Origin of the sequence: Xanthomonas hortorum (assembly GCF_011305375.1) — a bacterium.
GTDB lineage: Bacteria > Pseudomonadota > Gammaproteobacteria > Xanthomonadales > Xanthomonadaceae > Xanthomonas > Xanthomonas hortorum_E.
The window spans coordinates 1-57671 of sequence record NZ_VCME01000006.1; the positions used below are offsets into that span (position 1 = coordinate 1).

General features: G+C 64.9%; 45 protein-coding genes, 1 tRNA gene, 2 other RNA genes and 1 pseudogene (1 of these 49 running past the window's edge). 29 read left to right on the plus strand and 20 right to left on the minus strand.

Features of this window, described 5'->3' with window-relative positions; all coding sequences use genetic code 11:
• Positions 1–366: 366 nt before the first annotated feature.
• Positions 367–1683: an NAD(P)/FAD-dependent oxidoreductase gene (locus tag FFY45_RS06180; RefSeq protein WP_176339777.1), complete on the minus strand. Its 1317-nt coding sequence runs from the start codon at positions 1681–1683 to the stop codon at positions 367–369.
• Positions 1683–3062 (minus strand): glutamine synthetase family protein, encoded by a 1380-nt coding sequence (locus tag FFY45_RS06185; protein ID WP_176339778.1) that lies wholly within the window; start codon positions 3060–3062, stop codon positions 1683–1685. Before FFY45_RS06185 ends, FFY45_RS06180 begins: the two co-directional genes overlap by 1 nt.
• 162 nt (positions 3063–3224) lie before the next feature.
• On the opposite strand from FFY45_RS06185, the gene FFY45_RS06190 reads away from it, so the two are divergent.
• From FFY45_RS06190 to FFY45_RS06240, 11 genes are all read left to right on the plus strand, one after another.
• Entirely contained in the window at positions 3225–3980 is a 756-nt protein-coding gene (locus FFY45_RS06190; RefSeq protein WP_176339779.1) for a gamma-glutamyl-gamma-aminobutyrate hydrolase family protein, read from the plus strand.
• Positions 3981–3986: 6 nt separating this feature from the next.
• Positions 3987–5372: a glutamine synthetase family protein gene (locus FFY45_RS06195; protein WP_176339780.1), complete on the plus strand. Its 1386-nt coding sequence runs from the start codon at positions 3987–3989 to the stop codon at positions 5370–5372.
• A 231-nt stretch (positions 5373–5603) separates the two neighbouring features.
• A complete protein-coding gene (locus FFY45_RS06200; protein WP_176339781.1) occupies positions 5604–6971 on the plus strand; it encodes an aspartate aminotransferase family protein in 1368 nt (455 codons plus the stop codon).
• A 236-nt stretch (positions 6972–7207) separates the two neighbouring features.
• A complete protein-coding gene (locus tag FFY45_RS06205; protein ID WP_176339782.1) occupies positions 7208–8323 on the plus strand; it encodes a polyamine ABC transporter substrate-binding protein in 1116 nt (371 codons plus the stop codon).
• Between the two features lie 197 nt (positions 8324–8520).
• Entirely contained in the window at positions 8521–9723 is a 1203-nt protein-coding gene (locus FFY45_RS06210; protein WP_176339783.1) for an HlyD family secretion protein, read from the plus strand.
• Positions 9720–11306 (plus strand): MDR family MFS transporter, encoded by a 1587-nt coding sequence (locus FFY45_RS06215; protein ID WP_176339784.1) that lies wholly within the window; start codon positions 9720–9722, stop codon positions 11304–11306. The genes FFY45_RS06210 and FFY45_RS06215 overlap by 4 nt, the downstream gene beginning before the upstream one ends.
• Positions 11307–11310: 4 nt before the next feature.
• Positions 11311–12801 (plus strand): efflux transporter outer membrane subunit, encoded by a 1491-nt coding sequence (locus FFY45_RS06220; RefSeq protein WP_176339785.1) that lies wholly within the window; start codon positions 11311–11313, stop codon positions 12799–12801.
• A gap of 109 nt (positions 12802–12910) precedes the next feature.
• Positions 12911–14029: an ABC transporter ATP-binding protein gene (locus tag FFY45_RS06225; RefSeq protein WP_176339786.1), complete on the plus strand. Its 1119-nt coding sequence runs from the start codon at positions 12911–12913 to the stop codon at positions 14027–14029.
• Between the two features lie 61 nt (positions 14030–14090).
• Positions 14091–14166, plus strand: a non-coding RNA gene (locus FFY45_RS06230) — sX9 sRNA.
• Complete coding sequence (locus FFY45_RS06235; protein ID WP_176339787.1) at positions 14158–15069, plus strand: ABC transporter permease subunit; 912 nt, start codon at positions 14158–14160, stop codon at positions 15067–15069. The genes FFY45_RS06230 and FFY45_RS06235 overlap by 9 nt, the downstream gene beginning before the upstream one ends.
• Positions 15066–15914, plus strand: coding sequence for an ABC transporter permease subunit (locus tag FFY45_RS06240; RefSeq protein WP_176339788.1), 849 nt, complete (start codon positions 15066–15068; stop codon positions 15912–15914). Before FFY45_RS06235 ends, FFY45_RS06240 begins: the two co-directional genes overlap by 4 nt.
• Before the next feature lie 156 nt (positions 15915–16070).
• Here FFY45_RS06240 and FFY45_RS06245 read toward each other — a convergent pair whose 3' ends face one another.
• A complete protein-coding gene (locus FFY45_RS06245) occupies positions 16071–16481 on the minus strand; it encodes a hypothetical protein (protein ID WP_176339789.1) in 411 nt (136 codons plus the stop codon).
• Positions 16482–16721: 240 nt separating this feature from the next.
• On the opposite strand from FFY45_RS06245, the gene FFY45_RS06250 reads away from it, so the two are divergent.
• Positions 16722–18113 (plus strand): NAD-dependent succinate-semialdehyde dehydrogenase, encoded by a 1392-nt coding sequence (locus tag FFY45_RS06250; protein WP_176339790.1) that lies wholly within the window; start codon positions 16722–16724, stop codon positions 18111–18113.
• A 273-nt stretch (positions 18114–18386) separates the two neighbouring features.
• Here the strand turns inward: FFY45_RS06250 and FFY45_RS06255 are convergent, their stop codons facing one another.
• From FFY45_RS06255 to FFY45_RS06290, 8 genes are all read right to left on the minus strand, one after another.
• Positions 18387–19388 (minus strand): magnesium and cobalt transport protein CorA, encoded by a 1002-nt coding sequence (locus FFY45_RS06255; RefSeq protein WP_055826103.1) that lies wholly within the window; start codon positions 19386–19388, stop codon positions 18387–18389.
• A 14-nt stretch (positions 19389–19402) separates the two neighbouring features.
• Positions 19403–20662: a lipoprotein N-acyltransferase Lnb domain-containing protein gene (locus FFY45_RS06260; protein ID WP_176339791.1), complete on the minus strand. Its 1260-nt coding sequence runs from the start codon at positions 20660–20662 to the stop codon at positions 19403–19405.
• Entirely contained in the window at positions 20659–21537 is an 879-nt protein-coding gene (locus FFY45_RS06265; protein ID WP_006449553.1) for a CorC family transporter, read from the minus strand. Before FFY45_RS06265 ends, FFY45_RS06260 begins: the two co-directional genes overlap by 4 nt.
• Positions 21538–21633: 96 nt before the next feature.
• Entirely contained in the window at positions 21634–22152 is a 519-nt protein-coding gene (locus FFY45_RS06270; protein WP_055826107.1) for a hypothetical protein, read from the minus strand.
• Positions 22152–22637: an rRNA maturation RNase YbeY gene (gene ybeY / locus FFY45_RS06275; protein WP_023904257.1), complete on the minus strand. Its 486-nt coding sequence runs from the start codon at positions 22635–22637 to the stop codon at positions 22152–22154. Before ybeY ends, FFY45_RS06270 begins: the two co-directional genes overlap by 1 nt.
• Positions 22638–22857: 220 nt before the next feature.
• Positions 22858–23844: a PhoH family protein gene (locus tag FFY45_RS06280; protein WP_055827050.1), complete on the minus strand. Its 987-nt coding sequence runs from the start codon at positions 23842–23844 to the stop codon at positions 22858–22860.
• 529 nt (positions 23845–24373) lie between these two features.
• Positions 24374–25843, minus strand: a complete 1470-nt coding sequence (gene miaB, locus FFY45_RS06285) for a tRNA (N6-isopentenyl adenosine(37)-C2)-methylthiotransferase MiaB (RefSeq protein ID WP_176339792.1) — start codon at positions 25841–25843, stop codon at positions 24374–24376.
• A gap of 69 nt (positions 25844–25912) precedes the next feature.
• Positions 25913–26527, minus strand: a complete 615-nt coding sequence (locus tag FFY45_RS06290; RefSeq protein ID WP_176339793.1) for a glutathione S-transferase family protein — start codon at positions 26525–26527, stop codon at positions 25913–25915.
• A 119-nt stretch (positions 26528–26646) separates the two neighbouring features.
• Between FFY45_RS06290 and FFY45_RS06295 the strand changes: the two genes are divergently transcribed.
• The 7 genes from FFY45_RS06295 (at position 26647) to FFY45_RS06325 (ending at position 33605) form a co-directional block, all read left to right on the plus strand.
• Positions 26647–27612, plus strand: a complete 966-nt coding sequence (locus tag FFY45_RS06295; RefSeq protein ID WP_176339794.1) for a helix-turn-helix transcriptional regulator — start codon at positions 26647–26649, stop codon at positions 27610–27612.
• A 49-nt stretch (positions 27613–27661) separates the two neighbouring features.
• A complete protein-coding gene (locus FFY45_RS06300; protein ID WP_176339795.1) occupies positions 27662–28666 on the plus strand; it encodes a lytic transglycosylase domain-containing protein in 1005 nt (334 codons plus the stop codon).
• A gap of 177 nt (positions 28667–28843) precedes the next feature.
• Complete coding sequence (petA, locus tag FFY45_RS06305) at positions 28844–29488, plus strand: ubiquinol-cytochrome c reductase iron-sulfur subunit (RefSeq protein ID WP_043907856.1); 645 nt, start codon at positions 28844–28846, stop codon at positions 29486–29488.
• Entirely contained in the window at positions 29488–30747 is a 1260-nt protein-coding gene (locus tag FFY45_RS06310) for a cytochrome b (RefSeq protein ID WP_176339796.1), read from the plus strand. Before petA ends, FFY45_RS06310 begins: the two co-directional genes overlap by 1 nt.
• 28 nt (positions 30748–30775) lie before the next feature.
• Positions 30776–31498, plus strand: a complete 723-nt coding sequence (locus FFY45_RS06315) for a cytochrome c1 (RefSeq protein ID WP_176339978.1) — start codon at positions 30776–30778, stop codon at positions 31496–31498.
• A gap of 949 nt (positions 31499–32447) precedes the next feature.
• Positions 32448–33083, plus strand: a complete 636-nt coding sequence (locus tag FFY45_RS06320) for a glutathione S-transferase N-terminal domain-containing protein (protein WP_006453247.1) — start codon at positions 32448–32450, stop codon at positions 33081–33083.
• Positions 33084–33161: 78 nt separating this feature from the next.
• Positions 33162–33605 carry a ClpXP protease specificity-enhancing factor gene (locus tag FFY45_RS06325; RefSeq protein WP_176339797.1) on the plus strand — a complete coding sequence of 148 codons (444 nt, stop codon included), beginning with the start codon at positions 33162–33164 and terminating at the stop codon, positions 33603–33605.
• A 250-nt stretch (positions 33606–33855) separates the two neighbouring features.
• Here FFY45_RS06325 and FFY45_RS06330 read toward each other — a convergent pair whose 3' ends face one another.
• Positions 33856–34200, minus strand: coding sequence for a DUF3301 domain-containing protein (locus FFY45_RS06330; RefSeq protein ID WP_074057315.1), 345 nt, complete (start codon positions 34198–34200; stop codon positions 33856–33858).
• Between the two features lie 421 nt (positions 34201–34621).
• Here FFY45_RS06330 and FFY45_RS06335 point away from each other — a divergent pair.
• Positions 34622–39078 (plus strand): annotated as a pseudogene (locus FFY45_RS06335) (DEAD/DEAH box helicase).
• Here FFY45_RS06335 and FFY45_RS06340 read toward each other — a convergent pair.
• Complete coding sequence (locus FFY45_RS06340) at positions 39018–39638, minus strand: DNA-3-methyladenine glycosylase (RefSeq protein ID WP_176339798.1); 621 nt, start codon at positions 39636–39638, stop codon at positions 39018–39020. The pseudogene FFY45_RS06335 and the gene FFY45_RS06340 sit on opposite strands and share 61 nt — an antisense overlap.
• Before the next feature lie 314 nt (positions 39639–39952).
• Here FFY45_RS06340 and FFY45_RS06345 point away from each other — a divergent pair, with 314 nt between their 5' ends.
• Positions 39953–41611 carry a methyl-accepting chemotaxis protein gene (locus FFY45_RS06345; RefSeq protein WP_176339799.1) on the plus strand — a complete coding sequence of 553 codons (1659 nt, stop codon included), beginning with the start codon at positions 39953–39955 and terminating at the stop codon, positions 41609–41611.
• 11 nt (positions 41612–41622) lie between these two features.
• Positions 41623–42132: a chemotaxis protein CheW gene (locus FFY45_RS06350; protein ID WP_176339800.1), complete on the plus strand. Its 510-nt coding sequence runs from the start codon at positions 41623–41625 to the stop codon at positions 42130–42132.
• Between the two features lie 50 nt (positions 42133–42182).
• Here the strand turns inward: FFY45_RS06350 and FFY45_RS06355 are convergent, their stop codons facing one another.
• Entirely contained in the window at positions 42183–43268 is a 1086-nt protein-coding gene (locus FFY45_RS06355) for a GGDEF domain-containing protein (RefSeq protein WP_176339801.1), read from the minus strand.
• Between the two features lie 185 nt (positions 43269–43453).
• Positions 43454–43527, minus strand: a non-coding RNA gene (locus FFY45_RS06360) — sX9 sRNA.
• A 92-nt stretch (positions 43528–43619) separates the two neighbouring features.
• Between FFY45_RS06360 and FFY45_RS06365 the strand changes: the two genes are divergently transcribed.
• On the plus strand, positions 43620–43826 hold the full coding sequence (locus FFY45_RS06365; protein ID WP_176339802.1) for a hypothetical protein: 207 nt from the start codon (positions 43620–43622) through the stop codon (positions 43824–43826).
• Between the two features lie 173 nt (positions 43827–43999).
• Here FFY45_RS06365 and FFY45_RS06370 read toward each other — a convergent pair.
• The 3 genes from FFY45_RS06370 to rnd all read right to left on the minus strand — a co-directional run bounded on the left by FFY45_RS06370 (position 44000) and on the right by rnd (position 45912).
• Positions 44000–44075: transfer RNA gene (locus tag FFY45_RS06370), tRNA-Ala, on the minus strand.
• 106 nt (positions 44076–44181) lie between these two features.
• Positions 44182–44583 carry an H-NS family nucleoid-associated regulatory protein gene (locus FFY45_RS06375; RefSeq protein WP_023904240.1) on the minus strand — a complete coding sequence of 134 codons (402 nt, stop codon included), beginning with the start codon at positions 44581–44583 and terminating at the stop codon, positions 44182–44184.
• Between the two features lie 234 nt (positions 44584–44817).
• Complete coding sequence (rnd, locus tag FFY45_RS06380; RefSeq protein WP_176339803.1) at positions 44818–45912, minus strand: ribonuclease D; 1095 nt, start codon at positions 45910–45912, stop codon at positions 44818–44820.
• A gap of 118 nt (positions 45913–46030) precedes the next feature.
• On the opposite strand from rnd, the gene FFY45_RS06385 reads away from it, so the two are divergent.
• Both FFY45_RS06385 and FFY45_RS06390 read left to right on the plus strand, forming a co-directional pair.
• The gene (locus FFY45_RS06385; protein ID WP_180334220.1) at positions 46031–47875 is read left to right on the plus strand and encodes a formylglycine-generating enzyme family protein; all 1845 of its coding nucleotides are present in this window, start codon (positions 46031–46033) and stop codon (positions 47873–47875) included.
• Positions 47876–48136: 261 nt separating this feature from the next.
• A complete protein-coding gene (locus tag FFY45_RS06390; protein ID WP_176339804.1) occupies positions 48137–49390 on the plus strand; it encodes a virulence factor family protein in 1254 nt (417 codons plus the stop codon).
• A gap of 593 nt (positions 49391–49983) precedes the next feature.
• On the opposite strand, the gene xseA is transcribed toward FFY45_RS06390, so the two are convergent.
• Both xseA and queG read right to left on the minus strand, forming a co-directional pair.
• Complete coding sequence (gene xseA / locus FFY45_RS06395) at positions 49984–51321, minus strand: exodeoxyribonuclease VII large subunit (RefSeq protein WP_176339805.1); 1338 nt, start codon at positions 51319–51321, stop codon at positions 49984–49986.
• A gap of 54 nt (positions 51322–51375) precedes the next feature.
• Positions 51376–52443, minus strand: a complete 1068-nt coding sequence (queG, locus tag FFY45_RS06400) for a tRNA epoxyqueuosine(34) reductase QueG (protein WP_176339806.1) — start codon at positions 52441–52443, stop codon at positions 51376–51378.
• A 24-nt stretch (positions 52444–52467) separates the two neighbouring features.
• On the opposite strand from queG, the gene FFY45_RS06405 reads away from it, so the two are divergent.
• The 4 genes from FFY45_RS06405 to mutL all read left to right on the plus strand — a co-directional run.
• Positions 52468–53955, plus strand: a complete 1488-nt coding sequence (locus FFY45_RS06405) for an NAD(P)H-hydrate dehydratase (protein ID WP_176339807.1) — start codon at positions 52468–52470, stop codon at positions 53953–53955.
• Positions 53952–54452 carry a tRNA (adenosine(37)-N6)-threonylcarbamoyltransferase complex ATPase subunit type 1 TsaE gene (gene tsaE / locus FFY45_RS06410; protein ID WP_176339808.1) on the plus strand — a complete coding sequence of 167 codons (501 nt, stop codon included), beginning with the start codon at positions 53952–53954 and terminating at the stop codon, positions 54450–54452. Before FFY45_RS06405 ends, tsaE begins: the two co-directional genes overlap by 4 nt.
• Before the next feature lie 70 nt (positions 54453–54522).
• Positions 54523–56256: an N-acetylmuramoyl-L-alanine amidase gene (locus FFY45_RS06415; RefSeq protein WP_176339809.1), complete on the plus strand. Its 1734-nt coding sequence runs from the start codon at positions 54523–54525 to the stop codon at positions 56254–56256.
• Positions 56257–56393: 137 nt separating this feature from the next.
• Positions 56394–57671: the 5' portion of a DNA mismatch repair endonuclease MutL gene (gene mutL, locus FFY45_RS06420; protein ID WP_176339810.1), read on the plus strand. 585 nt of this gene lie beyond the right edge of the window; 1278 of the gene's 1863 nt are visible here — the first part of the coding sequence; its start codon is at positions 56394–56396; its stop codon lies beyond the right edge, outside the window.

Below are 57671 nucleotides of genomic sequence, written 5' to 3' on the forward strand. Positions count from 1 at the left end.
AATCAAGTTTTCGAGCCGACAACTTGGAAGCCTCCAAGCCGCGTTAGCAGACGCGGTACCTTCAACGCTAATGGGACACGCCGTGAATCCATCCATGCCGCCAAAGAGTCCTGCAAGCGGTGAGGACACCGCACCAGGAAGCTTGCGGACTGCTTTGTTGAAAGGCATGCACACCGATGAACGCGACTGAAGGAAACCGCTCAAAGGTCGCGGGTTGAGGTCCTGATCAACACAGTTGCTACACGGACGTACTTGCGGCGTGTCCCGCGATGGTGGGCCGGCAAGGGCCCTGCAGCCAAGTCGCAGCTCAGCAGCTCTACAATCGAACAACGTGAAGTAGTTTGGTCAGCCGCTCTTGGGCCCAGATCACCACAGCGCATCGCGTAGCCGGTACCAGCTCATCGCCGCCACCAGTAGCGGGGTGCGCAGCCGCCATCCGCCAGGGAAGGGCAGATGCGGGATGCGCTCGAACACGTCCAGACGTTGGCTTTGGCCGGTGATGGCCTCGGCGATGACATGACCGGCAAGGCCGGTAGCGGCCACGCCATGGCCGGAAAATCCCTGCGCGAAATAGACATTGGCCGCCAGCCGGCCCCAGTGCGGGGCGCGGTTGCGCGAGATGTCCACGTAGCCGCCCCACAGCGTTTCCAGCGGCACATCGCGCAACTGCGGGAACACCGTGTGCATGCGCTGCGTCATCAAACGGTTCAAGCCGGGCGGCGGGCGCGAGGAATAACTGGCGCGGCCGCCGAACAGCAGCCGGTGGTCGGCGCTGAGCCGGTAATAGTCCAGCGCCCAATTGGTATCGGCCACGGCCATGTCGTTGGCGATCAAGGCGCGTGCGCGCGCTTCGCCCAGCGGCGGCGTCGCGCCGACATAGGTGCCTACCGGCATGATGTGGCGCTCCAACGATGCGGAAATGCCGTGCAGCAAGGCGTTTCCTGCAATCACGCCGAAGTCGGCGCTGACACTGCCCTGGGCGGTGTGCATCACCACGCGGTCGCCTTGGTCCAGCCGGGTCACCGCCGAGCCTTCGTAGATGCGCACGCCGGCCGCCAGCGCCGCACGCGCCAGCCCGAGCGCGTAGGCCAGCGGATGCAGATGACCGCTGGCCGGGTCGAACATCGCGCCCAGATACAGCGGGCTGTCCAGTACCTGCCGGGTGCGGGCGCGGTCCCACCATTCCAGCGGGTAGTCGTAGCGCTCGGCCATGCGCACGATGCCGTGCTGCAGGGCCTGCACCTGGCGCGGTTTCAGCGGCACGTGGGCGTGACCGTCGCGCCAGTCGCAGGCGATGGCATGACGCTCGATGCGCGCGCGCAACAGGCGCATGCCATCGCGTGAGAAGTCGAACAACAGCTGCGCGTCGGTATTGCCCACCAGCGCTTCCAGGGTTTCCTGCTCGCAGCCGTAGCCCACGATGGCCTGGCCGCCGTTGCGCCCGGACGCGCCCCAGCCGATGCGCCTGGCTTCCAGCACGATGACCTTGTAGCCGGCCTCGGCCAGGGCCAGGGCCGCAGTGAGGCCGGTGTAGCCGGCGCCGAGAATGCAGACATCGGCGCGTTCAACGCCTTGCAGGCGCGGCTGCTCCGGCAAGGCGGGCGTGCTGCGCGCGTACCAACTGTCGGGATAGCCGTTGCCCGGCGTGTCGGTGTCTGGCAGTTGTGTGGCCGCGCCGCCCATCACACGGTCCGCAGATACCGGGCGTAATCCAGATCCGGCACCAGCGCCTGGTAGTCGAGCAATTCGCGTTGTTTCTGCTGGCCGAACACATGCTGGAACTGGCTGCCCAACTGCTCGCCGATGAAAGGGCTGGCGCCAAATGCATCGACTGCGCCTTGCCAGGTGCGCGGCTGGAACACCGATTGTGCATAGGCATTGCCGGTGACTGGCGCAGTCGGCTCGCCGGGGTGCTGCAGGCCATCCAGCATGGCAGCGAGCACCGCAGCAGCGGCCAGATACGGGTTGGCGTCCGCGCCGGCGATGCGGTGTTCGATGCGGGTATTACGTGCATCGCTATGCGGAATGCGCAGTGCCACGGTGCGATTGTTGAAGCCCCAGCTCGCATCCAAGGGCACGAAGGCATTGCTGACAAAACGCCGATAACTGTTGGCGTGCGGTGCGAACACCAGCAGCGAGGCATCCGCATGCCGCTGCAGCCCGGCGATGGCGTGGCGCAGGCTGTCTGCCGGTGCAGCGGTGCTGCTGGCAAACACGTTGTGGCCATCGGCATCGAGCAGGCTCACGTGCAGATGCAAGCCGCTGCCGGCCTGGCCCGGGAACGGCTTGGCCATGAAGCTGGCGAGCTTGCCCTGCTGCTGCGCGATCGCCTTGATGGTGCGTTTGAGCATCAGTGCCTCGTCGCAGGCGGCGACTGCATCGGCGCGATGCTGCAGGTTGATTTCGAACTGCCCGGGCGCGTATTCGGCCACCGCCGTATCGGCGGGGATGCCTTGTTGCCGGCAGGCGGCGGTGACCGCGTCGGTGAAGCCGCGCTGGTCATCCAGGTCCTGCAGCGAATACACCTGGGTGCTGTCGCTGCGCTCACCGGTGACCGGGTCGCGCGGGGTCTGCGGACGCCCCTGCGCATCGGCCACCGCGTCGAACAGATAGAACTCCAGTTCCACAGCGATCACCGGGGTCAGGCCGAGCGCGGCAAAGCCACGCAATACACGCTGCAGTACCGCGCGCGGTGCAACCTCGAACACGCTGCCGTCGGGGTTGTGCATCGCCAGCAGCAGCTGCGCCATCGGCTGCGGTGCCCACGGCACCGGACGTAGCGAGCCTTCGATCGGCCGGCAGATGCGGTCGGCATCGCCGATGGCGTAGCCCAGCCCGGTTTCTTCCACGGTATTGCCGGTGATGTCGGTGGCGATCAGCGACATCGGCAGGCACACGCCATCGCGATAGATCTTGCCAAGCGCCTCGCCTGTCACACGTTTGCCACGCAGCACGCCGTTGGTGTCGGGCAGCAGCAGGTCGACCGATTCGCAGCCATCGATGCGCGCCAGCGTGGCGGCATCGGCAGCAGGCAAGGACGCGACGAAGTTTTCGGAAGCCATGGGCACCACCTGCAAAGTTACCGCCCAGCCTAGCAAAGCCTGCGTGAGCAGTCGCAACCGCAGTCGCGTTGCGCTTGGCAATGCGTGCGGCGGCGCGGTAAGTTCGGCTGCATCGCAAGTGCATTGCACCTGACGTTCAACGCTCTACACCGGGATGTCTGCATGGCTGTCGTTCCACTGGTCGGGTTGCCGACCGATCGCATCCAGCAAGGGCCGCATCCGTTTCTGGCCGCTGGCGAAAAATACATTCGCGCGGTGGTGGATGCGGCGGGCGCGATGCCGGTATTGCTGCCGAGCCTGCAGCCCACGCTGGAGGCAGGCCTGTGGCTGGATCGGTTGGATGGCCTGTTGCTGACTGGTGCGGTGAGCAATGTCGAGCCGCATCACTACAGCGACGAGCCCAGTTGGGAAGGCAACCTGCATGATCCCGCACGCGATGCCACCAGCCTTGGCCTGATCCCGCAGGCGCTTGCACGTGGCCTGCCGGTGCTGGCGATCTGCCGCGGCCTGCAGGAGGTCAACGTGGCGCTGGGCGGGCGCTTGCATCAACGCGTGCAGGAGGTGCCCGGCCTGGCCGATCATCGCGAAGACCGCAGCGCACCGCTGGACACGCAATACGGCCCGGCCCATCTGGTGCAGCTGCAACCCGGCGGCTGGTTGGCTGGCATGAGCGAGACCGCGCAGGTGTGGGTGAATTCGTTGCACGGGCAGGGTATTGCGAAGCTCGCCGATGGGCTGGTGGTCGAAGCCACTGCACCGGATGGCCTGATCGAAGCCTTTCGCGGCGCCGGGCCGGGCTTTTTGCTCGCGGTGCAATGGCATCCGGAGTGGCGTGTCACACAGCATCCGTTCTACCGTGCCATCTTTCAGGCCTTCGGCGAGGCCTGTCGTCAATACGCCGCTCAACGCGGTCAGTGAGGTTGCATGTCCATCCGCACACGTTCGCGCAAATCCACGCCCAAGCAGCCGGAGAGCGCGCTGCGCCGCTGGCTCAAGGAGCGCAACATCACCGAGGTGGAGTGCCTGGTGCCGGACATCACCGGCAACGCACGCGGCAAGATCATCCCCGCCGACAAGTTCTCGCACGACTACGGCACCCGCCTGCCGGAAGGCATCTTCGCCACCACCGTCACCGGCGATTTCCCGGACGATTATTACGAGCTGACCTCGCCATCGGATTCGGACATGCATCTGCGCCCGGACGCGTCCACCGTACGCATGGTGCCGTGGGCCGCCGACCCCACCGCGCAGGTCATCCACGATTGCTACACCAAGGACGGCCAACCGCATGAGCTTGCGCCGCGCAACGTGCTGCGCCGCGTGCTGGACACCTATGCCGAGGTGAAGCTGCAACCGGTGGTGGCGCCGGAGCTGGAATTCTTTCTGGTGCAGAAGAACACCGACCCGGATTTCCCGTTGCTGCCGCCGGCGGGGCGCTCCGGCCGCCCGGAAACCGCGCGGCAGTCGTATTCGATCGATGCGGTCAACGAGTTCGACCCGATCCTGGATCTGATGTACGACTATTGCGATGCGATGGAACTGGATGTGGATACCTTGATCCACGAATCCGGCGCGGCGCAGCTAGAGGTCAACTTCACCCATGCCGACGCGCTGTCGCGCGCCGATCAGGTCTTCATGTTCAAGCGCACCATGCGCGAAGCCGCGTTGCGGCATGGCGTGTACGCCACGTTTCTGGCAAAACCCATGGAGACCGAGCCGGGCAGTGCGATGCATATCCACCAGAGCCTGTTGCATACCGGCACTGGCAAGAATGTGTTCAGCGGCAAGCGCGAAGGCGGCTTCAGCGACACCTTTGCGCATTATCTCGGTGGCCTGCAGAAATACATTCCGATGGCGATGGGGTTGCTGGCACCCAACGTCAATTCCTATCGAAGGCTGATGTTCGGCGAGGTGTCGCCCAGCAATGTGCTGTGGGGGTTCGACAATCGCACCTGCGGGCTACGCGTGCCGATCGACACCCCGCAGAACATGCGGGTGGAAAGCCGCTTTGCCGGCTCCGATGCCAATCCGTATCTGGCGATGGCAGCGACCTTGGCGTGCGGGTTATTGGGTATCCGCGAAAAGCTGGAGCCGACCGCGCCGATCAGCAGCAACGGCAAGGAGCAGGGATACGATCTGCCGCGCTCGCTGGGTGAAGCTCTAGACGGATTGGAGGGCTGCGAGGCATTGCAGGAGATGTTGGGTCGGCGGTTTGTGCGCGCCTATATCTCGGTGAAGCGGAAGGAATACGAGACGTTCTTTCGTGTCATCAGTTCGTGGGAGCGCGAGTTCTTGCTGTTGAATGTCTGAGGCGTTCGAGTCGCCCGGTCTGGTGCGCACGATTCCCTTCTCCCATCGGGAGAAGGTGCCCGAAGGGCGGATGAGGGTACGGCATATAAGGATGCATGATGCCTCGCGCGTTGGACATTGCGCACCGCCCCGTCCGCGCGTTTTCACGCCCTGTTCGGTGCGCGCCACTGAAAGCATCTTGTGCCCCGCCGATCGACCGTAGACTGCATGTACCCCGCAGCCGGAGTGCCCATGGATCCGCAAGCACTGAAGACCTTGCAGCAACTCGATGCCGCCCATCACCTGCATCCGTTCAACGACAACGCAGCATTGGCCGAGAAGGGCACGCGCATCCTGACCCGGGGCGAGGGCGTGTATGTGTGGGATGCGGACGGCAACAAGTTGCTGGATGCGTTCGGCGGTTTGTGGTGCGTGAATGTGGGCTACGGACGCAAGGAGCTCGCGCAGGCAGCGGCGCGGCAGATGGAGCAGTTGGCGTACTACAACAGCTTCTTTCAGTGCACCACCGAGCCCACCATCCATCTGGCCGCCAAGCTGGCCGAGCTCACGCCGGGCAATTTGAACCATGCGTTCTTCGCCAACTCCGGCTCGGAGGCCAACGACACCATCCTGCGGCTGGTGCGGCACTTCTGGGCGGTGCAGGGGCAGCCGGAAAAACGCATCTTTATCGGCCGACACGACGGCTACCACGGCACCACCATGGCCGGTGCCAGCCTGGGTGGCATGAAAGGCATGCACAAGCAGGGCGGCTTGCCGATTCCCGATATCCACCACATCGCCCCGCCGTATCACTTCGGCGATGGCGGTGAGATGGATCCCGAAGAATACGGGCTGCTGGCAGCGCGCCGCTTGGAAGAAAAGATTCTGCAGCTCGGACCCGAGAACGTGGCAGCCTTCATCGGCGAGCCGATCATGGGTGCGATCGGGGTTTACATCCCGCCGCGTAGTTACTGGCCGGAAATCGAGCACATCTGCCGGCGCTACGACGTGCTGCTGGTCGCCGACGAAGTGATCTGCGGCTTCGGGCGCACCGGGGAATGGTTCGGTGCCGACTATTTCGGCTTCCAACCCGATGTGATGACGCTCGCCAAGGGCATCACCTCCGGCTATATACCGTTGGCGGCAGCGATGTTCAACGATCGCGTGGCCGGTGTGCTCAAGACGCACGGCGGCGAGCTGGCGCACGGGGGCACCTATTCCGGGCATCCCGTATGTGCGGCGGTGGCGTTGGAGAATGTGCGGCTGTTGCAGGACGAGGGCATCGTGGAGACTGCGCGCACCCGGATTGCGCCGTATCTGGCGCAGCGCTGGGCCGAGCTGGGCGAACATCGCCTGGTGGGCGAGGCACGCATCGCCGGGCTGGTCGGCGCACTGGAACTGGTGCCGGACAAGCGCCAACGCGGCACGTATTTTCCCGAGCGCGGCCGGGTAGGGGCGCTGTGCCGCGACTTCGCACTAAAGCGCGGGCTGATCCTGCGCGCGACTTACGACGCCATGCTGCTGTCGCCGCCATTGATCATCACCTGCGAGCAGGTCGATGAGCTGTTCGACAAGGCGTGGGCGGCGCTGGACGACACCGCGCAAGCGCTGGGCAGATGAGTGACCACATCGTGCGCGCATTAGACGGGTGCGGACAACGTGCAGAAGCCGCAATGTTCGAATGCGGCATGCCATCCCCCAATGGCCGCGCCCGCCAGGTGCAGCGCGCGGTCTTTTTCGATAGCCGCTGCAAGCCAGGGAAATAAGCTGGGCAAACAGAAACCCGATGCGTAGGCTGGAACGCTCACCGGCCACACCGCCGGCCCCGCCATGACCGCACTGCTTTGGAGATCCACATGACGTTGCGACTGCTCGCCCTGACGCTGTCCACCACCTTGTTGGCCGCCTGCGGTGGCGGCACTGCGCCAGGCAATGCCGATGCGCGGGCCAAGGTGCTCAACGTCTACAACTACTCGGACTACATCGCCGAAGACACCATTCCCGCGTTCGAAAAGAGCAGCGGCATCAAGGTCACCTACGACGTGTTCGACAGCGACGAGATGGTGGAAGCCAAACTGCTCGCCGGCGGCAGCGATTACGACGTGGTGGTGCCCACGCTGAGCTTCTTCGGCCGGCAGATCCAGGCCGGGGTGTTCCTGCCGCTGGACAAGAGCAAGATCCCCAACCTGGTCAATCTGGATCCGGACATCATGCGCCGCATCGCCGCGCAGGATCCGGGCAATGCCTTTGGCGTGCCGTACATGATCGGCACCACCGGCATCGGCTACAACGTGGACAAGCTCAAGGCCGTCTTCGGCGGCACCGAGGTCGCCAACAGCTGGGATCTGGTATTCAAGCCGGAAAATCTGTCGAAGTTGAAGGACTGCGGCGTCACCATCCTCGACACGCCCTCGGACATGATTCCGATCGCGCTCAATTATCTGGGTCTGGATCCGCACAGCACGGTGCCGGCGGAGATCGAAAAAGCCGCCGCGCTGATCAAGACGATTCGCCCGTATGTGCAGAACTTCCACTCCAGCCAGTACGTGACTTCGCTGGCCAACGGCAATACCTGTCTTGCAGTTGGCTGGTCGGGCGACATCATCCAGGCGCGCGACCGAGCGGTAGAGGCCGGCAACACCGTCAAGGTGGCCTATTCGATCCCGAAGGAAGGCGCGCCGCAGTGGTTCGACATGCTGGCCATTCCCAAGGACGCCAAGCACCCCGACAACGCCTATGCCTTCATCAATTATCTGTTGAAGCCGGAGGTGGCCGCGGCCAACAGCAACTTCATCCACTACGCCAATCCGGTGCGCACCGCCACGCCGCTGGTGGATGCGGCGATCCGCAACGACTCCACCATCTACCCGCCGCCGGAGGTCACCGCCAAGATGTTCACCTACGCGATCAATCCGCCGGAAGTGGACCGGCTGTACACGCGGCTGTGGACCGAGATCAAGACCGGTCGTTGAGGCGGCGGTGGGTTGAAGGCGCGGCCGCGTAGCCAGGTCTTCATAAAGAACCAATCAGTCCAAGCGGCAGCTGACCAGGCTCGTCACGCAATCTGTACCGGGCGGTTCAAATAATTGTATGGTTGCGCCGCCTTCGCCGGACCGCTGCTGCGGAACGTCGTTGCGCGCGCCTCGCCCACGACACAGGACGCCTGACTTTGAGCAACCACGATCACCAGTCCAACGACGGCCAGGCTTCGGCCCAGGATGCCCAAGGCAACGCTGCACACAATCAGCAGGAGCCGCCCAGGCCCTCGCCGTTGAAGAACCCCAAGGTGAAGTGGACGCTGATCGTGGTCGGCCTGCTGGTGGTGGTGTTGCTGGCGCTCTGGCTGGCCTACTACCTGATCAAGGGCCGCTACATGCAGAGCACCAACAACGCCTATCTGCAGGCCGATTCGGTGGCCGTGGCGCCGCGCGTCAGCGGTTATGTGACCCAGGTGATGGTGGGCGACAACCAGATCGTGGAGGCCGGCCAGCCGCTGCTGCAGATCGACGATCGCACCTATCAGGCCACCCTGCAGCAGGCCGAAGCCGCGATTGCCGCACGCCAGGCCGATATCGCTGCGGCAACCGCCAATGTCTCCGGGCAGGAGTCGTCGCTGGTGCAGGCGCGTAGCCAGGTGACCTCTGCGGCGGCAAGCCTGAAATTCGCCCAGGCCGAAGTGAAGCGTTTCGCCCCGTTGGCTGCCTCCGGTGCAGACACCCACGAACATCAGGAAAGCCTGCAGCACGAGCTGGCACGCGCACGCGCCCAGTACGATGCCGCGCAGGCGCAGGCCAAGGGCGCGCAGAGCCAGATCCTGGCCAGCAACGCGCAGCTCGAACAGGCGCAGGCCGGCGTGAAGCAGGCCACCGCCGATGCCGACCAGGCCCGCGTCGCAGTGGAAGATACCCGCCTGACCAGTCGCATTCGTGGCCGGGTCGGCGACAAGACCGTGCAGGTGGGCCAGTTCCTCGGCGCCGGCACCCGCACCATGACCATCGTGCCGCAGCAATCGCTGTACCTGGTCGCCAATTTCAAGGAAACCCAGGTCGGCCTGATGCGTCCGGGCCAACCGGCCGAGATCGAGGTCGATGCGCTGTCGGGCGTGAAGCTGCACGGCAAGATCGAAAGCCTGTCGCCGGGCACCGGTTCGCAATTCGCACTGCTGCCGCCGGAGAACGCCACCGGCAACTTCACCAAAGTCGTCCAGCGGATTCCGGTGCGGATTCGCGTGCTGGCCGGTGACGAGGCGCGCAAGGTGCTGGTGCCGGGCATGTCGGTCGAAGTCACCGTGGACACGCGCTCGGCCAAGGATGCCAAGCAACGGGCCGAGGAGGAATCCGATCGCGTGCAGGCGCAGGAGCGCGCGCGATGAATGCAACGGCAGCCACCGGCCCGCGTGCCGGCGGCAGCGCGCAACGCGAGAAGGCCGAGCCGGGTGCCTGGCTGGCGGTGCTGGCCGGCACCATCGGCTCGTTCATGGCGACGCTGGATATCTCCATCGTCAACGCGGCGCTGCCCACCATCCAGGGCGAAGTCGGCGCCAGCGGCACCGAAGGCACCTGGATTTCCACCGCCTACCTGGTCGCCGAGATCATCATGATCCCGCTGACCGGCTGGTTCGTGCGCACGCTGGGTCTGCGCAACTTCCTGCTGATCTGCGCGGTGATGTTCACTGCGTTCTCGGTGGTGTGCGGTTTGTCGACCTCGTTGACGATGATGATCATCGGTCGCGTGGGACAGGGCCTGGCCGGTGGTGCGCTGATTCCCACCGCGCTGACCATCGTCGCCACGCGCCTGCCGCCGAGTCAGCAGACCATGGGCACCGCCCTGTTTGGCATGACCGTGATCATGGGCCCGGTGATCGGCCCGCTGCTGGGCGGCTGGCTCACCGAAAACGTCAGCTGGCACTACGCGTTCTTCATCAACGTGCCGATCTGCGTCGGCCTGGTGGCCTTGTTGCTGCTTGGGTTGAAGCATGAAAAAGGCGATTGGGCCGGCCTGCTCAATGCCGACTGGCTAGGCATCTACGGTCTGACCGCCGGGCTGGGCGGGCTCACCGTGGTGCTGGAAGAAGGCCAGCGCGAGCGCTGGTTCGAGTCCAGCGAGATCAACATGCTGAGCCTGATCTCCTTGAGCGGATTCATCGCGCTGGTGATCACCCAGTTTCGCCGGCGGCCACCGGTGATCCGGCTGTCGTTGCTGCTGCATCGCAGTTTCGGTGCGGTGTTCGTCATGATCATGGCCGTGGGCATGATCCTGTTCGGGGTCATGTACATGATTCCGCAGTTTCTGGCGGTGATCTCCGGCTACAACACCGAGCAGGCCGGCTACGTGCTGCTGCTGTCCGGCCTGCCCACCGTGCTGCTGATGCCGATGATGCCCAAGCTGCTGGAGGTGGTGGACGTGCGCATCCTGGTGATCGCCGGGCTGATCTGCTTTGCCGCAGCCTGTTTCGTCAATCTGTCGCTGACTGCCGACACCGTGGGCATGCACTTCGTGACCGGTCAGTTGTTGCAGGGCTGCGGGTTGGCGCTGGCGATGATGTCGCTCAATCAAGCTGCGATTTCGTCGGTGCCGCCCGAGCTGGCCGGCGATGCTTCGGGCTTGTTCAACGCCGGCCGCAACCTGGGCGGCTCGGTGGGCCTGGCGCTGATTTCCACGTTTCAGGAACGCCGCATGACCTTCCACACAGAGACCATCGGCAGCGCGATCACCGCCAATGCCTCACGCGCGCAGGAGTTCCTCTCCGGTCTGGGCGCGCAGATGCCCGGCAGCGCCGGTGCGGAGGCGGCCATTCGCTCGATCGCGCAGCTGGCGCGCATGGTGCAACAGCAGGCCCTGGTGATGACCTATAGCGATCTGTTCTGGATCTTCGGCGTGATCGTGGTCTGCACGATTCCGCTGGCCTTTTTGCTCAAGCCGTTACCCAAGGGGGCGCACCTTGCAATGCACTGATTCCATGCGCCTGATCCGCATGCCACTGGCAGCCGCGTTGAGCGCCGTGTTGCTCGGCGGCTGCATGCTCGGCCCCAACTACACCAAGGCGCCGCCAGTGGCCGATGCGGCCATGCAGGCGCCGGCACTGCATCGCGCCAGCGGTGCCGAGGTGATTGCCGCTGCGCCGTTGAATCACTGGTGGGAGGAGCTGCACGACCCGATGCTCACCCAACTGGTCACCCAGGCACTGGCCGACAGCCCCAATCTGCGTGCTGCGCAGGCGCGGTTGTTGGCTAATCGCGCGCTGGCCCGCCAACGCCGCGCCGAGCGCTTGCCCAAGCTCAACGCCAGCGCCTTGTACGCGTATGCCGAGCCGCCGCAGACCATCGTCGACACGCTCGGCGAGTTGCAGAATGGCCAGAACAGCCAGCCGCCGGCCGCAGGTGACGAAGAGGCGAGCCTGGACAAGACCCAGATCTACAGCGTCGGTTTCGATGCGAGTTGGGAGCTGGATCTGTTCGGCCGCCGTCGTCGCGCCGCCGAAGGTGCCTTGGCACAGGCGCAGGCCTCCGAAGCCGAGCTGGCCGATGCGCAGGTGCAGCTGGCTGCGGAAGTAGGGCAGGTCTATCTCAACTACCGCGGGTTGCAGGCGCGCTTGGCCATTGCCGACGCCAACCTCGACAAGATCGGGCAGACGCTGCGCCTGACCCAGCAGCGCCGCGAACAAGGCGCTGCTTCGGACCTGCAGGTCGAGCAGATCGCCACGCAAGTGCAGCAGCAACAGGCGCAACGCCTGCCGCTGGACATGCAGTCGCAGGAGGCATTGGACCAGTTGGCGCTGATGGTCGGGCGTGAGCCCGGTGCGCTGGATACGCAACTGAGCACAACCCAGCCGCTGCCGATGCTGCCCGCGCAGGTGCGCGTGGACGATGCCGGTGCGTTGATTCGCCGGCGGCCTGACGTGCGCAAGGCCGAGCGCGAGCTGGCCGCCTCCAGCGCGCAGATCGGCGAGGCCTTGAACGCTTATTTCCCGCAGGTGACCCTGCTGGGCGGTCTGAGCTGGGTGGCTGGTTCGCCTGGCGATTTCAACTCCGATGCACTGACCACGCTGGCGGTACCTATGTTGCGCTGGTCGATCTTCGATTTCGGCCGCACCAAGGCGCAGGTGGCGCAGGCCCGTGCCGGCAATGCCGGTCGCGAGGCCGCGTACGAGGGTGCCGTGCTGGCCGCGTTGCAGGATGCCAATTCGGCGTTGGCGCGCTTTGGTTCGGCGCGCAAGCAACTGGTGGTGGCGCGGCAGGCCGAAGCCTCGGCCACGCGCTCGGCCGGGCTGATGCAGCAGCGGCGCGATGCCGGTGCCACCTCGTCGATCGATCTGCTCGACGTGCAACGCCAGCAATTGTCCGCGCAGGACGCCGCCGCGCAGGCGCAGGTGCAGTTGCTGGTGAACTACGTCGCCTTACAGAAAAGCCTGGGGTTGGGTTGGAGCGAGCCGGCGCAGGACGCGCGCTGATCGATTTCTGATGCGGCGGGCGCAAGCGCTGCAGCCGCGTGCGGGTTTTGCCATGATGCGGTGAGTGCTCGCTGTGGCTGCACTCGCGCCTTCGCAATCGAGAGGTTTCATGGCACTGACCCAGCAGCTCTCCACCGGCGACACCGCGTATCTGAGCATCAGCGAGGTCCGCAAGGAGTTCGACGGCTTCGTCGCGGTCGACGATGTCAGCCTGCAGATTCGCAAGGGCGAAATCTTCGCGCTGCTGGGCGGCTCGGGCAGCGGCAAGTCCACATTGCTGCGCTGCCTGGCCGGTTTCGAGCGGCCGACCAAGGGCCGCATCGTGCTCGATGGCCAGCCGATCGACGCGCTGCCACCGTACGAACGCCCGATCAACATGATGTTCCAGTCGTATGCGCTGTTTCCGCATATGAGCGTGGAGCAGAACATCGCGTTCGGATTGAAGCAGGAAGCCTTGTCCAGATCCGCCATTGCCGCGCGTGTCGGCGAGATGCTGGAACTGGTGCAGCTCGGCAGCTTGGCCAGGCGCAAACCGCATCAATTGTCCGGCGGGCAGCAACAACGCGTGGCGTTGGCGCGCTCGCTGGCCAAGCGGCCCAAGCTGCTGTTGCTGGACGAACCGATGGGCGCGCTGGACAAGAAACTGCGCTCCCAGATGCAGCTGGAACTGGTCAACATCATCGAGACCTCCGGCGTCACCTGCGTCATGGTCACCCACGACCAGGAAGAGGCCATGACCATGGCCACCCGCATCGCGCTGATGGACCAGGGCTGGATCCAGCAGGTCGGCACCCCCGACGAGATCTACGAACAACCGGCCAACCGCTTCGCGGCCGAATTCATCGGCTCGGTCAATCTGATCGACGCGGTCATCGTCGAAGACGAGCCGGATTACGTCGGTTTGAAAACAGCGGCATTCGATGCACCCATCCGCATCGGCCACGGCATCACCGGATTCGCAGGACAGCCGGTGGCGTTTGCGCTGCGTCCGGAAAAACTGGTCATCGGCAAGAACGAACCCGCGCAGGCCTGCAACAAGGCGCAGGGCGTGATCGAAGACATCGCCTATTTCGGCAGCCATTCGGTGTATCACGTGCGCTTGCCGAGCGGCTTCAAGCTGATGGCCCATTTCGCCAACCGCCAGCGTTGGGCCAGCGAAGCGCTGACCTGGGGCGATGCGGTGTGGGTGGGTTGGGGCGAGGACGACGGCGTGGTGCTGACCGCATGAGAGCGGCCAGCAAAACGAATGCGCAGCCGCCAGGGGCGCGCGGCCGGTGCTCGGAATCGGCATGTACCACTCGTACACTGCGGTTCCTCCGCGCCATCCGCGCCCCCCTGGCGACTGCTCGCTACGTTTTGCTAGCCACTCTTCGCCATGCACTGCCGGGCGCGCGCTGGAGCGTGATTGCCGCACCGTATCTGTGGCTGCTGGTGTTCTTCGCGATTCCGTTCCTGATCGTGCTGAAGATCTCTTTCGCCGAGCACGCTACCGCGATGCCGCCGTACACGCCGCTGTTCGCCGTGGCTGCCGATGGCGCGGTGAGCATCAAGCTGCATCTGGGCAACTATCTGGTCTTGTTGCGCGACAGCCAGTACGTGGCGGCGTATGCGAGTTCGATCAAGATCGCGGCGATTTCCACTGCGCTTGCGCTGCTGATCGGCTACCCGATGGCCTACGTGATCGCGCGCCTGCCGCTGGCTACGAGCAACGTGGCGATGATGCTGGTGGTGCTGCCATCGTGGACCTCGTTCCTGATCCGCGTGTACGCCTGGATCGGCATCCTCGACAGCAACGGATTGCTCAATCAGGCGCTGCTGGCACTGGGCGTGATCCGGCAGCCGTTGCACCTGCTTTACACGCCGATCGCGGCCTACATCGGCATCGTCTACTGCTATCTGCCGTTCATGGTGTTGCCGCTGTACGCCAACCTGGTCAAGCACGATCGGCGCTTGCTCGAAGCGGCCTACGATCTTGGCGCGCGGCCGTGGCAGGCGTTTAGGCGCATCACCTTGCCGCTCTCGCGCAACGGCATCGTGGCCGGCTGCATGCTGGTGATGATTCCGGCAGTGGGCGAATTCGTCATCCCGGAAATGCTGGGCGGCCCCGACACCTTGATGATCGGCCGCGTGTTGTGGGGCGAGTTCTTCAATAATCGCGACTGGCCGGTGGCCGCTGCAGTGGCCACAGTGATGCTGTTGTTGTTGCTGGTGCCGATCGTGATCTTCCACCGTTACCAACAGCGCGAGCTGGAAGGGCGGCTCACATGATGCGCGCCTCTCGCAGCGGACGCGTGCTTGGAGGCAGCGTGCTCGCGCTGGGTTTCGGTTTTTTGTATCTGCCGATCCTGTTGCTGACGGTGTACTCGTTCAATGCCTCGCGCCTGGCCACTGTGTGGGGCGGTTTTTCCACGCGCTGGTATGGCGAATTGCTGCGCGATCGCCAGTTGCTGGACGGGGCGTGGGTCAGCCTGGAAGTCGCATTCTGGACCGCCTGCGCATCGACCGTGCTGGGCACCATGGCGGCCATGGCGATGGTGCGCATGCGGCGTTTTCCCGGCAAGACCCTGTTCGGTGCGTTGATTACCGCGCCATTGGTGATGCCGGAAGTGATCATCGGCCTGTCGATCTTGCTGTTGCTGGTGTCGATGGGCGGGGTGCTCGGGATCGCGCCGCGCGGCGCGGTCGCCATCTGGGTGGCGCATGTCACCTTCACCGTTTCGTTCGTCACCGTGGTGATTTCCTCGCGGCTGCAGGAACTGGATCGCTCACTGGAAGAGGCGGCGATGGATCTCGGCGCGACGCCATTGAAAGTGTTCTTCCTGATCACCTTGCCGATCATCGCCCCCGCAGTGGCCTCGGGCTGGCTGCTCGCCTTTACGCTGTCGCTGGACGATGTGGTGATTGCCAGTTTTCTGGCCGGGCCCAATTCCACTACGCTGCCGATCAAGGTGTTCGCCTCGGTGCGGCTGGGCATCAGCCCCAAGATCAATGCGCTGGCGACTGTGATGGTGCTGGCGGTGTCGGTCGCCGCGGTGATCGGTTGGTGGCTGCTCGCACGTAGCGAAAAGCGCCGACAGCGCGATGCGCAACTTGCGCTGCAATCTGCTCCCTGAGGGCGCACCAGCGCTGAGTTGGCCAATGAATCGCAGCGACCTGCGGCCAGATAGACGCAAACGCTTGAGCCATCGGCGTGTGCGAAAGCTGCAAGTCGATTCCGACGGCGTACTGCGCAGTCCGGCCGATGAGCGCAACAAGTCGATCGGCGGTTCTTACCTGGCCGGAGGCGTGTATCCGTTGTCCCAGGGCTGCGGCTTGGTCAGGTAGCACTGATACTCGGCCCTGATGTCGTAGCCTTGGTGCTCCACTCTGGGTTGTTCGTCGTCGCGGTCCTTGCGGTTGTCCTTGCCGTTGTCCTTGGACTTTCGCTTATCGGGAAAGATCGTGACCATGTTCGGCGACGACTGCGCGGTGATGAGTTGGCGGATGGCAGTGTCCGAGCACGCTCGCAGCGCCTCTTGCTCGCAGGGTTGCGCGGGATCGGGCTGTAGGCTGGTGCAGCTCACAGTGACAAACCCGGCCGGGCCGGGCCGCGGGCCACGCAAAAGGTCCTGGAGGGCTGCACATCCAGGCAGGCAGGCACTGGTGCCAAGTACAACCAGAACAATGAGATCCTGGCGCATCGTGGTGGTCTTCCATGAATGAGTAAATATGCCACTGCCCAATGCTAGAGCATCTTGCGCCATTGGACCGTTGGAACAGGGTAGGGGTGTTTTCGTTACCTTGTCCGGAGTGTGATCCCTGCTGCTGTTCATCCGCAGGCTGCGCAGTGGAGCTGCGGCATTGCGTCGCGGTGTGGGTAAACACAGTGTTGCAGCGCTTTGCTGCGGTTGTGACGCGGCTGCAACTTCACGGCGACTAGCATGGCCGCCTTGCTACAGGAGACTGCCATGTCCTACGACACCGTCAATCCGGCCAACGGCCAGGTCGAACACACCCAGCAAACCCTGGATGCCGCTGCCATTGAAGCGCGTTTGGCCGCTTCCGCCAAGGCGTTCCCCGCTTGGGCGGCCTTGCCGCTCGCCGAGCGCGGCGCCTTGCTGCGGCGTGTGGGCGAAGAGCTGAGCAAACGTCGTGAGGATCTGCAACGCATCATGACCGCCGAAATGGGCAAGCTGCGCGCTGAAGCGTTGGCCGAGGTCGACAAGTGCGCGCAAGCTTGCGCGTATTACGCAGATCACGCAGCGGAGTATCTGGCGCCGCGCGACATCCCGACCGAAGCGCAATCGAGCTATGTGCGCTACGAACCGCTGGGTTGCGTGTTCGCGGTGATGCCGTGGAATTTTCCGCTGTGGCAGGCATTTCGCTTTCTTGCACCGGGTCTGATGGCCGGCAACGTCGCCTTGCTCAAACACGCCAGTAATGTGCCGCGCTGCGCCGATGCGATGAAGCAGGTGCTGGATGCAGCCGGCATTCCGCCGGGCGTGTTCGACGTACTGCATATCGACAACGACCAGGCGGCAGACGTGCTGCGCGACGATCGCATCGCCGCGGTGACGCTGACCGGTAGCGAACGCGCCGGGCGTTCACTGGCTGCAAATGCGGGCGATCAGTTGAAGAAGTGCGTCATGGAACTCGGCGGCAGCGATGCCTTCGTGGTGTTGGAAGACGCCGATCTGGACCACACCGTGCAGTCGGCAGTGCAATCGCGCTTCGACAACAGTGGACAGACCTGCATCGCCGCCAAGCGCTTCATCGTAGTGGACGCCATCGCCGATCGGTTCATCGAACGTTTCGTCGCAGCTGCGTCCAAGCGAGTGCTCGGCGACCCACAGGACGAAGCCACCACGCTCGCACCGATGGCCCGCGCCGACCTGCGTGACGAATTGCACAAGCAGGTGCAAGCCAGCGTGGAAAAGGGTGCGAAGGTGTTACTCGGTGGTGAGCCGGTTCCGAGTTCGCACGCCGGCTATCCCGCCACCATCCTCGATCACGTGGCCCCCGGCATGCCGGCATACGACGAAGAATTCTTCGGCCCGGTCGCCTCGGTAATCCGCGTGGCCGACGAAGCAGAAGCCGTGCGCGTGGCCAACGACACCACTTTCGGTCTGGGCGGCAGCGTGTGGACGGCCGATGCCAAGCGCGGCGAGCGTGTGGCGCAGCAGTTGCAATGCGGCGCGGCCTTCGTCAATTCGGTGGTCAAGAGCGATGTGCGCTTGCCATTCGGCGGCATCAAGCGCTCCGGCTTCGGCCGCGAGTTGGCCGAGCATGGCATTCATGAGTTCATGAATATCAAGACAATCTATGTGGCTTGATTGCCGGGATTGGTGATTGGAGATTGGGGATTCGCAAAGGCAAGCGGCCTCCCTTCTCCCGTCGGGAGAAGGTGCCCCGCAGGGGCGGATGAGGGTACGGGTTGCACGCGATGATTGAAACTAACGCCCGACTCAAAGCAAGCAGGTACAAGCTTCCGCGCCTAGGGCAGGGCCTACTTTCAGAAATATCCGCCAACTCAGCGCCGAAGCGAACACTCAGCAGTCAGACAACCCGCTCTACCCATTCCCGAATCCCCATTCCCGATTCCCAGCTCACAGCCACCGCGCGCGCTTGAACAGGCGATACAGCACCAGGCACGAGCCCACCACACCGGCCACCAGCAATGGATACGCGTAGCGTTTGTCCAGCTCGGGCATGTGGGTGAAGTTCATGCCGTACCAACTGGTGATCAGGGTAGGGGCGGCCAGCAATGCCGCCCATGCGCCCAAGCGTTTGACGGTCTCGCCCTGGGCCAGGGTCACCATCGACAGGTTGACGCTCAGCGCAGTGCCCAGCATTTCGCGCAAGGTGTCGATGGCGTCGTTGATGCGCACCGCGTGATCGAGCACGTCGCGCAGGTAGATGCCCACTTCGTCGTGGATCAGCGAGCCGGGATTGCGTTTGAGGTGCGAGAGCACGTCCTGCAGTGGCGCCACCACCAGCCGCATCTTGTTGAGTTCGCGCTTGAGTTCGTACAGGCGCACCACGGTTTCGCGCTTATAGTTGTCGGCGAAGATGTCCTTTTCCAGGCCTTCCAGCGTGTCGCGGAACTCGTCCATGATCGGCAGATAGTTGTCGACCACAAAGTCCAGCACGCCGTACAGGCAGAACGAGGCACCCATGCGCAGCATCTCTGGTTCGCGTTCGACCCGGTGCCGCACCGGCGTGTACGACAGCGATGCACCATGTCGCACGGTCAACAAGAAGCGTGCGCCTAAAAACGCGTGCGTCTCGCCGTAGCGGATGCGTTCGTTGACCAGTTGCGCAGTGTTGACCACCACGAACAACGAATTGCCGTAGCTCTCGGCCTTGGGCCGTTGGTGCGCCTTGAGCGCATCCTCGATGGCCAGATCGTGCAGGCCGAACTCGTCCTGCAGCTTGTGCAGCACCGATTCCTGCGGCTCGTAGAGGCCGACCCAGACGAATCCATCCGGGCGCTGCAGCACGTCGCTGATCTGCTCCAGGCTGATGTCGTGGCGTTCGGCATCGCCGTCGTAATACGCGCAGGTGATGACGCAGGACGGGTTGTCCGGATGGCGGCCGTGATGGTTCATGGGCGCATCCTGGATCAGCGCGTGCGAACGGACAAGTCACGCCGCCGCAAGGCGATCGCAAGCGCGGCATGAATCGGCAACAGCAGCAGCACCCATTGCAGGTTGTCCTGCGCCTGGAACGACAGCCAATGAATCAGCAAGGCCAACAATGCCGCGGCGGCAACCACCCAGCGCAGCACGTCGAACCAGCGTCCGGGTTGGCGCCTGCGCAGCAACGCGATGCCACCGATCAGCAACAGCGCGCACAGCGGGTTGACCAGCAACAGGTTGCGGTTGGCCCAGGCCGATTGATGCGCGGTGAAGCCCCACAGATACACCAGCAACCCGCCGCCGATCGCGCACAGCAGCCAGTACGGCAGCGCCAGCGCGGCCAACACACGTTGCCTGCGACCCAGCGCCAACACACCGGCAGCGACGATCAGACCCGTCAGCAGCCACGGCCACCAATGCCGTTGTTGTTCGTCCGGCTCCGGTGCAATGCGATGCGGCAGCAACACCTGGGTGGATTGCACCAACGGCCGCCCCGCGCTGTTGTGCACCTGGGTCAGGCTGTCGGCCAGGCGCATCGGCACAAAGGCTTCTTCCCAACGCGACAACGGGCGATCTGCGTACGGCCCCAGGCCCAGGTCGAAGCCCAGCCACATCCACGGGGCAGGGGAGGCCAGGCGCACCGCTTCGCTGCGGAAGGTGTTGCCGCGCGAGCGACCGGCCAGCTGCGATTTCAGCGCGCCGCCCATCGCTCTATCCAGCGTGTCGCGGACCATCGTGGCGCAGTTGGCCACGAAATAATCGTAGTGATAGCGCGCGTTCTCGGGGCGGCTGCGCACGGCCAGCCCGTCGGCCAGTGCGCGCGCCTGTTCCGGCGTCAGATCCAGCCACTGGATGCTGACGCCGCGGCCGATAGCGCGGTATTGCTGCAGGTCTTCTTCCAGCGGCAGCGCCACCAGGTAATACATCATCTCGCCGCGGGTAAAACGCGGCACGAAGTCCGGCTCGCTCGGGTCGAAGAAGCCGAAGTTGTACGAGGTGGCCTGCTGGGTGACCGGGTCCACGACCACGATGGCATCGTGACCGAAGCGCTCGAAGAACACTTCGCCCGGTTGCATGGTGACCACGCCAACGCGCGGTGCCGGCCCGGGTGTTTCGATGGTGGCCTGTGCGATTGCTACCGGTGCGATCAGCGATGCCACCAACAGCAGGACCCAGCACGCAGCCCATCGCAGAACGCTGCAGCGCCTGAACGCTGCAGCGGGAATGCAACGCGACAGGTTCAAGCGTCGTCCTGCGGGTCGGGTGGCAACATGGTGACGTGGAAGGCATGCACGCGCCGTGCATCGGCCTTGGCCACCCGGAATGCAAAGCGCCCCAGGGTCAGCTCTTCGCCGGTTTCCGGCAGATGCCCGATCGCATCGGTGACCAGGCCACCGACAGTGTCGTATTCGTCGTCGGGGAAATCGGCGCCAAAGCGTTCGTTGAAGTCTTCGATCGGCGTCAACGCATCGACCACGTAACGGCCGTCGGCCTGGATCGCGATCAGCGAATTCTCTTCTTCGGCATCGTCGTGCTCGTCGTCGATCTGGCCGACGATCTGCTCCAGCACGTCTTCGATGGTGACCAGCCCGGCGACGCCGCCGTACTCGTCCACCACGATCGCCATGTGGTTGCGCGACAGGCGGAATTCCTTGAGCAGCACGTTGAGCTTCTTCGACTCGGGGATCAGCACCGCCGGGCGCAGCAGCTCGCGCACGTTGCCAGGGCCGTTGTCGGCGACCACGCCGCGCAACAAGTCCTTGGCCAGCAGGATGCCGAGCACTTCATCCTTGTTCTCGCCGTGCACCGGGAAGCGCGAATGGCCGGATTCGACCACTTGCTGCATCAGGTCGAGAAAGCGCGCCTCCACCGGGAGCGAGACCATTTGCGAACGCGAAATCATCACGTCGCCCACGGTGAGCTCGGACACGGAGATCGCGCCTTCCATCATGCGTAAGGTGTCTGCGGCGATGAGACCGTCTTGCTCGGCGGTCCGCAGCAGCGCGACCAGTTCGTCGCGGGTGTGGGGTTCGCCAGAGAAGGCAGCGCTCAGGCGCTCAAGCCAGCTACGGCGTTTTTCGGGTGTTTCTTGGGATTGGCTACTGTCGTCTTCGGACATCGTGACGGGGGACGGCACCCGGCAAACCAGGCGATAGACACCAGTCTAACAGGAAGCCGCCAAGGCGCTGTGGACAGGGCGGAGGGGCGCCAGCTCTCAGGGCAGATCCAGGCTGTACCCACAGCCGACCACGGTCTTGCCGGGATGCGATTTCACGTTGGAGACGCTGAGCACCACCGATTCAATCATCGCCTCGCCAGTCTTGGGGTTGGTGGTGTCTTCGCTGACCAGCTCGCGGCCGTACATGATCTTGTCGGCGTTATCCACGCCCAGTTCCAGATTCAACTGCTTGGCCAGCGGGCGCGGGTCGGGCAGGTCCAGCAGCGCCATGATGCTGGCGCCGGAAAACGCGATGTGGGTGGTGCTGTGGCCGAACACGCTGATCGGCGTGTTGAGGGTGTACTCGGTCATGAACAGGTTGGCCTGCTCCAGCGGCGTCCAGCCCAGCGCGACTGCCTTGAGCGGGTCGGCCAGTACCGGTGCCAGCGCGCTGAAGTCGCCGATGCGCTGGCGGCATTCGATCAAGGCCGGCAGGTCCGGACGTACCGGCGCGGCCTGGGCCCAGGCGGTGGAGGAGGTCAGCAGCAGCAAAACAGCTGCGACGCCGGCACGCATCAAAGTTCCCCCGCGTACGGGTCGTCGATGCCCAGATCGGCCAGGATCTCGCGCTCGAGCTGCTCCATCGCATCGGCTTCCTTGTCGTCTTCATGATCCCAACCGAGCAAATGCAGCGTGCCGTGCACGGTCAGATGCGCGTAATGCGAGGCAAGCGATTTGCCCTGTTCGGCCGCCTCGCGCGCCACCACCGGCGCGCAGATCACCAGGTCGCCCAGCAACGGCATCTTGACGCCCTTGGGCAAGCCTTCGGGCAACTCGGCGGGAAAACTCAGCACATTGGTGGCGTAATCCTTGCCGCGGTAATGGTGGTTGAGCGAGCAGCCTTCCTTCTCGTCGACAATGCGCACCGCCAGATCGGCCTCGCGGATGCGTCCTTTCAGCGCGGCCGCCACCCACTTGCGAAAACTCACCGCCGACGGCAAACCGGCGCGCGGCAACGCGTAACTGACGGCAACGTCGAGACGGACAGGTCCACGGGTCATGGCGAGAGTTTCCTGGGCAAGAGTAATTCAGTGGAAGCAGGTGATCGGCTACCTCACCGCAGGCCCACCGGCAACGCCGTCACTCGCGCGAACGAGCGGGCCACGGCTGCAGCCACGATTGTAATCCGGGACATTCACGGTTGAAACGACGCCGGGTTGTGGCGGGCTGCGGGCACCGCGAACGACCTGCCTGCCGGTACAGGGCAGGCACGCTAATGCATCACTCCGTCTGGCCCTTGGCGGCGTCCTGTTGATCGCGCTTTTCATACGCAGTCACGATGCGCTGCACCAGCGGGTGGCGCACCACGTCGCGTGCTTCGAAAAAGGTGAAGCTGGCGCCTTCCACATCGCGCAGCACGTCGATCGCATCGCGCAGACCGGATTTGACGTGTTTGGGCAGGTCGATCTGGGTCAGGTCGCCGGTGATCACCGCAGTGGAGCCGAAGCCCAGGCGGGTCAGGAACATTTTCATCTGCTCGATGGTGGTGTTCTGCGCTTCGTCGAGAATCACGTAGGCATCGTTGAGGGTGCGGCCGCGCATATAGGCCAGCGGCGCGATCTCGATGACGTTGCGCTCCAGCAGCTTGACCACTTTTTCCACGCCCAGCATTTCGTAGAGCGCGTCGTACAGCGGGCGCAGGTACGGGTCCACTTTCTGGCTCAGATCGCCGGGCAGAAAGCCCAGTTTTTCGCCGGCTTCCACCGCCGGGCGCACCAGAATCAAGCGTTGCACGCGCGATTCGTTCAAGGCTTCCACGGCGCAGGCAACCGCCAGGAAGGTCTTGCCGGTACCGGCCGGGCCGATGCCGAAATTGATGTCATGAGTGGAGATCGCGTGCAGGTATTTGGCCTGGTTGGCACCGCGTCCACGCACGGTGCCGCGCTTGACCTTGATCGCCACATCCTGGGCTTCGTAGGAACGCTCGACCACATGTTCGACATTGGCGTCGTTCAAGCGCAGATGGATCGCGTGGTTGTCGAAAATGGTCGAGGCGGCCTCGTCGTACAAGGCAATCAGCAGCGTCTGCGCGGCAGTGATCGCCGGCTCCGGGCCCGTGATGCGGAAGATGTTGCCGCGGTTGGCGATTTCCACGCCGAGCTTGAGTTCGATCTGGCGCAGGTGCGCGTCGAACGGGCCGGCCAGGTTGGCCAGGCGCTCGGTATCGTCGGGTTCCAGGGTGAAGTCGCGGTGTGCAGGTGAGTTCATGGTCGGATCGGACAGCGCACGCAGGCGGCGTCGGTAGGGCGGGGTGAAAAGGGTAGCGCGCAGCGTGTGATCCCACCAACACGCCCGGCGGTACTGCATCGTGACCATGCGCGTGCCCGCCTGCACAGCCGGGTTCTCCACAAGCGCTGTGGAGTCACGCCTCCACAACCTGTGGATAGAATGCGTGAGGCTTACTGGTGTAAGGCCTGGCAGGGCGGTGGTGAAAAAATCACCAGTGCGCGTGCGCTTGTCCACAACCGATGTGGATCGAATTCGGTAAAGCCTGTGGGTAAGTGTCACGCGGCCTTGTGTAGCAAGGTGTTGTGGATGGGTGGCGAATTTTTCGCCACCAGTGCGCGCAGCGAGCGATGCGACGGATCATGTCGATGCTTGTCGTTGTCGCGCCTGCAAAGAACAGCTCAGGTGAGCCGCATGAGCGTGGCTGGCGCAGGTTGTATGGATCGCCGGCAGCGCGTGCTGCACACAATGCCTTCAACATGGCGCCGAGCAATCCGGCGCCTGCGCTGTATCAGCGTGCGCTTTCATCCAGGTGGATGCGACCACGCAGCGAATTGCTCATCGCCTCGGTGATCAGCACATCCACGAATTGCCCGATCAAGCGCGCATTGCCGGGGAAATTCACCGGGCGCATGTTCTCGCTTTTGCCGGTCAATTCGTTGTGATCGCGCCGCGAGGGGCCTTCCACCAACACCCGCTGCACGCTGCCCACCATGGATTGCGAAATACTGGTGGCATGCGCATTGATCTGCGCCTGCAAGCGTGCCAGGCGTGCCTGTTTGACGGCGTCGGGCGTGTCGTCCTGCAGATCCGAGGCCGGCGTTCCAGGGCGACGCGAATAGATGAAGGAAAAGCTCTGATCGAAGCCCACGTCTTCGATCAACTTCATGGTCTTTTCGAAGTCCGCTTCGGTTTCGCCGGGAAAGCCGACGATGAAATCCGAGCTGATCGAAATATCCGGGCGCACCGCGCGCAACTTGCGGATCTTGGATTTGAATTCCAGCGCGGTGTAGCCGCGCTTCATCGCCGACAGAATCCGGTCGCTGCCGGCCTGCACCGGCAGGTGCAGATAGTTGGCCAGCTGCGGCACGTCGCGATACGCATCCACCAGCGAATCGGAAAATTCCAAGGGATGCGAGGTGGTGAAACGAATGCGACCGATGCCGTCGATCTGCGCGATGGTGCGAATCAGCAAGCCCAGATCCGCGTACTGCGCGGCGTCTCCCGCATCGGCGCCATACGCACCGCGATACGCGTTGACGTTCTGGCCGAGCAGATTGATCTCGCGCACGCCTTGCGCGGCCAGTTGCGCCACTTCCACCAGCACGTCTTCGAACGGCCGGCTCACTTCTTCGCCGCGGGTATAGGGCACCACGCAGAACGAGCAGTACTTGGAGCAGCCTTCCATGATAGACACGAACGCCGACGGGCCATCGGCACGCGGCTCGGGCAGGCGGTCGAACTTCTCGATTTCCGGGAAGCTGATGTCCACCTGCGACTTGCCCGATTCGCGCCGCGCGCGGATCAGCTCGGGCAGACGATGCAGGGTCTGCGGGCCGAACACCAGATCCACATACGGGGCGCGCTTGACGATGGCTTCGCCTTCCTGCGAGGCCACGCAGCCGCCAACGCCGATGATCACCGGGGTGCCGCCGGCCTTGTGCCTGCTCTCCTTGAGCAGGCGCCAGCGGCCCAGCTGGCTGAACACCTTTTCCTGCGCCTTCTCGCGGATGGAGCAGGTATTGACCAGGACCACGTCGGCGTCTTCGGGGTTGTCAGTCAACTCTAGCCCTTCGGAGGCGGCGAGTACGTCGGCCATCTTGGCCGAGTCGTACTCGTTCATCTGGCACCCGTGGGTCTTGATGTACAGCTTGCCGCGCACCACGGCGGGCGCTGCCGGGCGTGCCACGGGCAGCGGCAACAGGGCGGGTGCGTCCACGGCGGTGGCCGCGGACAGATCGGAAACGGATGTCCCGGGCATGGCGCTTATTCCAGGCGGGTAGAAGATAGCCGCGTAGTTTACCCGCTTGCGCCGGCTGCGTCCGGATGCTCAGGGCCTGGCGTTGATCGCCTCGGCGCGGCCGAATGCCGCCCGGTCGGCCATGCGTGCAATGTAGGCGCGGGTGGATGCGGGCGGGTCGACCAGGCCGAAATCGACCATCCAGCCAAGCGCGCCGCCCCACAGCACATCGGCCGCGCTGCAACGATCGCCCAACAGATAGTCGCCCTTGGCCAGCTGCGCATCGACCACCTGCAGCACCGTGTCGCAGTCGGCGTACGGCGAGATCGCGCGCGGCGGGGCGTCGCGTTTCATCGCGCGGTCGATGATCGCCGGCTCGAACGCCGAACCGTAGAAGGCCAGCCAGCGCAGATAGGCGCCGCGATCGGCATCGCCCGGTGCCGGCGACAGGCCGGCTTCCGGATACAGCTCGGCCAGGTACTGATAGATCGCGCCCTGTTCGGTGACCACGCTGTCGCCGTGCCGGATCGCCGGGATCTTGCCCATCGGGTTGATCGCCAGATAATTCGGTGCGAGCTGTTCGCCTTTTTCCAGATCGAGGATCTGCAGGCTGTAGCTGGCGCCGAGCTCTTCCAGCAGGACCAGCACGCCGCGCGAGCGCGAGCGGGGATTGTGGAAAAGTGTGATGTGGCGGTCGTCGGGCATTGCGGGTTCCTTGGTGGATGCGGCAGGAGTTCAAACGGCAAGCGTTCGTGCAGCAGGAGTCGATGACGTCATCCTACGCAGCTATTGCGGACACTTTCTGTCCGCAATACGGTGACGCGATGGCCTCGACCGCTGCCCGCCTGTTGCGTCTGCTTTCTCTGCTGCAAGGCGGCCGGAGCTGGTCCGGCGTGGCCCTGGCTGAGCGCCTGGAGATTCATCCGCGCAGCGTGCGGCGCGATATCGAACGCCTGCGCGAGCTCGGCTACCCGGTGCATGCAGTGCCTGGAGCCGGCGGCGGCTACCAGTTGGGGCAGGGCGCCGCCGCCTTGCCGCTGTTGTTCGAAGAAGACGAAGCGCTCACCGTAGCGATCGCTTTGCGTGCCGCCGCGCCGACAATCCGCGACATGGACGCGGCAGCTGCGCGGGTGCTGGCCAAGCTCGATCCGCTGTTGCCGCGACGCAGCGGCCAGCGCGCCAGCGCCGCGCACGCGGCCATGGCCAGTCTGCCGATCATGGACGCCAGCGCGTTGGTGGACGCGGCACTGCTGGCGCAACTGGCCAGTGCCTGCCGCGACAGGGTTTGCTTGCGGCTTGACTATCGCCGCCATTCCGGCGCGCCGATCACCCGCTGCGTCGAGCCGGCGTTGCTGGTGAATTACGGGCGGCGCTGGTACTTGCTGGTCTGGGACTGCGAGCGCCAGGACTGGCGCACCCTGCGTGCCGACCGTATCGATCAGGCCGTCGCGACCGGCGCGCAGTTCGCCGCCCGCGCGCTGCCGGAAGAGCCGCTGCAGTTGTTGCGCAAGGCGATCGGCGAGTCGCCATTCCCATGCCGGGCGCGGGTACGCCTGCAAGGCACGCTGGACGCACTGGCCGCGCGCATCCCGCCTTGGCTGGGTGCGCTGGAAGCCGACGGGCCAGAACATTGCTGGCTTGGTCTGGGCGCCCCGAGCATGCCGGCCCTGGCGGCCAATCTGCTTCTGCTCGAACTGCCGTTCGAGGCGATCTCTCCTGCCGATGTGCGTGAACCGCTGACCCAGGCCCTGAACGCGTTGCGCGCGCAACTGGACCAGCTACCCCGGTAACGCCGGCCGACACTTGGCAAGCCCAGGGCAAGCTGGGACACTCCGCCACATGAAGGGGATGTCAAGAGTGCTGGGGCTGTTACTTGTCACGTTGTCGGCGGCGCCGGCCAGCGCCGGCACGTTGTACAAGTGCGTCAGCGGCGACGGCATCACCAGCTATTTGAGCAAGCGCCAGAGCGGCGCCGCCTGCAGCGTCATCAGCAGTTACACCCCGGATCGCTCTACCCGCCGCTCACCGCCGTCTTCGGTACGCGCGACGCCCGGCTCGATTGCCGCCCCTGCGCGCAGTATCGCCAATATCGACAGCGGCGCGCCGGCCACCATCATCAGCCAGTCGGTCAGCCAACCGGTCAGCCAACCGCCACGTCGCGCTGCCGAGATCGCTTCAGCGGTGGTGCCGCGCGCGCTGCCGGTGTCAGAGACTTCCATCGTGCAGGCGCCTGCCGCCGCAACGGCGGTCAATCCGCGTCGGGTGGTCAGCGGGCAGGTCTATTCCTATATGAAGGATGGCGTGCGCCACTACACCAGCGCACGCCCGCGCCAGGTCGCCAGCATCGAAGGCCTGCGCACCATCCACTACAGCTTTATCGAGACCTGCTACGCCTGCGGCGCCAAGCCCGGCGTCAACTTTGGTGCGATCCGGCTCAACACCAATGCCTACCAGCAGGAAATCACTGCGGCGGCACGTGAGTTCGGGGTCGAAGAAGCGATCGTGCGTGCGATCATCCATGCCGAGTCGGCCTACAACCCGCTGGCGCTCAGCCGTGCCGGTGCGCAAGGGTTGATGCAGCTGATGCCCGGAACCGCGCGCCGCTTCGGCGTCAGCGACGCCTATGATGCATCGCAAAATATTCGCGGCGGCGTGCAGTATCTGTCCTGGTTGTTGAAACGCTTCAACGGCGATCTCACGCTTGCCGCTGCCGGCTACAACGCGGGCGAGGGCGCGGTGGATCGCTATGGCGGCGTGCCGCCTTACAGCGAGACCCAGCGCTATGTACAACGCGTCGGCCTGCTGGCCGGTCGCTATCGCGGGCAGACCACGGCAGCCAACTGAGCTGCGTGCGTTATCGACACGCATCTGCATGCAGCGTTTGCACAGCGCAGCTCCGACTGCGTACATTGCATTGTCTGTGCATTAAGCGTTCCGCTACACTGCGGTCGATTCATCGCGGCTGGACCCCCCGCCAGCCGTTGGCAGCCTCACGCTACCTAATCAAGATCGGAGAGCCGGATGGCCAACGATGGGGTTAACGCACCTGCTGATCTCGGGCGTCGTCGGTTTTTGACCGCGACAACCTCCGTGGTCGGTGCGGTCGGAGCAGGATTTGTTGCAGTTCCGTTCGTGAAGTCGTGGAATCCCAGTGCACGCGCCAAGTTGGCCGGCGCACCGGTGACCGCCGACATCAGCGCCTTGCAGGAAGGGCAACGGCTGGTTCTGGAGTGGCGCGGTCAGCCGATCTGGATCGTCAAGCGCTCCAAGGCGATGCTCGACGCACTGCCCTCGCTGGACGACCGGCTCAAGGACCCCAAGTCCGAGAACAAGGACCAGCAGCCGGACTACGTGCTGAAGAACCCCGAGTACCGCTCGATCAAGTCCGATATCTCGGTATTGGTGGGCCTGTGCACGCATCTGGGGTGTTCGCCCGAGATGGTCGCCGAGATCCGGCCCGAGCCCTACGACCCGCAATGGAAGGGCGGCTACTTCTGCCCCTGCCATAAATCGCGCTTCGACATGTCCGGCCGCGTCTTCGACGGCGTGCCGGCACCGATCAACCTGCTGGTGCCCCCACACCACTACGTGGACGACAACACGCTGGTCATCGGCGTCGATCCGGATGGCGCCGGTACGTCGGCCAAAAGCACGGGGGCTGCCTGATGAGCAATATTCTTGTCCGTACCGCGAACGGCGTGTTCGAGTGGGTCAACGAGCGCGCGCCCGGCCTGATGCCGGTCTATCGCAAGCATGTCAGCGAGTACTACGCGCCGAAGAACTTCAACATCTGGTACTACTTCGGCTCGCTGGCGATGGTGGTGCTGGTCAACCAGATCGTCACCGGCATCTTCCTGACGATGCACTACAAGACCAGCGCTGCCGATGCGTTCGCTTCGATCGAATACATCATGCGCGACGTGGAGTGGGGCTGGCTGATCCGCTACATGCACAGCACCGGTGCCTCGCTGTTCTTCATCGTGGTGTATCTGCACATGTTCCGCGGGCTGATGTACGGCAGTTACCAGAAGCCACGCGAGCTTGTGTGGATCCTCGGCATGCTGATCTATCTGGTGCTGATGGCCGAAGCCTTCATGGGCTACGTGCTGCCCTGGGGGCAGATGTCGTTCTGGGGCGCGAAGGTGATCATCTCCTTGTTCGGCGCCATTCCGGTGATCGGCAATGGCTTGACCGAATGGATCATGGGCGACTATCTGCCCGGCGATGCCACGCTCAACCGCTTCTTTGCGTTGCATGTGATCGCGTTGCCGTTGGTGCTGTTGTTGCTGATCGTGCTGCACCTGGGCGCGCTGCATGAAGTGGGTTCCAACAATCCCGATGGCGTCGACATAAAGAAAGGTCCCAAGGGCAATCGCTGGGATGCGCACAAGCCGGCCGACGGTATCCCGTTTCATCCGTATTACACGGTCAAGGATCTGGTCGGTGTCGGTTTCCTGCTGCTGATCGCGGCCTTCATCATCTTCTTCGCACCAGCCTTCGGTGGTCTGTTTCTCGAGCACGACAACTTCACCGAGGCCAACCGGCTGGTGACGCCGGAGCACATCAAACCGGTGTGGTACTACACGCCGTACTACGCGATGTTGCGGGTGGTGCCAAACAAGCTCGGTGGCGTGTTGGTGATGTTCTCGGCGATCGCGATCCTGTTTCTGGTGCCATGGCTGGATCGCGCCAAGGTCCGCTCAATCCGCTACCGCGGCTGGATCTCCAAGGTTGCGCTCGGCGTGCTGGTGGTGTGCTTCGTGTGGCTGGGCGTGATCGGTTCCGGGCCGGGCACCGACGCACACGAAACCTATGTCGGGCGGGTGCTGACCTTCCTGTACTTCGCCTTCTTCATCACCATGCCGGTGTGGACGCGGCTGGACAAGACCAAGCCGGTACCGGAGCGGGTGACCACGCATGACTAAGCCTATGTTGAAGTCATGGAAGTCGCGCATGGTTGCGCTGCTGTGCGGTCTGCTCGTTGCCGGCGGTGCGATGGCGGCCGAAGGCGGGGCGGTCCATCAGGCCGGTAACGATCTGAGCGATCGCGCCTCGCTGCAACGCGGCGCGCAGTTGTTCATGAACTACTGCTCCGGCTGCCATTCGCTGAAGTACCTGCGTTATTCGCGCATGGCCAGCGATCTGGGCTTGAGCGAAGCGGAGGTCATGGCCAACCTCAACTTCACCGGCGCCAAGATCGGCGAGCACATCGAAGGCACCATGCCGCACGATGCAGCGACCAAATGGTTCGGCAAGGCGCCGCCGGATCTGACCCTGATCGCCCGCGTGCGCGGCACCGACTGGGTCTATACCTACCTCAAGTCGTTCTATCTGGATCAGACCCGTCCATTGGGCTGGAACAATCAGTTGTTTCCGAACGCGTCCATGCCCAATCCGCTGTGGGAACTGCAAGGCCTGCAACAAGCGCAGTACGGGCCGCCGGACAAGGCCACCGGCGACAAGCCGGTGCAGGCGCTCAAGCTCGGTCAAGCTGGACGGCAGACACCGGTCGAGTTCGATCAGACCGTGCGCGATATCTCCAACTTCCTCGAGTACGCGGGCGAGCCGGCTGCGCTGAAGCGGCAAAGCATGGGCGTGTGGGTAATCCTGTTCCTGGCCTTTCTCACCTTCATCGCCTACCTGCTCAAGAAGGAATACTGGAAGGACGTGCATTGATCGCGCTGTGAATCCGGCAGCGGCCGCGCACTGCCGCTGCCGCCTAGGCGCAGCTGACAAAATTTGGTGATCGCTGGGCTTGGGTGGATGCCGCGAAGGAATCGGAGTGTATGAGTGGTACATACGATTCCGAGCACGGGCTGCGCCTGTCTGGATGTCGCGCAGTCATTTTTGTTAGCCTCTCTTGGCGCTACCTCGATCGTCCCAGGCCGTGTTGGTCGGTTGGTTGGCTGGTCGAGGGCGCGATGTCCTCACCGCTCGCGGGACACGCCGTGAATCCGCCCTGGAGGCTCGGTGGCGGCATCCATGCCGCCACACGGTCCCGCAATCGGTGAGGACACGGCACCAGAGAGTTGATCGGTTGCTTTGTTTAAAACCATGCACACCTAGTTTAAAACCATGCAAACCGACCATCTCGACTGGTCCTTGCCCGCCCACCGTCGCGGGACCTTACGCGGCATGGATGCCGCGTAAGAGCTTACAAGGACGTACTTGCAGCGTGTCCTGCGATGGTGGGCGGGCAAGGACCCTGCAGCAAACCCGCAGATCAGCCGCGCGCCGACCTGCCGATGACGCTACAAGGACGTACTTGCGGCGTGTCGCGCGATGGTGGGCTGGCAATGGCCCTGCAGCAAATTCGCAGATCAGCCGCGCGCCGATCTGCCGATGACGCTACAAGGACGTACTTGCGGCGTGTCGCGCGATGGTGGGCGGGCAATGGCCCCGCAGCCAATCCGCAGATCAGCCGCATATCCACCTGCCAAAGACGCGTAATCGCCCGGTGAGCCCGACATTCAACACGACAACATGGCTTGTTCGTGTTTTTGAGGCCTTATCACCCTTGGCTTTTGCGTGACGTGATTGCACACTCAAAGGACCGTGGTGACGGTCGGCGTTGGGCCGGCTGCGCCGATGCGGCCGGCGGATTCCGGTCGTCGGAGAGCCTTGAATGGCGACGAGTGTGCGTATGCGGAATACCTTGACTTTGTTTTCGTCCAACGACGACGTGTTGTGCCACCGGGTCCGGCTGGTCCTGGCGGCGAAAGGGGTGACCTACGACCTGGTGCCGGTCGACCCACAAAATCCTCCCGAAGATCTGATCGATCTCAATCCCTATCATTCGGTTCCCACCCTGGTCGAACGCGACTTGGTGCTGTACGCCGCATCGGTGGTCAGCGAGTACCTGGACGAGCGCTATCCGCATCCGCCGCTGATGCCGGTCGACCCGCTGTCGCGCGCGCGCCTGCGTCTGGCGATGCTGCGGATCGAGCACGACTGGGTGCCGCAGGTGCAGGCCATCCAGCTCGGCAACAAGACCCAGGCCGAAGCCGGCCGCAAGCGCCTGAAGGAACTGCTCACCGCATCGGTGCCGTTGTTCAAGGCCAGCAAATTCTTCCTCAATCCGGAAATGAGTCTGGCCGATTGCGCCATGGCGCCGATCATCTGGCGACTGGACGCATTGGAGATCGGCCTGCCCAAGGACGGCAAGGCGATCGAGGACTATGGCAACCGGATCTTCCGCAATCCCGGCTTCATCCGCAGCTTGACCGATCAGGAACGCAAACTGCGCGACATGCCGGGCTGATGCGAGGGCTGTATGCCAACAGACCGAGGTCCGATCGTAGCGCCGCCGCTGCGGGCCGTGTGCGGGTAAAATGACGCCATGAGCGAAGATTTCCCCCGCATGACCAGCCATCGCCCGTACCTGTTGCGGGCCTTGGTCGAATGGATCAACGACAACGGCATGACGCCGCACGTTCTGGTGGACGCAGGATTGCCTGGCGTGCAGGTGCCTGCCAGTGCCGTCAAGGACGGTCGCGTCGTGTTGAACATCGCCGAGCGCGCCGTGGTCGGACTGCAGGTCGACAACGAAAGCGTGCGCTTTACTGCGCGCTTCGGCGGCGTCAGCTATCCGGTGATGGTGCCGATGGCCGCCGTGCTGGCGGTGTACGCACGCGAGACCGGGCAGGGCATGGCCTTGCCGGACGACATCCCGGGCACCAGCACCGAGCCACCGGATCCCGGTGCACCGCCGCCACCGAGCCCGCCTACGCCGGACGAGTCGCCAAGCGCCGGCAAGCGCCCGCATTTGCGTGTGGTCAAGTAAGTGGACGGCCGGGCGCGCATTGCGCGTCCGGCGTTCGATGTGTGGCAGGCGCTTCGGTTACTGATGCGCACTGTGCGCATGCGGCACAGATGGACAATGGTGCTGCGACGAGCAGGCGTGCTGCTGGGCAGGCACGCTGCAGTCGAAGCATCGGAGCTGTCGATGCGTCATCAGCGCAGCGCAGACTGCAGTGGCACATGCTCAAGCGCAAACGACGCATTCGGATCTGCGCAAACCAGTCAAGCCACGCTCAATTCAAACGCTGATGATCCGGGCTCAGCGGCGTCACCGTGGCCACTTGCGGGCCGGTGAAGGCGATCAGCTGATCGCCGCGCAGCACCAGGCGACCACTGTGGCGGTCGACGCCGTCATGCGAATACTCGAAACGAAACGTCCGCTCGAAGCCCAGCCAACCATTGGGTTTGCGGCAAATACGGATATTGGTGGAATGCACGCTCTGGTCCAGCCACTGCACATCGGCGGCGCGGCAGGCATTGCGGCCGAGGATATCGGCGCGTTCGGCAGCGGCACGCGAGGAGTTCCAGAACGCGTACAGCGCGGCGCCGGCAATCATGAAGAGAATAAGGCTGGGCATGGGCGCCAATGTGCCACGGCATGCGCCCGATCGACAATCGTCGTGCCGGGCCGCAGCGTTGCGTTGGCCGGTAGCAGGACATCCGGCATCGCCCAGTATCCGACGATCACGCAGCTAGCGTCCTCGTTGCACCGGCAATTGAATCGTCCTCGCTGTCCCAGCATTGGCTGAGCACACGTCGCAAACGTGCATCGGCCGGGCGCGCACAGGCGGATATGTACCCGCGATACGTCGATTGCTAGCGCTGAACACACTCGTCTGAACGCTAGGCAGCAGCATCGATCACCGCACTAAACGATTCACCGCCATCGCGGTGGCTGGCTTGCGTCAGCGACCGCGCACCCCCATCCAGTGAACTCCCGCCGAGTTGAATCCGCGCACCGCTCGCTCTAACTTGGCGCGACGGTTCGGGGCATTGCCTATGCATCCTGTTCTGCAGCAGTTCCATCCTGTCGTGGCCGCATGGTTCGCGCAGACCTTTGCTGCGCCGACGCCGGCGCAGATTGCCGCGTGGCCGGCGATCCAGGCCGGGCGGCATACGCTGGTGGCTGCGCCGACCGGTTCGGGCAAGACGCTGACCGCGTTCTTCGCCGCCATCGATGCGCTGATCCGCGATGGTCTGGCCAACGGCGGCGCATTGCCGGACGAAACCCGCGTGGTCTACGTGTCGCCGCTGAAGGCGCTATCCAACGACATCCATCTCAATCTGGACGCGCCGCTGCAAGGCATCCGCGCAGCCCTGCGCGCAGACGGTTTGCCGGATGTGGCAGTGCGCACCGCGGTGCGTACCGGCGACACACCGCAGCGTGAGCGGGCCAGACTGCGGCGCGTGCCGCCGCATATTCTGGTGACCACGCCGGAGTCCTTGTATGTGCTGCTGGGCTCGGCCTCCGGGCGCAACGCACTGCGCCACGTGCGCACCGTCATCGTCGATGAAATCCATGCGGTGGCGGCGGACAAACGCGGCAGCCATCTGAGCCTGACGCTGGCGCGTCTGCAACGATTGGCCGAGCGCCCGATCACCCGCATCGGGCTGTCTGCCACGCAAAAGCCGATTGAAACGGTCGCGCAATTTCTGGTCGGCGTCGGCGAAGCCGGGCAACCTCCACCGCAGTGCGAGATCGTGGATATCGGCTACACCCGCACGCGCGATCTCGCACTGGCCTTGCCGCCGACGCCGCGAGCGTGGTGATGTCCAACGACCAGTGGCTGCAGGTGTATGCCGAGGTGGCCGCGCTGGCGCAGCAACACCGCACCACGCTGGTATTCGTCAACACACGGCGCATGGCCGAGCGGGCCGCGCGGCATCTGGGCGATCTGCTCGGCAAACAGCGCGTGGCCGCACATCACGGCAGCCTGTCGCGCGAGACGCGCCTGCTGGCCGAGCAGCGCCTCAAGGCTGGCGAATTGACCGTATTGGTGGCCACCGCATCGCTGGAACTCGGGCTGGATATCGGCGATGTCGACCTGGTCTGCCAGCTCGGCTCGCCACGTTCGATCGCCACGTTTCTGCAACGCGCCGGACGCGCCGGGCATGCGGTCGGTGGCACGCCGAAGGCGCGGCTGTTTCCGCAGACCCGTGACGAGTTGGTCGAATGCGCTGCGCTGCTCGATAGCGTGCGCCGCGGCGAGCTGGACGCGCTACGGATTCCGCTCGCGCCGATCGATGTGCTTGCACAACAACTCGTGGCCGAGGCCGCCTGCGAGGACTGGGATGAAGATGCGCTGTTCGCGCTGGTGCGCCGCGCGTGGCCATTCGCTCAGCTGAGCCGGGAGACGTTCGATCGCGTGGTGGGCATGCTGTGCGATGGCTTCAGTACCCGGCTCGGGCCGCGTGCGGGTTATCTGCATCGTGATGCGGTGCACCGCCGCCTGCATGCACGCCGCGGTGCGCGCATGACCGCGCTGACCTCCGGCGGCACCATTCCCGAAACCGGCGATTACAGCGTGGTGCTGGAGCCGCAGGCGGAAAAGATCGGCACGGTGAACGAGGATTTCGCGGTCGAAAGCCTGACCGGCGATGTGTTTCAGCTCGGCAATGCCAGCTACCGCATCCTGCGCGTGGATGCGGGCCGCGTGCGGGTGGAAGATGCCAAGGGCGCGCCGCCGAACATTCCGTTCTGGCTGGGCGAAGCACCGGGCCGCAGCGATGAATTGTCGGCGGCGGTGTCGCGGTTGCGTGGCGAGATCGCCGCACGGCTGGACAGCATGCCCCTCGATGCCACGCCGTTCGAAGGCGCGCTACTCGACAGCACGCCACGCGCCACCGCGCCACATCAAGCCGCCTGTGATTGGCTCTGCAGCGAGTTGGGTCTGGCCGCCGAAGCCGCGCGCCAACTGGTGGACTATCTCGCGCACGCCTGCGCGGCGCTGGGCACCATGCCGACCCAGCAGTGCCTGGTGATGGAGCGCTTCTTCGATGCCAGCGGCGGCACCCAGCTGGTGATCCACTCGCCGTATGGCAGCCGCATCAATCGCGCGTGGGGGCTGGCGTTGCGCAAGCGTTTTTGTCGCACCTTCAATTTCGAATTGCAGGCGGCGGCAACCGAAGATGCGATCGTGCTGTCGCTGTCCACCAGTCATAGTTTTGCACTGGAGGAGGTGGCTCGTTATCTGCACTCGTCATCGGCCGAGCATGTGCTGATCCAGGCGGTGCTGGATGCGCCGCTGTTCGGCGTGCGCTGGCGCTGGAATGCGACCAATGCGATGGCGTTGCCGCGCTTCACTGGCGGTAACAAGGTGGCGCCGCAGTTGCAACGGATGAAGTCCGAAGATCTGTTGGCGAGCGTGTTCCCCGATCAGGTCGCCTGCGCGGAGAATCTGGTCGGCGAACGGCAGGTGCCGGACCATCCATTGGTGACGCAGACGCTGCAAGACTGCCTGCATCAGGCCATGGACAGCGAAGGCTGGTTGCAGGTGCTGCGTGGGCTGGAATCCGGCGCAATCACGGTGGTGGCGCGCGATCTGGCCGCGCCATCGCCGCTGGCGGCCGAGGCCTTGAACGCGCGTCCGTACGCGTTTCTGGACGACGCACCGTTGGAAGAGCGCCGCACCCAGGCGGTGCAAAACCGCCGCTACACGCCGCAGACCAGCGACGATCTGGGCCGGCTCGATCCCGATGCCATCGCCTCGGTGCGCGAGGAAGCCTGGCCGCAGCCACGCGATGCCGAAGAAATGCACGAAGCGCTGGTCGGGCTTGGCGTATTGCCCGTCGACGAAGCCGCCGATGCGCAATGGCAGGCCTGGTTGGCTGCGCTGGCTGCCGATGGTCGTGCCAGCTGCATCGCGTTGAACGGTGCGCCCGCGCTATGGATCAGCGCCGAGCGCATCGACTGGTTCATGCCGCTGTATCCAGATGCGTCGCCACAACCGCCGTTGCAGGCGCCGGCCGATTGCCGTGTCGCCGAGTGGGAACGCGACTGGGCTGTGCGCGAACTGCTGCGCGGGCGCCTGTCTGCGATCGGCCCGGCGCAGGTGCCGGCATTGGCGGGCGCACTGCATTTGCCGCAGGCCGAGATCGTGCTCGCGCTGGCGGCATTGCAGCGCGAGGGCTATGTCATGGCCGGGCAGTTCAGTGCGCAGGCGCAGTCGGAGGAATGGTGCGAACGTCATCTGTTGGCGCGCATCCATCGCTACACCCTGGGGCGCTTGCGCCGCGAGATCGAACCGGTGTCGCAACGCGATTACGCGCGCTTTCTGTTCGAGTGGCAGCACCTCGACAGCGCCAGTCGTGTGGCCGGGCCGGATGCTTTGGCCGGTGTTGTCGGGCAGCTGGAAGGCTTCGAAGCGCCCGCGTTGCTGTGGGAGAGCGAGCTGCTACCTGCGCGCGTACGCGACTACCAACCGGCGTGGCTGGACGAGTTGTGCACGGCCGGGCGCACCGTGTGGGCACGCTTGCGTCCCGGCGGTGGTCGCAGTGGTGCCGCGTTGCGCGCAACACCCATCGTGTTATTGCCGCGTCGCGAAGCGCAGCGCTGGAGCAGCCTGGCACGCGGTGTCGATGACGCACCCCTGGGCTCGCGCGCGCAGCGCGTGGCAGAGGTGTTGCAGCAGCAAGGTGCGTTGTTCTTCGATGAGATCGCCGATGCCGCCCGCTTGATGAGTACCGAGCTGGAAGACGCGTTGAGCGAGCTGGTGATGCGTGGCCAAGCGCATTGCGATAGTTACGCCGGGCTGCGTGCGCTGCTGGTACCGGCGTCCAAGCGGCCGAGCGCGTTGTCGCGCCAACGTCGCCGTGCCAGTGCGCTGGGCATTCGCGATGCCGGTCGCTGGGCGCCGGTGCGCACGTTGCCGGAATTGCCGTTGGCCGAAGCTGGCGAGCGGCATCAGGAAACCCTCGAACACGTTGCGCGCACGCTGCTGCGTCGTTATGGCGTGGTCTGTTGGCGGTTGCTCGAACGCGAGGCAGCATGGTTGCCGCCGTGGCGCGAATTGCTGCGCATGTATCAACGGCTGGAAGCGCGCGGCGAGATCCGGGGTGGTCGCTTTATCGGGGGCCTGTCTGGCGAACAATTTGCGTTGCCGGACGCGATTGCCGCGCTGCGCCGGGTGCGTGCACAGCCGCTGCAAGGGCAGTGGGTGTGCGTGAGTGCGAGCGACCCCAGCAATCTGCTCGGCAGTCTTCTGCCGGGCGAGCGCATCGCGCGCGTGCCGGGCAATCGTATCGCTTATCTCGATGGCCTGCCGGTGGCGGTGTGGGCGGCAGATCGCTTCCAGCCACTGCAGGAACTCACCGCCGAGCACGCGGACCAGGCACTGCGCTTGCTGCAACGTGGCCCGGGCGCTGCCGAGCAGACGCCGATGGAGCAATGGCTGGCTCAGTCGCCCGGCAGCACCGCGCGCGCGCCGGTCACGCGCGGAAGCGGGCGCGACAAATAGCGGCTATCAGGGACCACCCAGCGCCACGGCGAATCCACCGCCTTGCGGATGCCGATGCGCGGCGTTGTCAGCTGAATCGATGGCGGCGGCAGGCCATCGTCTTCGATCCATAGCCGCGCGCTTGCGTCGGTCAGATCCAGCCCGTTATCGGCAGCCGTGACGCCGAATGCCTGGGCCAGGCGACCGGGGCCGGTGGTCAAGGTCTTGAGCGGGGCAGCGTTACGTGCAGCCTGCATTGAGGCGATCCCGGCCAGCGGCTCGAGCGCGCGGATCAGCACCGCATGGCCAGGTGCGCCGCCGCACACCGCGTTGATCGCCCAATGCATGCCGTAGATGAAATACACATACAGATGCCCGGGCGCACCGAACATCACCTGCGTGCGTGGAGTCATGCCGCGGAACGAATGCGCTGCCGGATCTTCGCTGCCGCAATACGCCTCGACCTCGGTAATGCGCCCGCGTCGTCCGTCCGCACTGACCAACACCTTGTTGAGCAATTGCGGTGCGACGCTGCGTGCGTCGTGATCGTAAAACGTGCGCGGGAGTGGCCGAGGCGACATGCACGCAGCCTAGCGGCGCGGCCGTGATGTCGCTGCGGGTGTCCCTCGGGACTGTCCCGGACAACGGGCGAATCGCGGGTAGGATTTTTCCGAATGTGGGCTGCTGCGAGCGCATGACCGGTCACAAAAGCGCACATCCAATTGCCTGAATAGGCATTGCGGTAATGCCCGCATCTCAAGCGCGTTTTGCCTGCGCCGATAGCCATTAACGAACGGTTTAGAAACGCCGCGTCGTCGTGATCGCTACCTCGCAGCACGCCATCGCTTGTCCTTGCGGCGCTTGTCGCGCGCACCATCCTCAAGAGAACTTTCCAATGTTAGGCAACTTCAGAATCGGAACCAGGCTGATCGTCGCGTTCCTGATCGTCTCGGCGATCGGCGCATGCATCGGCTGGGTGGGCTATTCCAACTCGGGCCGTATCAGCGACCTGTCGAGCTCGCTGTACGAGCGCGAATTGCTTGGCTTGTCGAACGTGAAAGAGGCCAATATCAACCTCATTTATGCAGGCCGCGCACGTGCCAATCTGTTGTTGGCCAGCAGCGCCGAAGAACGCCAGTCGCATGTGCAGAGCATCGACAAGTACACCGCCAGGGTGGTCGATCACATCACCCGTGCGCGTGGCAGTTTCGAAACCGAAGAGGGCAAGACCAAGCTGGCGCAGTTCGATCGCGCCTGGCAAAAGTATCTGGACGAGCGCGGCCGCTTTATCGAAGTCGCCAACCGCGAGGCCTTGCGCGAAACCAATCCGGAATTGGCGGTGCTGTCGCGTGCCGTGCGCGCCAGTTCGGATGAAGTCGATAACCTGATGACCGATCTGAGCAGCCTGCGCGAGCGCAGCGCGGCATCGGCCAATGCGGAAACCGGTGCTATCCATGCGCGGGCTTCGAAACTGCTGATCGCCATCATTTGTGGAGGTGTGCTGTTTGGCGCGATATTAGGTGTGGTGATCAGCCGTAGCGTCACTGGCCCGATCCGCCGTGCAGTGGCGGTTGCCAATGGACTGTCGGAAGGCGATCTGAGCATGCGTATCGACGTGCAGGGCCGCGATGAAACCGCGCAGTTGCTCGAAGCCATGCGCACCATGGTGCAGAAGCTGTCGCAGGTGGTCGGCGAGGTCAATACCAGTGCCGAGACCCTGGCCAGTGCATCGGAAGAAGTCAGTGCCACTGCGCAGAGCCTGTCGCAGGCCGCCAGTGAACAGGCCGCCGGTGTGGAAGAAACCAGCGCATCGCTGGAACAGATGACCGCATCGATCAGTCAGAACACCGAGAACGCGCGCATTACCGATGGCATGGCCACCCAGGCCGCGAAAGAAACCATCGAAGGTGGCGAAGCAGTAGTCGCCACCACCCAGGCGATGAAGCAGATCGCGCAGAAGATCGGCATCATCGACGACATCGCCTATCAGACCAATCTGCTCGCGCTCAACGCGGCGATCGAAGCGGCGCGCGCCGGCGAACATGGCAAGGGCTTTGCCGTGGTCGCCGCCGAGGTGCGCAAGCTGGCCGAACGCAGCCAGGTAGCCGCGCAGGAGATCGGCGAAGTGGCAAGTTCCAGCGTGGAATTGGCCGATCGCGCAGGGCGTTTGCTGGACACCATCGTGCCCAGCATCAAGCGCACCTCGGATCTGGTGCAGGAGATTTCCGCCGCCTCCGAAGAGCAATCTTCCGGCGTCAGTCAGATCAACTCGGCGGTGGTGCAGCTCAGTCAGACCACCCAGCAGAATGCCAGCGCGTCCGAAGAACTGGCCGCCACTGCCGAAGAGATGAGCGCGCAGGCCGAACAACTGCAGCAGAGCATGGCGTTCTTCCGCCTGGGCGGGCAGGGGCCTGTGAGCACGCCGCCCAAGCGTGGCAAGGCGGTCGCCGCACGTCCGGCACGCGCCGCAGCTGCACGTGGGTGGCGCAGCACTGCAGCGCCGGCCTACGCCATGTCCGAGGGCCCGGACGAAGGCCAGTTCGCCCGCTTCTGAGAGACCGATCGATGACTGCACAGACCCCCGATGTGATGCCTGGCGACGCCGATGCGGCGGCCCAGTATCTGACCTTTCAACTGGCCGGCGAAACCTTCGCCATCAGCATTCTCGGCATTCGCGAAATCATCCAGTACCGCGCCCCCACGCCGGTGCCGTCGATGCCGGCCTGCGTGCGCGGGGTGATCAATCTGCGCGGTGCGGTGGTGCCGGTGGTGGACCTGCAAGCGCGGCTGGGGCGTGCCGACAGCGCCATCGGCAAACGCAGCTGCATCGTGATTCTGGCTACCGAACAGGCACAGGGACCGCAGGTGATCGGAATGTTGGTCGATGCGGTCAACGCGGTGATCGAACTGGCCGATCAGGACATCGAAGCCGCGCCCGCGTTCGGTACGCATATCCGCCGCGATCTGCTACGCGGCATGGGCAAGGTCGGCGAGCGCTTTGTGGTGTTGCTGGAGATGGAGCAGGTGCTGCATGTCGAGGAGATTGCCGGCACTGCCGATGCACTGGCCGCCTGAGCTGCAGCCTCGTCAGACGCCTGAACCAGGCATCTGGCGAGCGCTACCAATCAATCCTGCAGGTACCAACCAGCGAAGCGATGCACGCGGTTGCGCCCGCTGCGTACTGCGAACTGCAATGCATGCCGCGCGCGCGCCAGCAAGGCATTGGTGTCGTGCAAATCGCAGGCAGGTGCATCCACCAGCCCGATGCTGACCGTCAACGGAGCATTCGGCCAGGTGGCCGTTTCGATTGCCGCGCGGATCCGTTCGGCGGTTTCCACAGCGACCTGCGCCGACGTCGACGGCAATGCCACACACAGCTGATCCGAATTCAATCGGGCCACACTTGCGGTGGGCGGCAGCTGTGCTTCGATCATTCTTGCGGCCTTGACCAGTGTTGCATCCGCCGCAGCCGCGCCGGCCTGCAATTTCTGCCGTTTGAAACCATCCAGATCGATCAGCAGAAAGCCGAGCGATGGCTCAGGCGAAGCACTCGGCGCGTCTGCAAGCGCGTGCACTGCGCGCTCCAGACCAGCGCGGTTCCACAAGCCGGTGAGTTCGTCGCGCAGCGCGTCCAGCTCGACCAGCTTGGCTGCGTGGCGCAACTCGATGGTAGTGACGACTTGCCGCGCCAGCGCCTTCAGCGCGTCGCGTTCGGCCACCGACAGGCGCCGCGGCGTGCGATCCAGCACGCACAGCGTCCCCAGCGCGATACCGTCGGAGGTCAGCAGTGGGGCCCCTGCATAAAAGCGGATCTGCGGTTCGCCGGTGACCAGTGCATTGTCGACAAAACGCGCGTCCAGATGGGCGTCGCCGACTTCCATCACCTGATCGGGTTCGAGAATGGCATGCGCGCAGAACGACAGATTGCGCGGCGTCTCGCGCGGCTGCATGCCGATCCTGGATTTGAACCACTGGCGTTGCGTGTCGATCAGCGAAATCAGCGCCATCGGCGTCCGGCACACTGCCGCAGCGATCGCAGTGAATTCGTCGTAACTGGGCTCGGGCGCGGTATCCAGAATCTGGTAATCGTGCAGTGCGGCCAGGCGATCGTCTTCATTGGCCGGCATGCGCGCGCCGAAGGTCGCATTGATGCCACCGGGCAACAGTGTCGCGTGGATCAGGCTCAACGCGGGCGCGTCGGGATTCTGCATGCAAAGGACCACCGGAACAGGGCGCCGTCAGGCGGTGAAAGACAAGGTGCGAGCACGGCGATGGCCGGTATAACCGAGCCATCGCCTAACTGTTGGAACTAGCGCGCCAGCCACCCTAGCGGCGAGCGCGTGCCTAGATCTTGCCACAGGAGCTACTGCGCGTACGCATCGAGCCATATTCGAGCGGCTACAAAACGCTGCGAGCGGTCGTTAGGTGGCTGCGGGCGGCGCGCAGGAACCGGAGTGACGAGTGGTACATGCCGATTCCGAGCACCGATCGCGCACACCTGGCGGCCGCGCAGTAGTTTTGCCAGCCGCTTTAGTCCGGGCTGACTGCGTGCCGACATCGCAGTGGCATCACTCGCCCTGACCGGCGTTGCCGTGCGGACGGCGGTTGTTTTCTTTGTCGATCTGCAAGTCCTTCTGGCCCGGGCGCTGCTTGGCCGCCTCATCGTGCTGACGGTCCTGCTGGCTTTCGGCAGCGCCATGCTGATTCTCTGTGACGTTGTCGGGCTGTTTCTGCTCATTGCTCATGGCGTGCATGTCCAGGGTGAATGAAGAAACGGACGTTAGCGCGCGCGGTGTGATCCTGGCGGCATGGTTCCGTTGTCACGGCTGCGCACGCTCAAAAACCCAGGTCGGCGCCGAGTGAGTAACCCGAATGCCGCCAGTCCGCGACAAACAAAAAATCCCCGGCAACCAGTGGTTCCCGAGGATTCTTTGAAAATCAATGGTGGAGCGGAAGGGGATCGAACCCTCGACCTTCGCGATGCGAACGCGACGCTCTCCCAGCTGAGCTACCGCCCCACGTGCTTTGGATTCTAACCATATGCCGCGCGGTTCGCCAAGGGCTGGCTTGCGGTGTCGGACCGCACCGTCAAAGATGCGATCCGGGGTCAATGACGCGCTGCAATCACTCGCCGATCAGCGGAAACTTGAGGTCCGGGTTCTTGGCCTTCCATTCCTTGTACGACACCGAGCCTTCCCATGCAGCGAAGGCCTTGGGGGTGCGGCCGCGGCCGGACCAGGTTTCGCCGGTGTGTGGCAGTTCGTACTTCGGCTTGACTTCGCTACGGCCGCTCTTGACCACTTCCTTGCGTGCGGTGCCGGTACCCAGGTAACCGGCGATATCGTTGCGCTGCTTGGTGTTGAAGTGGCCGGCGAACTGTTCGAGCAGCGAGACGATGGTGGCATGCGCAGACGATGCTTCGCTTGCGCGCTCGGTCTTCTCCTGTTCTTCCAGCTTCTGCAGTTCCTCCAGCAGCTTGGCTTTGGCTTGTGCGATGGAATCCAGTTTCGAAGTGGTATTGCTCACAGAGGTATAGCCTCGGAATAAAAAAGTAGTGGAGACGCCGCCCAGAGGGCGCGCGTCATTATGGCATGCGGCCTGTCGGCGGCCGTTAGCCGCGCGGGTGCCTGCTCAGGGTGTGAAACCCCTGTCGCCGGGCCTGTGCGGTCGCTTTTTGCAATACCGCGACAGGTGCCGTCCAGGGGCTGCCCGTGCAGCAAACCCGGCGGTCACCATACAGCGAGCGATACCTTACTGCGATCACCGCGCGGTAGCGTCATCCAGCAGCGGCAGCACTTGCGCCTCCAGCACCTCGCGGCGCCATTGGCCCAGCGGGGCAGGCCAGCTGTGTTGTTCGATCAGGCTCTCCAGGTGCCGGCGCGAGGCCAGGATGCCGTCCGGCAGGCCCAGTTCGCGGCTACGCTGCGCCACCGCGTCCTGCAGACGCTTGAGTACTGCCTTGTTGCCGTCGGTGGCGGCCTGCGCCAGCGGCGCATGGTCCTCGTCCGGCAGCGGCGTGTTGAGGGCATCCCACACTGCGGTGGCGAGCTTGCGCGGGGCCTTGGGGAACTTGTCGAACTGGCGCAGCAGTGCGTCCAGATCGTCGGGTGGAAAACGTGCCAGCTGGCTGGCCAGTTCGTTGTCCAGGATCCAGCTGCGTGGGCGGTCGCTCTGACGCGCCTGCATATCGCGCCAGCGCAGCAGCCGCAGCAGCCGACGCTGCGCGGCAGGTTCCAAAAATTGCGCGGTGCGCAGGCTCACATGCGGCCAACGCTCGCCATCGTCGTGCTCCACCGTGGCGAGCAGGCGCTCGGCATCTTCGGCCAGCCAGCCCAGGCGATCCTGCTCGGTCAGACGGCGGCTGAGTTCATCATGGATCGCAAACAGATAGCGCACATCGTCGGCGGCGTATTCGAGCTGTGCGGGCGAGAGCGGGCGGCGCATCCAGTCCGAGCGCGTCTCGCCCTTGGTCAGCAAGGTGCCGGTCACTTCCTGCACCAGCTTCTGATAGCCCATGCCACCGCCCACACCGGCCAGCGCGGCGGCGATCTGGGTATCGAACAACGGCCGCGGCAACACCCCGCAGGCGCATTTGAAGGTGACCAGATCTTCGCTGGCGCTATGCATCACCTTGACGATATCGGTGGCGGTCAACCACTCCCCGAGCGCCGCGTTCATGCCCGGAATCAGCGGGTCGATCAGCAGGATCTCCTCGCCGATGGCCATCTGCACCAGCGCCAGTTGGGGCCAGTAGGTGCGTTCGCGAATGAATTCGGTGTCCAGGCCAATGCGGGACGGACGCGCTGCGTGCAGGCGTTGCGTCAGCTCGGAGGGGTGGGTGATCCAATGGGGCACGTGATTTCCGTCGACAGCGAGGGTTTGCGCAGAACGCGCAGAATAGCCTAACGTCGCGATCGCCTGTCGTGCGGCAGAGCACTGGAAGGAGCAGGTGGTGGGTGAGTGCGGTAACCGGATGGCAGCGTGGGGACTGGTCGCGCTAAGCCTGTGCGCCTGTTCGCGTGCGCCCACGCCAGCGCCTGCCGCTGCGCCACAACCTGCAGCCGCAGCTGCGGTGCCGAGCAAGCCGAATGTCTCGATCAGTGGCGAAGAATCCGCCGAGACCGTGGCGCAATGGCAACCGCCGGCAGTGGACCTGGGCGACGAACCTTTGGCGCAGGCGCGTAAGCGTGCCGACCAGGCCTTGCAGGAAGATCGGCTGTTTCGCAGTGCCGACGATGCGATCCCGTTGTATCTGGCGATCCAGCAACGTGCCGACGGCAAAGATGCGGCCAGCCGTCGCGGGCTGGAGCAGGCGCGGCGCCGGCTGATCGAGCGCGGCGAGGATTTGATCGAACAGACCGAGCGCCAGGACGATGCGCTCGAACAGGCGCGTGAGCTGGCCATCGTGGCCCTGGCGCTGGCGCCGCAGGATCCCAAGGTGCGCGCGCTGCAGAGTGCGGTTGAAACCGCGCAGCGCGTGCTCGGCTTCAACCGTGCCGGCGAAGAAGATCTGCGCGGTGGGCGGCTGGGCGAAGACGGCAATGGCGCACTGGTGAATTTTCGCGATGCGGCCCGGCTGGACCCCGACAACCCACGCACGCGCCAAGGACTTGCGGCCGTGGAAAGCGGCTTGCTGGCACGTGCCGAGCAGGCCGCCGAGGCAGGCGATTTCATCGCTGCGCGTTACTGGTTGCAGATGGCCGGGCAGGTGCGCGAACGCGCGCCGACCATTGCCGATGCACGGGCACGCGTGGAGCGCATGCGCCACGCGCAGATCGCGGCTTTGCACGATGCCGGCCTGCACGATCTGAACTCGCCGCGGGGGCTCAAGCCGGCCGGCGAGAAATTGGCCGAAGTGTTGCGCATCGCCGACCCGGGCGACCCGGTGGCCGGCGATCTGCGTCGTCGTCTGGAACTGGCCACTCATTACGGCAGTTTTCGCCCCGGGCAGGTGTTCACCGATGGGCTCAAAGTGGGTGGGCGTGGGCCGCAGATGATCGTGGTGCCGCATGGTGCGTTTCAGATGGGTGCAGGCGATGCCGAACCGGGGGCATCCGACAACGAGCGCCCCGCGCATTACGTGCGCTTCGCGCGGGGCTTTGCGCTGTCGATCACCGAAGTGACCGTCGCCGAGTTTCGTCAATTCATCGAGGCGACCGGCGCACGCCCGCGTGCCACCCGACGCGGGCATTCGGTGGTGTACGACGAGCGCAGCGGCAACTTCATCCGCCGCAGCGGGGTGGATTGGCAATCCGACTACAACGGCGCGCAGGCCGCGCCCAACAGCCCGGTGATGCACGTCAGCATCCGCGACGCCGAAGCCTATGCGAGCTGGCTATCGGAACAGACCGGCCGCCATTACCACGTGCCCAGCGAGGCCGAGTTCGAATACGCGGTGCGCGCCGGCACCACCGGGCGTTATCCGTGGGGCAATGCCGGCTCGCCGCCGCTGGATGCGGGCAATTTCACCGGCGGCAACGATGTCTCGCGCAGTGGCCGGCATTGGAACAACGGCTTTGTCGGCTATGGCGACGGTTTCTGGGGGCCGGCGCCGGTGGGCAGCTTTCGCGCCAACGCCTGGGGCCTGCACGACATGGGCGGCAATCTGAGCGAGTGGGTGGCCGACTGCTGGCATGCCAGCTACCGGCGCGCGCCGGCCGACGGTGCCGCCTGGTTCAACCCCGGTTGCCGGCAGCGCATGATCCGCGGCGGCAGCTGGGCCAATTCGCCGCAGCAGACGCGCGCGGCCTGGCGGCAGTCGCAGGACTCCGATAGCACCAGCGCGCGCATCGGCTTCCGCGTGGCGCGCGGTATCTAGAGCGGCGCTGCGAGCGGCGTGCCTGTCGCCGCCAAGGCGTGATCGCAGCAGCGCAGATCGACGTACCTGGGGCCAGGCGCAGTGCGATTGCCGCGCGCCGGTTGCAGCTTCCTGGCGAGCGCCGGTCCGGTGTTGTTCACCGCTGTCCACGGGTCACCCGGTGCGCAGGCTTAACCCCAGCGAACAGTCCCCCGACCCGCTCCGGAACCCACTCGGGTTCGCTGCGGTCTGTAGTGCCGGCACTTCTGAAGGACGGCTGCGATGAGCTGGGGAATCCGTTTGTTTCGTTGGCTGATCGCAGTGTTGCTGATCGGTGGCAGCGGCTACGCGGTAGCGCGGCATCTGCAGGATGGAAACACTGCCGGGCATTACGGCTCGGTCGAAGTGGTGCGCCCCCAAGGTACGCCCAAGGCGATGGTGGTGCTGTTGCCCGACAGCGGCCATCCCCAGGACGGCCAGCAACTTGCCGAGATGCTGAGCAACGACGGTGCGTTGGTCGCGGTGATCGATACCGCCAGCTACCGCGAACGTGTGCGGTCTCACCACGCCGCCTGTAGCTCGCTGGCCGACGATGCCGAGCGGCTGGGCAAGAAGTTGCTGCGCGCCGAGCACGTGGATGCGTTCCTGCCGCCGGTGCTGGTGGGGCAGGGCGATGGTGCAGTGCTGGCACGTCAGGCGATGGCCTCGGCCGCGCCGGACGTGCTGGGTGGCGCGGTTGTCGCCGACGGCGGCGCCAGCGATGTCGGCCTGGCCTGCTCACGCGATGTGCCCGATGCGAATCAGGGCTTTCTCGATGATCTGGTCGACGACGCCAATCCGATGCAGATTGCCGCGGCCACCCTTGGCCATTTTCAGGCAGCGCAGGCGCAAGGCGTGGGCGATCTGCCGTTGGTGGAACTGCATGCGCCCGGCAGCGACCGCTTGGTGGTGATGCTGTCCGGCGATGGTGGCTGGCGCGAACTGGACAAAGGCATCGCTGCGCAGTTGCAGCAGCAGGGCGTGTCGGTGGTGGGCTGGAACAGCCTGCGTTACTTCTGGGGCAGCCGCACGCCGCAGCAGGTCGGGGCGGATCTGGATCGGCTGATCGCAACGTATCGGCAGCGCTGGCATATCCAGCACGTCGCCTTGGTGGGCTACTCGTTCGGCGCCGACGTGTTGCCGTTCGCCTATCCTGAGCTGTCGCCGCAGCAGCGTGCCTCGGTGCAATTCGTCAGCTTGCTCGGCCTTGGTCACCAGGCCGATTTCAAGGTGCGCGTCGGCGGCTGGCTGGGGTGGCACAACGATGCCGAGCGCGATGTGGAACCGGCGATCCAGTCGCTGGACGCGCATCGCCTGCAATGCATCTACGGCGATCAGGAAAAGGACACGCTGTGCCCTGAGTTACGCGCACGCGGTGTCGAGGTGGTTGCGCGCCCGGGTGGCCATCACTTCGATCACGATCCTGCGGTGCTGGCCGGCGTGTTGCTGCAAGGCTGGCAGCATGCGGTGCAGACGTCCACGCCCAGCCGCGGTTGAGGGGCGACGCGACCAACAGCACACGACCGAGTCGCCAGCTGCGATGTCCTCACCGCTTGCGGGACCCTTGGCGGCAGGGATGCGGTCAAGGATTCTTCATGGACTGATTCACGGCGTGTCCCGCGCGCGGTGAGGGCATTGCGCCCTCGATGCGCTGAACTTTTGAACCAAGCATTTGATTGCATTTCGACGACGCTACGACGCTACGACGCGAATTCTCGTTTGTCCTGGAGTGATCGAATACCTCGATACATCACTTGCAGAGCGGCTGATCTGTAAGTTGGCTGCAGGGCCCTTGCCCGCCCACCCTCGCGGGACACGCCGCAAGTACGTCCGTGTAGGCTCTTACGCGGCATCCATGCCGCGTAAGGTCCCGCGACGGTGGGCGGGCAAGGACCAGTGGGGAAGGTCGGTGCGCTTGGTGCGAGCGGTGCATGCCGCGAGTTGTGCGATGACGGGTGGTCTGATCAGCGCTTTTCGATTCGATCAATGTCGCTGCCATTGTCGACATCATTCCACGCGTCAACGAAGCCGGGTGCACCAGACATGGTGCCGCCATCGATACAGCGTTCAAGAGGGTGTGTCAGCTGCTCTTAGCTTTCGCTGCGTTCTACGCGTACCTCGATGTTGCCATCGGCCAGCTGCGCACGTAGGCGCTCGCCGGGCGCTACCTCGCCAGCGCTGCGTACCACGCTGCCATCGTTGGGGCGGGTCACGATCGCATAGCCGCGGGCCACCGTGGCCAGCGGGCTGACCGCTTCCAGCGAGCGTGCAAGACCACGCAGCCGCAGTTGATCGTGTTGCAAACGTCGCTGCATGGCTGCCTGCGGATGCAAGGCCTGCAGGCGCTGCTGCAGGTTGGCCAGATCGCGTTGCGGGTTGTGCGCATGCAGGCGTGCCTGCCCACGTTGCACGCGTGCCTGCAGCCGCTCCAGCACCTGCGTCATGCGCGCGCGCAGCTGGCGGCCGGCATCTTCCTGGCGGCGGTGCAGCAGTTGCAGCCGCGCCTGCGGGCTATGCGCACGCAGCCGCAATGCAAGCCGGTCAGCGCGCTGCATCGCGTTGCCCAGCGCGTGTTGTTGCAGCTGGGCCATGCGCGCATGCGCGCGCCGCACGCGGGCGACCAGCTCGCGTTGATCGGGCACCAGCAACTCGGCGGCCACCGAGGGCGTGGGCGCACGCACATCGGCAACGAAATCGCTGAGGCTGAAGTCGGTCTCGTGGCCAACCGCCGACACCACCGGTGTCTGCGCGGCAGCAATCGCGCGTGCCAAGCGCTCATCGTTGAACGCCCATAGATCTTCCAGCGAGCCGCCGCCGCGGGTGATCAGAATGACGTCGTAGCGCCCGGAGGCGTCTGCGCGCTGCAGCAGCGAGGTGATCTGCGCGGCGGCGCTGTCGCCTTGCACCAGCGAGGGCAGCAGGTCCACTTCCAGCAGCGGAAAACGTCGCGACAAGACGCTGAGCACATCGCGTACCGCCGCACCGCTGGGCGAGGTGATCACCGCCAGGCGCCGCACATGCGCCGGCAACGGCTGCTTGCGCTCGGCATCGAACAAACCTTCGGCGGCCAGGCGCGCGCGCAGCTCGTCGAAGGCGCGGCGCAAGGCGCCTTCGCCGGCTTCTTCCATGTGGTCGAGCACCAGCTGGTAGTCGCCGCGCGCCTCGTACAGGGTGAGACGCCCGCGTGCGAGCACGCGCAGGCCTTCGCGCGGCTGGAACTTCAGCCAGGTGCTCTTGGGCTTGAACATCGCGCAACGGATCTGCGCGCGTGCGTCCTTGAGCGTGAAGTACAGATGGCCCGAAGAAGGGCGGGTGACGCTGCTCAGCTCTGCTTCCACCCAGACCAGCGGGAAGCTGCCTTCCAGCAGGTCGCGCGCCAGCGTGTTGAGCTGGCTGGGGGTGAGGATCTGTTCGTTGCGGTCGGCCATCGGCGCATTATCCCGCAGCGGCGATGCGCATGCGTGAGTGCATCACGCGGACGCTCACAGGCCGTGTTGCGCCAGCGCCCAACCCACGTGCTCGCGTACCAGTTCCGAATCGTCGTTGCGACGTGCTTCCAGTGCCGCCAATACCTCCGGCGCGCCGGGCGCATTGCCTAATCCCACTGCGATATTGCGCAACCAGCGTTCGTGGCCGCTGCGGCGGATCGGGCTGCCTTCGGTGCGGCGCAGGAACTCGTCCGTGTCCCAGGCGAACAGCTGCGGCAGCGTGGCCACATCCAGGTCGTTGCGGGCGCGAAAATCGGCTTCGTCGGTGCGTTGGGCGAACTTGTTCCAGGGACAGATCAGCTGGCAGTCGTCGCAACCGAAGATGCGGTTGCCGATCGGCTTGCGCATCTCCTCAGGGATTGCGCCATCGTGTTCGATGGTGAGATAGGCGATGCAGCGGCGCGCATCCAGTCGATACGGCGCAATGATGGCCTGGGTCGGACAGATATCGATACAGCGCGTGCAGGTGCCGCAATGCGCGGTGGCGGGCGTGTCGATCGGCAGCGGCAGGTCGAGGTAGATCTCGCCCAGGAAAAACCACGAGCCGCCGTTGCGATCGATTAGACAGGTGTGTTTGCCGATCCAGCCCAGGCCGGCATTGCGCGCCAGCGCGCGTTCCAGCACCGGCGCGGAATCGACGAACACACGAAAGCCGAATGCACCGATTTCGCCCTGGATGCGCTCGGCCAGTTTCTGCAGGCGGTTGCGCATCAGCTTGTGGTAATCGCGGCCCAATGCATAACGCGCCACGTACGCACGGGTGCCATCGTGCAAGGTGTTCCAAGCTTCGGAGTCGTCCTTGCGGCCGTAATCCATGCCCACCGACAACACGCGCAGGGTGCCGGGCACCAGCTCCTGCGGGCGCGAGCGCTTGTCGCCGTGCTGGGCCATCCAATGCATGGTCCCGTACAGGCCTTCTTCCAGCCAGCTGCGCAGATGCGCCTCGTCTTCGCCCAGCTCGATGCCAGTGATGCCGCAACGTTGAAAGCCGGCCTCGCGCGCAAGCGCACGGATGCGCGCGGCAGCGTCGGTGGGGTCGGGGCGGGCGAGGACGGCAGACATGGCGACAAGTATAGAATTCCCGGCATGTACGTACCGCTCGATCTTTACGACACCGCCGCTGCGCGCAGACTCGATGCGCAGGCCACCGCGCTGCTCGGTGGCGATGGCTACTTGTTGATGCAACGCGCCGGGCAGGCCGCCTGGCAGTACCTTCTTGAACGCTGGCCGCAAGCGCGCCGCATCGTGGTGGTGTGCGGAACCGGCAACAACGGTGGCGATGGCTATGTAGTGGCGCGCCTGGCGCAGCGGGCCGGGCGTGATGTGCGGGTAGTGCATCTTCCAGGGCACGGCCCGGCCTCGGCGCTGGCACAGCGGGCCTGCACCGATTACCTGGGCGTTGGTGGCGCGATCGCATTGTTTCCGTCTCCGCTGGCGCAGGCCGATGTGATCGTCGATGCGCTGTTCGGCATCGGCCTCAACCGTGCGCCGGATGCTGACACCGCGTCATTGATCGAGGCCATCAACGCAGCCGGCGTGCCGGTGTTCGCGCTGGATGTGCCCAGCGGCATCGATGCCGATCGCGGCGTGGCCTTCGATGCCGCGGTGCGCGCAGAGGTCACCTTGCAGTTCATCGTGCCGCATATCGGGCTGTACACCGGCGATGCGCTGGAGCATGCCGGCGAGCGCGCGATTGCCTCGCTTGAGGTGCCGGATGCCGCATTCGACGGGCTGGAGCCTGCCGCACACAGTTGGGACATCGACGCCTTGGCCGCGCAGTTGCGGCCGCGCCGACGCAATACGCACAAGGGCGAATCCGGGCGGGTGCTGTGCGTGGGCGGCAATCTCGGTAGCGGCGGCGCGATCATGCTGACCGCCGAAGCGGCCTTGCGCAGCGGCGCAGGGCTGGTGCAGGTCGCCACCCGCGCCGAGCACGTGCCGCCGCTATTGGCGCGCTGCCCGGAGGCAATGGTGCGCGCGGTGCAGGACGACGACGACATCGCCGCACTGGCCAATGCGGCCGACGTGGTCGCACTGGGGCCGGGCCTGGGTCAGGACGCCTGGGCACAGGCGTTGTGGCATGCGGTGCTGGCCTCGGATACCGCGGTCGTCATCGATGCCGACGGCCTGAATCTGCTGGCTGCCAACGCAGTGCCGAGACGCGGGCCGCGCGTATTGACCCCACATCCCGGCGAGGCCGGCCGTTTGCTTGGCCTGTCCATCGCACAGGTCCAGCGCGACCGTCTGGCCGCCGCAGACGCCTTGGCCAAGCGCTTCGACGCGGTTGTGGTGCTCAAGGGTGCGGGTAGCATCATCGCCGCGCCGCACGCGGTGCCACGCATCATCGACGCCGGCAATCCGGGCATGGCAGTCGGCGGTATGGGCGATCTGCTGACCGGCGTGATCGCCGCCTTGCTGGCGCAGGGCTGGTCGCCGCTCGATGCCGCCAGCCTGGGCGCCTTGTTGCATGCCTGCGCTGGCGACGCGGCCGCGCGCGATGGCGAGCGCGGCCTGCTGCCAACGGATTTGTTACCCGAACTGCGCCGCCTGGCCAACGCCGGAGCCATTGCATGAACCAACTCACCGCACAACTGGTCGATGCGCAGGCCACCGAAACCCTGGGCCAGGCCCTGGCCGCAGTGCGACCCACGACTGCGATGGTGCAGTTACATGGCGATCTTGGTGCCGGCAAATCCACCCTGGCGCGTGCGCTGTTGCGCGCGCTCGGCGTTACCGGGCCGATCCGCAGCCCCACCTACACCTTGGTCGAGCGCTATCCGCTCAGCACCGGCGACGAGGCCTGGCACCTGGATCTGTACCGCATCGGGCATGCCGGCGAATTGGACTTTCTCGGGCTCGACGAGGGCAGCGCGAGCCTGTGGCTGGTCGAATGGCCGGAACGTGGCGCAGGCGCACTGCCGCCAGTGGATCTGGATGTAGAACTGGCCGTTGAAGGCGAGGGTCGCAGCGTCAAGCTGCTGGGCCGAAGCGAAACGGGGCGCGGCTGGCTGGCACGTCTGGCACAGCACCCCGAGTTGCAGGCGCTTTCTGTCGGCTCACAAGAACAATGAACGCCAGGTTGTGGATTATTAAGGGAAATCACCTTGCAATTGACACTATTGGGTGATTGAATCCAGCCCCATGACACCGGGGATCCGCCAGTTCTGTGTTTCTGCCTTGACCGCCAGCCTGAGTCTGGCGGTTTTTGCTGCGTGGGCCGGCGAAATCAAGAGCGTTGGTGTCAGCACCGGTGCAACCGGCACGCGCGCCGAGATTCAGCTTGCCGGCAGCGGCGGCTTCAAGACGCTGTCGTTGGCCAACCCCAATCGGTTGGTGGTGGATTTCCCCGATTCTGCGGGCGTGCGCGGTCTCAAGCTGCCTGGCGCTGCCGGTCTGGTGACCTCGGTGCGCACGGGCCAGCCGGTGCCGGGGACGTTCCGGGTGGTGTTCGAGCTGGCAACGCCGGTCACGCCGCTGAAGCCGCAGATGCAGACGCTGGGCAATGCCTCGACCTTGGTGATCGAGTGGCCGGGCGATCCGACGCCGGTTGCGGCCACGGCCGCCACCACGGCGACAGCGCCTGCAGCAATGCCGGTGCCGCGCCCGGTCACGGCGCAGCCGGTGAATGCACAGGCCGAGGCAGCGCGTGCGACCGCAGCCTTGGCTGCATCTGCGCAGCGCGCCTCATCCGCGCCACCGCCGCAGGCGCCAGAACCAGCACCGTACGTGCCGGCATCGGCCATGCCTACCGTCACAACGGCACCCGTTCCGACAACGGTCGCCACTGGCGTGCCGACGCCGCGTCCCAGCGTTGCCACGAGCGCGGTGACGACCAGTACGGCTATGCCGGCAAGCGCCGGCAGCAATACGCCCAATCGCGTCACGGTCACCACTGCCAATGCACCCACAGGCGTGGCGATGACTGGCGGCAGCGCATCGCCCGCTGCGATCTTGAACGGTGGCACTGCGCCGATGGGCGTTGCACCCGGCAACACCGCGGCAGCCATGCCGAACGCGGCGTCAGGCGTGGTTGCGGGCACAGACAGCGACGACATCCCGCCGCGCCCGGTACTGCCCAGCGAAGCCTCGCGGATCAAGATGGCGCCGGGCATGCGCCCGTTGATCGTGGCAATCGATCCCGGCCACGGTGGCCAGGACCCGGGTGCGATGGGCCCCACCGGCAAGCGCGAAAAAGACGTCACCCTGGCGGTCGGCCGCGAACTGGCGCGCCAGATCAACGCCACACCCGGCATGAAAGCGTACATGACGCGCGACACCGACGTGTTCATTCCGCTGCCGATGCGCGCGCAAAAAGCGCGTGCCGCCAAGGCCGACATCTTCATCTCGATCCACGCCGATGCCGCAGAAAATCGCAGCGCAACCGGTTCATCGGTCTACGTGCTGTCGACCAAGGGGGCTTCCTCGCAGCGCGCGCGTTGGTTGGCCGACAAGGAAAATGCTGCCGACCTGGTCGGTGGCGTGCGCTTGCAGCAGACCGAAAGCACGCTTGCCAACGTCTTGCTGGATCTGGCGCAAAGCGGCCACATGAAGGCTTCCGAAGATGCTGCCGGCCATGTGCTGGGCGGGCTCAAGCGGATCGGCAACAACCACAAGCCGTTTCTGGAACGCGCCAACTTCGCGGTACTGCGGACCTCGGACATGCCGGCGATGCTGGTGGAGACCGCCTTCATCTCCAATCCGGATGAAGAGCGTCGCCTGATCGATCCGGCCTACCAGCGCAAGATCGCCTCGGCCGTGCTGGACGGCATCGATACCTTCTTCACCCGCCAGCCGCCGCCGGGCACGCTGTTCGCCGCGCGTGCGCAGGCCGAAGCCGATGCAAGCGCCGGCACCGTGGCCGGCGGCAGCCGCTGACCCGCTCGGCTATCATTCCGCACTGATTCCTTGATGACGGCGCCTGCGCGCCGCCGGATTGCCGTGCCGACGTCTGCCTTGCCTGTCACCTCCTCGATGCATCGTGTTTTCTGCTCCCGACATCGGAGCGCGCGCTGATGGCGATTCGTCAACTGCCCGACATCCTGATCAACCAGATTGCTGCCGGCGAAGTGGTCGAGCGGCCTGCGTCGGTGGTCAAGGAGCTGGTCGAAAACGCGCTCGATGCCGGCGCCACCCGCGTGGATATCGAGCTCGAAGAAGGCGGCGTGCGCTTGATCCGTATCCGCGACAACGGCGGCGGCATCCCGCCGGACGAACTGCCGTTGGCGGTATCGCGGCATGCCACCAGCAAGATCGCCTCGCTGGACGATCTGGAAACCGTAGCCACGCTCGGTTTTCGCGGTGAAGCCCTGCCGTCGATCGCCTCGGTCAGCCGCTTCACCCTGGTCTCGCGCCGCCACGATGCCGAACACGGCTCCGCGTTGGAAATCGAAGGCGGCCGCCTGGGCGAAGTGACGCCGCGTGCGCATGCGCCGGGCACCACGGTGGAGGTGCGCGAGCTGTTCTACAACGTGCCGGCGCGGCGCAAGTTCCTGCGTGCCGAGCGCACCGAGCTCGGGCATATCGAAGAGTGGCTGCGCTCGTTGGCACTGGCGCGGCCGGATGTGGAATTGCGGGTCTCGCACAACGGCAAACCCTCGCGCCGCTACAAGCCGGGAGATCTGTATTCGGATGCGCGTCTTGGCGAAACCTTGGGCGAGGATTTCGCCCGGCAGGCCTTGCGCGTGGATCACAGTGGCGCCGGTCTACGTCTACATGGCTGGGTCGCGCAGCCGCATTACTCGCGCGCCAGTACCGACCAGCAATATCTCTACGTCAATGGCCGCTCGGTGCGCGATCGCAGCGTGGCGCACGCGGTCAAGATGGCCTATGGCGATGTGCTGTTCCATGGCCGCCAGCCGGCGTATGTGTTGTTTCTGGAACTCGATCCGGCGCGCGTTGACGTCAATGTGCACCCGGCCAAGCATGAGGTGCGCTTCCGCGAGGCGCGGCTGATCCACGATTTCGTCTATCGCACCTTGCAGGATGCGCTGGCGCACACGCGTGCCGGCGCGATGCCAAACAGCATCGGCACGGAAGGCGCCAGCGACACAAGTGCTGCACCGAATGGAGTGGCCAACACCCCAAGCTACGGTGGCGCAACCGGCAGTGGTGGCGGCACTGGCTACGGCAACTGGACCCCATCGCAAACACCCTTGGGCCTGCGCGTGGATGAAGCGCGCGCCGCGTACAGCGCGTTGTATGCACCGCCATCCGGCAGCGCACAGCAGCAGTCCGCGGCCATGCAGACCTTCTCCGGCACCGGCTTGCCGGCAACCTCGCAAGACAGCGGT

Coding starts and splice junctions, on each gene's coding strand:
- FFY45_RS06180 (WP_176339777.1), bottom strand. CDS start 1,683: ATGGGCGGCGCGGCCACACAACTGCCAGACACCGACACGCCGGGCAAC.
- FFY45_RS06185 (WP_176339778.1), bottom strand. CDS start 3,062: ATGGCTTCCGAAAACTTCGTCGCGTCCTTGCCTGCTGCCGATGCCGCC.
- FFY45_RS06190 (WP_176339779.1), top strand. CDS start 3,225: ATGGCTGTCGTTCCACTGGTCGGGTTGCCGACCGATCGCATCCAGCAA.
- FFY45_RS06195 (WP_176339780.1), top strand. CDS start 3,987: ATGTCCATCCGCACACGTTCGCGCAAATCCACGCCCAAGCAGCCGGAG.
- FFY45_RS06200 (WP_176339781.1), top strand. CDS start 5,604: ATGGATCCGCAAGCACTGAAGACCTTGCAGCAACTCGATGCCGCCCAT.
- FFY45_RS06205 (WP_176339782.1), top strand. CDS start 7,208: ATGACGTTGCGACTGCTCGCCCTGACGCTGTCCACCACCTTGTTGGCC.
- FFY45_RS06215 (WP_176339784.1), top strand. CDS start 9,720: ATGAATGCAACGGCAGCCACCGGCCCGCGTGCCGGCGGCAGCGCGCAA.
- FFY45_RS06220 (WP_176339785.1), top strand. CDS start 11,311: ATGCGCCTGATCCGCATGCCACTGGCAGCCGCGTTGAGCGCCGTGTTG.
- FFY45_RS06225 (WP_176339786.1), top strand. CDS start 12,911: ATGGCACTGACCCAGCAGCTCTCCACCGGCGACACCGCGTATCTGAGC.
- FFY45_RS06240 (WP_176339788.1), top strand. CDS start 15,066: ATGATGCGCGCCTCTCGCAGCGGACGCGTGCTTGGAGGCAGCGTGCTC.
- FFY45_RS06245 (WP_176339789.1), bottom strand. CDS start 16,481: ATGCGCCAGGATCTCATTGTTCTGGTTGTACTTGGCACCAGTGCCTGC.
- FFY45_RS06250 (WP_176339790.1), top strand. CDS start 16,722: ATGGCCGCCTTGCTACAGGAGACTGCCATGTCCTACGACACCGTCAAT.
- FFY45_RS06255 (WP_055826103.1), bottom strand. CDS start 19,388: ATGAACCATCACGGCCGCCATCCGGACAACCCGTCCTGCGTCATCACC.
- FFY45_RS06265 (WP_006449553.1), bottom strand. CDS start 21,537: ATGTCCGAAGACGACAGTAGCCAATCCCAAGAAACACCCGAAAAACGC.
- FFY45_RS06270 (WP_055826107.1), bottom strand. CDS start 22,152: ATGCGTGCCGGCGTCGCAGCTGTTTTGCTGCTGCTGACCTCCTCCACC.
- ybeY (WP_023904257.1), bottom strand. CDS start 22,637: ATGACCCGTGGACCTGTCCGTCTCGACGTTGCCGTCAGTTACGCGTTG.
- FFY45_RS06280 (WP_055827050.1), bottom strand. CDS start 23,844: ATGAACTCACCTGCACACCGCGACTTCACCCTGGAACCCGACGATACC.
- miaB (WP_176339792.1), bottom strand. CDS start 25,843: ATGCCCGGGACATCCGTTTCCGATCTGTCCGCGGCCACCGCCGTGGAC.
- FFY45_RS06290 (WP_176339793.1), bottom strand. CDS start 26,527: ATGCCCGACGACCGCCACATCACACTTTTCCACAATCCCCGCTCGCGC.
- FFY45_RS06295 (WP_176339794.1), top strand. CDS start 26,647: ATGGCCTCGACCGCTGCCCGCCTGTTGCGTCTGCTTTCTCTGCTGCAA.
- FFY45_RS06300 (WP_176339795.1), top strand. CDS start 27,662: ATGAAGGGGATGTCAAGAGTGCTGGGGCTGTTACTTGTCACGTTGTCG.
- petA (WP_043907856.1), top strand. CDS start 28,844: ATGGCCAACGATGGGGTTAACGCACCTGCTGATCTCGGGCGTCGTCGG.
- FFY45_RS06310 (WP_176339796.1), top strand. CDS start 29,488: ATGAGCAATATTCTTGTCCGTACCGCGAACGGCGTGTTCGAGTGGGTC.
- FFY45_RS06315 (WP_176339978.1), top strand. CDS start 30,776: ATGGTTGCGCTGCTGTGCGGTCTGCTCGTTGCCGGCGGTGCGATGGCG.
- FFY45_RS06320 (WP_006453247.1), top strand. CDS start 32,448: ATGGCGACGAGTGTGCGTATGCGGAATACCTTGACTTTGTTTTCGTCC.
- FFY45_RS06325 (WP_176339797.1), top strand. CDS start 33,162: ATGAGCGAAGATTTCCCCCGCATGACCAGCCATCGCCCGTACCTGTTG.
- FFY45_RS06330 (WP_074057315.1), bottom strand. CDS start 34,200: ATGCCCAGCCTTATTCTCTTCATGATTGCCGGCGCCGCGCTGTACGCG.
- FFY45_RS06340 (WP_176339798.1), bottom strand. CDS start 39,638: ATGTCGCCTCGGCCACTCCCGCGCACGTTTTACGATCACGACGCACGC.
- FFY45_RS06345 (WP_176339799.1), top strand. CDS start 39,953: ATGTTAGGCAACTTCAGAATCGGAACCAGGCTGATCGTCGCGTTCCTG.
- FFY45_RS06350 (WP_176339800.1), top strand. CDS start 41,623: ATGACTGCACAGACCCCCGATGTGATGCCTGGCGACGCCGATGCGGCG.
- FFY45_RS06355 (WP_176339801.1), bottom strand. CDS start 43,268: ATGCAGAATCCCGACGCGCCCGCGTTGAGCCTGATCCACGCGACACTG.
- FFY45_RS06385 (WP_180334220.1), top strand. CDS start 46,031: ATGGCAGCGTGGGGACTGGTCGCGCTAAGCCTGTGCGCCTGTTCGCGT.
- FFY45_RS06390 (WP_176339804.1), top strand. CDS start 48,137: ATGAGCTGGGGAATCCGTTTGTTTCGTTGGCTGATCGCAGTGTTGCTG.
- xseA (WP_176339805.1), bottom strand. CDS start 51,321: ATGGCCGACCGCAACGAACAGATCCTCACCCCCAGCCAGCTCAACACG.
- queG (WP_176339806.1), bottom strand. CDS start 52,443: ATGTCTGCCGTCCTCGCCCGCCCCGACCCCACCGACGCTGCCGCGCGC.
- FFY45_RS06405 (WP_176339807.1), top strand. CDS start 52,468: ATGTACGTACCGCTCGATCTTTACGACACCGCCGCTGCGCGCAGACTC.
- tsaE (WP_176339808.1), top strand. CDS start 53,952: ATGAACCAACTCACCGCACAACTGGTCGATGCGCAGGCCACCGAAACC.
- FFY45_RS06415 (WP_176339809.1), top strand. CDS start 54,523: ATGACACCGGGGATCCGCCAGTTCTGTGTTTCTGCCTTGACCGCCAGC.